We start from the raw sequence: 57,671 nt of genomic DNA, 5'->3' as shown, positions 1-57,671 counted from the left end.
AACTCAAGGCTGAACTCTTCTTCTTGAGCTGCACGGTCTACAGGATCAGGGAAGTTTGCTGCTTCATCCTTCATGTGCGTTACTGTACGGTCAACTTCTTCACGAAGTTGGTTGCGCCATGCTTTAAGCAATAGACGGAAGTGCTCCATTTGGGGCTCGCCCATGTACTCTTCGTCAGCTTTTGGCTCGTACGGCTGTAAACCTGCCAGCGCTAATAGTCCTAGGGATTTTGTTTCTTTTCCTGTTGGCATCTGCCACATCTCCTACACTACGACATCCATCTTGTCCTGATTGGACCGATATCTATATCAGACTCGACAACTTCAGGCAATCAATCGTGTCTATGTAATTATTATGCTGGTGTATTGCTTTCATAAATTAGCCAGGTGTTTTTTCATTTAGCCCGCTGGCTACCAGCAAACGCATTAGTGCGTTCTCCCACTAAAACAAGGCGCAAATATGAAGGCGAAATGAAAAAAATCAACCTATTTTTTATAAAATCAAAGGGAGTGTTTGATTTAATAGGATTTTTTGTTCGTCTATTATACAGCTTGCCGCCAAAACCGTTACGCCAGCGTTTGCGGCAATCTTTACGCTTTCTGCATAAGTTGGATCAATATGCTCGGCCACTTGTACACTTTCGATGGCGGTGTGTTGTACGCAGAATAATAGATTGGTTTTTATACCACTGTCAGATAAACGAGCAAGTTCTAAACAGTGCTTCGCGCCGCGTTGAGTGACTGCGTCGGGGAAGAACCCTTTGTTTTCATCTGCTAAGGTGACGGATTTAACTTCCATATACTCAGTAACACTTTGATGTTCAGCATTTTTTCGGGTTAATGCAAAGTCGAACCGGCTATTGGCGGTAGGAGGTGTTACTTCTGCTTTCCAATCTGTGATGTCTGAAAATTCGCTTAGCACCTTGTTATCTAGCGCTTCCGCCACCAGTTTATTAGCATTGTGCGTATTAATGCCGATGAAGTGACCATCAAATGTTTGGGCTAGCTCCCATGTATACTTGAGTTTTCGATTAGGGTTGGTGGACTCACTTAAAAAGACAGTGTATCCAGGAACAGCGCAGCCAGTCATAGCGCCAGTATTTGGGCAATGTGCAGTTACAATAGTGCCGTCGTCTAACTCAACATCGGCAAGAAATCGCTTGTACCTTTTTATAAGGGTGCCGCGTAATAAGGAAGGTGAAAACTTCATGTGACGCCTTTTTTAGAATGTAGGTGAAAACACGTTAGTGTGTTTCGCTAATTGATATGTGTGCTTTTGAACGAGCACGTATAGCGTATGCGCTTAGCGAACAAAGCGTATGTGGTTAGCGAACAACAAGCGCAGTAAACAAGGCGCCAAAGAGTAACAAACATTTGTGCAAGCGCAAAAAGCGCTTTGCAATAATATAACGATGTAATAAGGAATAAAACGCGATGGCAGAATTTACCGTTAGCCTTTCTAGAAACAGTGCTGAAGCAGTGTGGGGCGAGAGTGCTAAGCTTTCTTTCACTGAATCAGGTGCAGTTATTCACCTGCCTGACGACAAGCTTAATGAGCGTTTAATTCAGCAAGCGGCAAGAAAGCTAGATGGCTTAAGCCTGCCAGCAGTTACGCTAAGCGGTGATTGGCACAAAGAGCAGCAGTGGGCTTTTGCACTTAGCTTCACGCGTGCGCGCAAACCAGCGTCAATAAAATGGGCCGAAACGGCTGACAAAGAAGCGCTAGAGCAAGAATATGCGGCGTTACTATTTACCCGTCAGCTGGTAAACGAAACACCTGAAGATCTAAGCCCTGAAACCTTAGCAACCCGAGCAGCACAGTGGCTTAAGTCACTGGGTGGTGACAAGGTCACTTACTCAATGACGGTAGGTGAAGATCTTAAAGAGCAGGGCTGGATTGGCATTTATAATGTGGGCCGCGGCAGTGAACGTCCGCCTGCAATGCTGGTACTTGATTACAACCCAACAGGTAATACGGATGCGCCGGTTGATGCCGTGCTAGTTGGAAAAGGCATCACCTTCGACAGCGGTGGCTACAGCATTAAATCAAGCGAAGGCATGTTAGATATGAAATGTGACATGGGCGGCGCAGCGACGGTAACAGGGGCATTAGGGCTATCTATTTCTCAAGGCAGTGAAAAGCGTATTCAGCTTATTTTGTGCTGTGCAGAAAACCTTATTAGCGGTCACGCTTATAAGTTAGGTGATGTGCTTACCTATAAAAATGGGGTAACCGTTGAAGTGGTTAATACCGATGCTGAAGGACGTTTAGTGTTGGCTGATGGCCTTATGGCGGCAACGGAAACGGGCGCACCGTTGATTATTGATGCAGCAACGCTAACCGGTGCTGCAGTGGTTGCACTGGGTTCTGACTACCATGGCGTATTCTCGTTAGATGATAATGCCCGCGAACAAATGCTTAAAGCAGCGAAGGCAGAAAACGAACGTTTTTGGGCGCTACCACTTGAAGATTTCCACGCAGAGCGCTGTCCATCGGCGTTCGCAGATACAGCAAACAGTCGCCCAATGAAAGGTGGCGGTGGTGGCGGTGCATCAAACGCTGCGGGCTTCTTATCACGCTTTGTTAAGCCAGAAGGCTGGGTACATTTGGATTTAGCCGCTGCTTACCATGGCGGGGCAACATCTGAAATGCCGGTAGGGGCAACAGCGAAAGGTATTCGCTCAATTGCGAGAATGCTGAAAGACTTCAGTGCATAAATAAGATAGCGTTCGACGCCTCCAATGGCTGTCGAACGCTACTCTACTCTATTTTTAAACGTCGCACGTTGTGCCACGTGGATGAGTAGAGGCAAAGCGAATAGCGTTACTTGAACTAACGTCGCTTCGCGCAAAAAAATAAAAAGGTCGTGACTTTGCAAAAAATCACGCCCTTTTTCTGTAAATTAGATCCCGCCTAAACGCTCGGCTAGCGTTTTATAGCGTTCAACGTCGCCACTGTCGAAAAGTGGGTTACCGTCGGTGTCTTTATCTTTCGAAACCAAAAGGCTTTCACGCTCAAGGCGCTCTACGCGCACTTCTTGTACGCCAAGAAAAGCAGCCACTTCTTTAACAGTCATCAAACTCATTGCAATATTTCCTATTTTTGGTTGTTCTTATTGAGGATTAACAGGTTCCAACGCCGAACAATGCGCAGAACAAAACGTTAAACAAAATGATGTTACCCACTATTACATCAAAAGCTCTGGAGATAAGACATTATCCAAAAGGTGTAGAAAAAGCCAATTGGGCTGTTTGAATTCTGACCGTGAATAAGGCGAAAACACCGCTTAGAAATGACAAACACTTCTCCCTACGCTTTAGTAAAGCGCACTTTCGTTATTTTTCGAGTATTTTTTGCAGGCTCTAGATAAATGAAAAACAATCATGCCTTAAAAGGTGTTTTTAACTAAGTCAGCTTGGTTTACCATTGCGCGCCTAAAACGACCATCTGTAAGAACTTTGAGTTATACTCAATGGTTTACGCGCAAACGGGCTTAGCCTCACAACCGGAGACAGTAAAAAAATGGATACTTGGTCTGCTGCCATCATGCTCTTTTTGATCATGGATCCCTTAGGTAACCTCCCTGTGTTCATGTCGGTACTCAAATCGATAGAACCAAAGCGTCGTCAAGTCATCCTAATTCGAGAATTATTATTTGCTCTTGGCATCCTGTTTCTCTTTTTGTTCAGTGGCCAATCGGTTCTCAATTTTCTGAACGTGGAACAAGAGACAGTAAGTATCGCTGGGGGAATTATTCTGTTCCTTATTGCGCTTAAAATGATTTTTCCATCATCTGGCAACCCCAGTGGATTAGCTGTAGGTGAAGAACCTTTTCTAGTACCTCTAGCTATTCCTATGATAGCGGGCCCTTCAACGCTGGCTGCGCTTATTCTTCTTGCCAACCAAGCGCCAGACAGAATGGCTGACTGGTCGATTGCGCTTGCGGCTTCATGGTCGATAAGCGCAGTGATCTTACTATTTTCAAATGTGTTCCATAAAATTCTGGGGGAGCGCGGTCTAGTTGCGATGGAGCGATTAATGGGTATGATCCTAGTTATGATTGCTATCCAAATGTTGCTGGATGGCGTTACCCAATATTTCATGCATGCCACTGGAGCCCTTTAAATGGCAAAGCAAAAACTTAATACCTTTGGGCGCGTTCGCGCCTTGGAAGGCTGGAAAGCCGTTGCATTCGGTGCTGCATTACTTGAGCGTATGCTACCCAACTACACGCTTTTCTGTGAATTAACGGAAAGTGGTGATGCAAGCGCATTGCGCAACTGTTTGAATTTGGCGTGGGAAACGTTGAAATCACCCAAGAGCAAATTCAACATTGCGGTACAGCTTGAGAAAGTTGAAGTGGCTACACCTGATACCAGTGAGCATGACAACTATGGCGTTTATCCAGCAATTGATGCAGCTATTGGTCTAGCTGGTTTGCTAAATTTGATGGCAGGCGACGATCCGCAAGGCGCAGTGGTCATCAGCAAGTTATCGCAAGGCAGCGTAGAAGCCTATTTGCTAGAAAGCGAAGAAGCCGATGACGAGACTGTAAAAGGGCATCCGCTGATGGAGTTTGAAGTTGAGGTACAAAACGAATTGCTTGATTATGTAGAGCAAGCCAAATACCCAGCGAAAGCGGCAGATGAAATGAAAGCACTTGCCTTGGAAGCTGGAATCTCCAATATTGGTCTTGAGCTTTAATGACAACGCAACTTGATCTTGCTTAGGTAAAACGAGCAACAGATCCTTAGCTCTTATGCTCAATAAAAGCCGTGTACTTAAAGGTCACGGCTTATCTCTCCTCAATTGAGGCACTTCAATCGTTATCAATCAACATATCTCAATTAGCATATAGCGCAGCGCGCTAGTTTGTTTGTCTTTAATAATTTGCCAATGGGCGGGGAGAGCGGGCGTTGTTAGCGCACTTTCGTGCTCTAAATACACCACGCTACCACTATGAACAAGTTTGTTATCTTCTAGCGCAGCCAGCGTAGGTGCTACCAATGATTTCGCAAAAGGCGGATCGACAAAAATAATATCGTAAGGCGCTTGGCTGATGCCTTTTAAAATACCTAGTGCGTCCCCTTGATGAACGGTTGCTGACGCCAGTTCATTTGCTTTTAATAAGGTAAGATTACTTTTAAGCTGGCTTGCTGCCTGTTTATCCAGCTCTATAAAATCACAATGTGCTGCATAGCGAGACAGAGCTTCTAAACCTAGCCCACCAGAACCCGCAAATACATCCAAGCAGCGTGCATCGTTTATGTAAGGCATTAACCAGTTAAACAAAGTTTCTTTGTTCCTGTCTGTAGTTGGCCTTAACCCTTCTGCATTGAGTACGGGTAACTTTCTACCACGCCATTGGCCACCGATAATGCGTATTTGCCCAGGACTATTTGTGCTTTGGGTTTTCCCTGATTTTTTCCCTTTTTGGGATGAATAAGGTTTTTTTGCAGAAGATGGTGCCCGAGTAGGGCGAGAAACTCGCTTCATAGTGGCTGACAATGGTATCATGCGTTCATACATTAGGCGGCAAGTGTAGCCGAAATTGCTAAGAATTTATAAGGATTTGTCCTAACGATGTCGAAACTTTTTGGCTGGTTCAGTAAGAACAAAAAAGCAGATAAACAAAAAGCCCAAGCGGAAGAAGCTCGCTTACAGGCAGAAGCTGAAGCAAAGGCGAAGGCGCAAGCGGAAGAAGAGGCCCGCGCTAAGGCAGAAGCTGAAGCACAGGCGAAGGCTCAAGCGGAAGAAGAGGCCCGCGCTAAGGCAGAGGCTGAAGCAAAGGCGAAGGCACAAGCGGAAGAAGAAGCTCGTGCAAAGGCAGAAGCTGAAGCACAGGCGAAAGCCCAAGCGGAAGAAGAAGCTCGCGCAAAGGCAGAAGCTGAAGCGCAGGCGAGGGCTAAAGCTGAAGAAGAAGCGCGTGCAAAGGCAGAAGCTGAAGCACAGGCGAAAGCCCAAGCGGAAGAAGAAGCCCGCGCAAAGGCAGAAGCTGAAGCAAAGGCGAAGGCACAAGCGGAAGAAGAGGCCCGCGCTAAGACAGAAGCTGAAGCACAGGCGAAGGCGCAAGCGGAAGAAGAAGCTCGCGCAAAGGCAGAAGCTGAAGCACAGGCGAAGGCTAAAGCCGAAGAAGAAGCGCGCGCAAAGGCAGAGGCTGAAGCACAGGCGAAAGCCCAAGCGGAAGAAGAAGCCCGCGCAAAGGCAGAGGCTGAAGCACAGGCGAAGGCGCAAGCGGAAGAAGAGGCTCGCGCAAAGGCAGAGGCTGAAGCGCAAGCTAAAGCCAAAGCCGAAGAAAAGCCGAAAGAGAAAAAGTCGTTATTCGCACGTTTAAAAGAAAGCCTATCTCGTACAAAAGAGAATTTAGGTAGCGGCATAGTAAGCCTGTTTAAAGGCAAAACCATTGATGATGAGCTCTATGAAGACCTTGAAACTCAGCTGTTAGTCGCTGACGTGGGCATGGATACTACGCAAAAAATCATCGATCACCTAACCGATAGTGCTTCTCGAAAAGATTTAAAAGATGCCGAAGCCTTGCTGGAGATCATGAAGCAGCAAATGTCGGGAATGTTGTCTCAAGTGAATCAGCCTCTGTCAGAAGTGATGCAGGCCCATGATTCCAGTGAAGGTCCGTTCGTTATCTTAATGGTTGGCGTAAATGGCGTAGGTAAAACCACGACTATTGGTAAGCTGGCTAAGCAGTTCCAGCAAGAAGGTAAGAAAGTGATGCTTGCTGCGGGTGATACCTTTAGAGCGGCGGCGGTTGAACAGCTTCAAGTATGGGGCGAGCGCAACGATATTCCGGTTATCGCACAGCACACTGGCGCTGACAGTGCATCGGTACTTTACGATGCACTAGAAGCAGCAAAATCGCGCGGCACAGATATCCTTATTGCCGACACGGCAGGGCGCCTGCAGAATAAGAACAACTTGATGGAAGAGCTTAAGAAAGTGGTTCGCGTAATGAAGAAAATTAATCCGAATGCGCCTCACGAAGTTATGCTTACATTGGATGCAGGTACAGGGCAAAACGCCATTAGCCAAGCCAAGTTGTTTAACGAAGCCGTGGGCTTAACAGGCATCACACTAACCAAGTTAGACGGTACAGCGAAAGGCGGCGTTATATTCTCTATTGCCGATAAGTTTAAAATTCCTATAAGGTATATAGGTGTTGGCGAAAGTATTGATGATTTACGCCAGTTTGATGGACAAGAATTTATTGATGCGTTGTTTAGCGAAATGGACACACCTGAAAGCTAAAACCAGCAAAGCGGTAGGGAAAAATAATGATAAAGTTTGAGCAGGTAAGCAAAACTTATCCGGGCGGACAACGTGCGCTAAGCAAGGTGAATTTTCATATTGCGCCGGGTGAAATGGCCTTTTTAACAGGGCATTCTGGCGCAGGAAAAAGCACGCTACTTAAACTTATCAGCCTAATGGAGCGCCCAACAGTAGGGCGCGTTCTTATTAATGGCCACGACCTTAACGCCATTACCCGTCGAGATATTGCCTATATACGCCGCGATATCGGCATGATCTTCCAAAGTCACCAGCTGCTAATGGACAAGTCGGTTTTTGACAACGTGGCGTTACCGCTAGTCATTGAGGGTTACACCCACAAAGAAATTCGCAAGCGCGTAGAAGCTGCGCTTGAAATGGTAGGGCTAAGAGATAAAGCGCGTTGCCTGCCTATTACGTTGTCTGGTGGTGAGCAGCAGCGAGTGGGGATCGCGCGAGCAGTAGTAAATAAACCCCCGTTACTGCTGGCAGACGAACCGACCGGTAACCTCGACCCCAAGCTTTCTATGGAAATTATTCGTCTTTTCGAAGACTTCAATCAAGCGGGCGTGTCAGTACTTATTGCAACCCATGATTTAGGGCTGATTGCTCGCATGCGTTATCGCACGCTGACCCTCAAAAATGGTCAAATGATCACCGATGGCCTTACTGATGATCTTGATGGCACAAGTTCAGCCAGCAGTGAAGGAGCCTGGTCATGAGTATTTTGTTTAAAGGGCGTGCAAAAGGGGCGTCTTCTGCCAAAGTGGGCTTTATTCAATCTATTGTGATGTTCTTTGTCAGCCATGTGCGCCAAGCGCTGGCGAGTCTTGGAGAGCTGTGGCGTCAGCCGCTGGCATCTTTAATGACTATTGGGGTACTAGGCCTGAGTATTACGCTACCTAGTACGCTTTATATCATGGTGAAAAATACTGAGAAAATTACAGCAGGCTGGGATCAGGCTTCAGAAATATCTCTGTTTTTAAAGCCAAATATCAACGCGGCAAGTTCGCAACAGCTGGTGGCACGATTAAACAGCTGGTCTGAAATAGACAGCGTTGTTTATATTCCAGCGGATGATGCGCTTAAAGAATTTCAGCACTTGTCAGGATTGGGCGATGCCATCGCCTATCTAGAGAAAAACCCACTGCCTGATGTAGTACTAGTAACGCCAAACGAAAAACACGCGTCACCGACGGCAGCCAAAGCACTGCTAGATAAGCTGCGACAGCAGCGTGAAGTTGATATTGGCAAACTGGATATCGAATGGTTAGAGCGACTATATGCCGTTATCGATATTGCTAGAGACTTGGTTACGCTAATAGGGTTACTACTTTTCATCGCCGTTGTACTAATTATTGGTAACACCATTCGTCTGAATATTTTGAACAAGTATGACGAAATCGTAGTGATGAAGCTGGTTGGCGCAACAGATGCGTTTATCCATCGTCCGTTCTTATATACAGGCTTCTGGTATGGCCTATTGGGCGGACTAATGGCATGGTTTGCCGTTATTATCATACTATGGTGGATGGATAGCAGCATCACTACGTTTGCCGCTATGTATCAGAAGGATTTCAACATTACCGGATTAACCGGTTCTGCATTGCTGACAATGCTGGGACTATCGGTGCTGCTCGGTTTACTGGGCTCACTTATCTCTGTGCAGCGTCATGTAAGGGAAATAGAGCCCAAGTAATCGTAGACGTGAGTATACTTACACGCCTACAGTGCGAAATATATAAGTCACTGTATGACGTTATTGGCGGTAAGTAGGCGTGTTCTTAGTTTTGTACTTAAGCTATCGCACGGGGGTAGTGTGAGGAGATAGCGCTGCGTACTCCATTGCCCCAAATGATGGCTTGGTTATACAGCATATGCAGCTGCTTCTGGTCAATATTGAGCACTTTAGCTTGTTTTATGACATTCATCCAAAGGGCGCTTTCAAAGGCGCGAACCAAAGTCATATAGCTGTTCATTTCTAAGTTCTTGCCAAGTAGTGCATCGTTAACCTCATCGGAGAGCGGCAGCTGCTTTACAATGTCTGTCATAGACTGATCAAGTAACCCTTCAAGAAGCGAAAATAAACCAACCAAAAAGGAGATGGGCGGATTATTTCTAAGACCTCTACGCTCAGCAAGTAAGTCGAAAAACTTAGCGCGAACTAAAGACATATGAATGATTTCAAGGGGCTTTTCATCGCCTAAGTTCGTTAAACTTAATAAAGCGATGAATTTCTTAATCTCTACTTCACCCATGTAATTAAGCGCGTGCTTTAGTGATGTAATTTTGTAACGCTTATTAATAGTGGGGTTATTGATAAACTTCAGCAATAAGAAGCTTAAGGTGGCGTCTCGCTCTATAATTTGGCTGATACGGTCTATGTCAAAGTCGCTGCTAGAGCTTTCGCCCATCAAATCAACAATGTTCATTTTAGACGCAGGAAGCTGTCGTAGAATACGTGCTTCCGGTTGCGAGAAAAAATAACCCTGGAAGAAGTCGAAACCCAAATCTACGCACGTTGAAAAATTATCTTGCGTATCAACCTGTTCCGCCACTAATTGCACGTTCGCATCGTGATAGCGCGGAATGTGCTTTTCAATGGTTTCAAAGCGGGTTTTTGTCACATCGACTTTCACAATATCGATAAGAGGAAATATGTCGTGTTTTGAACCCACCATCATGGGATCATCGATAGCTAGCTTAAAGCCAAGTTGCTTTATGTGCTGGCATGCTTCGAATAGTCCGCTGGTGTTGTCGGATGGATCAGCCAGTTCAACCACTACCGACTCAGGGTTAAGCGATGTAGGAAAGCGCGAAATAATTGTATCTGACGAGAACGTGATAAAAGACGTTTTTTCGCCGCTGATATCATCAAGCCCAAGTGGATGGAAGTGCTCAGAAATATACTTAGCTTTCTCTTCGTTATGTTCCGGATAAGCACCAGACTTGCCATCTCTGAACAGAAGCTCATAGGCGAAAACACTTTTGCTTTTATCTAAAATAGGCTGGCGAGCTATAAACGCGAACATAATCTATTCCTGATACAACACGGTTAAGGTTATTTTTATTGTTATATTTAGAGGCTTAGCTAGCGCTACGTCACACGCTAAGGTTAGGTGTTCTTTAATGTGTAATCCAAAAGAACTGACCCTAGTCTATGATATGTAAGCGCAATCTAACAACTATTCAACGATTAATTTCACATCAACTGGCGTAATCGTAGGCTTAGTTGTCGTTCAAAGCGGCCTTATGAATGTGTTTAGCCCACTTTATCGCTTCGTTGTAATAACTATGCAGAAGACTCTGTTTAACACCATACTTTGTTGCGAATTGCTGAATGCCCGTCCATTTAGCTCTTTCAAAGAATTGTGACAGCGTCAGGCAGTTGCGAAGCACACCAGGGCTTCCGCACAGGGCATCTTTAACGTCGTCACTGATTGGAACCTTGCTGACCAAATCGTCAATTCGCTGTTCCATCATGGCATCAAGCAAAGAAAGCAGGCCAGTAAGAAAACCTTTTAACGGGTCATCGGCACCTTTAAGCTGGGTGTAGACCAGTTCACAGAACTTTGCGCGAACAAGCGCCATTTGCATTAGCTCAGTAGGCTGACCATCGCTTAGGTTTGCAAGAGCCAGCAGTGATATGAACTTCTTCACTTCTACTTCGCCCATAAAGGTTAACGCGTGTTTAAGTGACGTTATTTTATGTCGCTTGTTGACCAGAGGATTGTTGATAAACCGCAGCAGCAAGTAGGTAAGCGAGGGATCTCGTTCAATGATTTTGTTTACTTCATCGAAATTAAGCTTTGCCTGGCTACTTAGCGTAAGTAACTCCATCATAGTTAGGCTGCTGGGCCCTAACTTTCTGTGCCTTACGATTTCGGGTTTAGCTAGAAAGTATCCTTGGAAATAGTCGAAACCCATATCTTTGAATTTATTGAATTCTTCATAGGTCTCAATTTTTTCTGCAACCAACTGTATTTTGTTCGACTTGAAGCGTTCGACAAGGGCGGGAATTTTTTCGTGGGGGATCTCTGTAATGTCAATTTTGACTATGCTGGTAAATGGAATGAATGCTTCCCACTTCCCTTTCATGTCATAGTCGTCAAGAGCAATAGGATAGCCAAGACCTCGAATATGTTTGCAAGCGGCTACCAGCGCATCATCAACGTCAACGGTTTCTACAATCTCAATGACCACTTTGCTTGCATCCAGAGAGGTCGGAAAACGAAACATAAGTGTGTCGCGGTGAAAGTTGATGAAGGCTTTCTTATCTCCGGTTATCTCCTCAATACCTAAGCTTAAATGGGTAGAGGTAAGAATTTTCGAGGTAGCCTCGTCAGGAGGTATATCGGGAAAGCAGTTATCTTCTCCAACACGAAAAAGTAGTTCGTAGGCGTAAACTTCTCTGTTTACATTAAATATGGGCTGTCTAGCGACGTAAGCAAACATCAAGATCCTCTTTGCTTCACTTGCCTTACTCCTTTCCTTAAGTATTTCCCTTCCAGTCTTTTATAATTGTTGTCTGGAAAATGCTGTACAGCGGTTGTAGTGCAAAATCGATTAATTCAATCTATTATTTTCAGTTTCCAGCCAGAAAAGCAAGGTATAAGATGACATATACAAGGTTTAAATACTGTATTGACGCGTAGGCACCTTGCTGACTTATCTTAGAGATAGTGGAAATCTTATGTTTCGGGTAACTAGCGTGTAATAAATAAGCGTTGGATTTCATACCAGTGAGATTAGCCTTCACTTTGGTATGTGTAATTAAAGTATAATGATGTAGTGGTTAAATGACCGACCCAAAGGCACGACGCCAGAAAGTGCAGCGTGTCATTCGATGTGAAGTCGATAGTCTAGGTTTAGTGTTTGCGGTGAATACATTCGTAAATGGACCGCAAGCTTTAAAGTTGAACTTTTTTTCTTAATTTAGGTCTTGATATTGTAGAAATAGTCACTATACCTACATATCGGTTAGACTTCATATCTTAATTAGGTCTCGCGCAGCTTCGGTTACTTTGCTAATATGAAGCGGCAATAAATGAGGTGAACAATGAGCAACAATTTGCAATCTATGGCCCTGTCAGTGCCACACAGCGGTAGCATTGAAGGCTACATCCAAGCTGTAAGCAGCATTGATATGCTTAGCGCTGAGGAAGAGCGCGAGTTGGCAGTGCGCCTTCGCGAAGACGAAGACTTACAAGCCGCTCGTAAGCTAGTAATGTCACATCTTCGTTTTGTAGTGCACATTGCAAAATCTTACTCAGGTTATGGCTTACCACAAGCCGACTTAATTCAAGAAGGTAACATCGGTCTGATGAAAGCCGTTAAGCGTTTCGACCCAACAGTGGGCGTACGTTTGGTTTCTTTCGCGGTACATTGGATCAAAGCAGAAATTCATGAGTTTGTACTTAAAAACTGGCGAATAGTGAAAGTTGCGACAACCAAAGCGCAGCGCAAACTGTTCTTTAACCTTCGTAAGGCGAAGAAGCGTCTTGGTTGGTTTACTCATGACGAAGTGCAAACAGTAGCGAACGAATTGGGTGTGAGTACAAAAGAAGTGCTTCAAATGGAAGCGCGTATGAGCTCTCAAGACCAAGCGTTCGATTTAACTGCGGACGAAGATGAAACAGGTAACTTTGCGCCAGTTCAGTATTTAGAAGACAAATCTTCAGATGTTGAAACTGACGTAATCAACAACGACTGGGATACAGCGGCGAGCAAGCGCTTGTACTCAGCGATTAAAACGCTAGACGAGCGTAGCCAAGATATCATCGAAACTCGTTGGTTAGCAGACAACAAGATTACTCTGCAAGACTTAGCTGATAAATATCAGGTTTCTGCAGAGCGTGTTCGTCAAATTGAAAAGAACGCGATGAAAAAGCTTCAAGCAGCTATGGTCGCGTAGTACACGCAGTGCATTGCTTACAAATAGCTTAACGACGAAAAAAGCGCCTTAACGGCGCTTTTTTTATGAGTGGATTTTTGTTCTTAGTGACGGCTCGTACGAATTAGTGATGATCGCTAATCCGTAACGCTACTCTTCTTCATTTTTAGAGGGAGGAAGTACGTAGAATACCCCTTCAAATTCCGCCACAGGGGTGTCGCCATCTAAAATTGCCACACTCAGCTCAAACCTTGCCTTGTTGTCGTTCTCTAGCGGCTTGAATTTTCCAGACAAGGTTTCAATATTACAGATTGCCCTTGGTTTCATCGTGATGGGTTTGTGGTAATGAATATCACCATCGCCCAATACAATGTCACCGTCTAATCCACGCTCTTTAAGCTGCAGGTAAATCATGCCCCAGCCAGTTAGTGTAGCTAAAGAAAAAATACTGCCAGCAAACATAGTGCCGTGAATATTGATGTTTTTGTTTAATGATGCACGGGTTTCAAGCGTGCGGCCTGTGTACTGGTAAAGCTTAATTCCCATGTGCTCGGTAATGGGAATGGTCTCAGACCATGTCTCTTGCAGCGATTTACACCACTTAGGGTGAAGTACCAATGTGTTGTTTTCAGTGAACTTCTTGACCATTTGTTGACGTTTAAGCATGCCTAGCTCATTAGGCGCTTCACGCTCAACTTCAAAGCCACATGCGCTAAAAAAGTCGATAGATATTTCGCGGCTGTTCGTTACAGCGCGCTCGGCGCCCAAGTCTTTCGCAACGTTTTCGAGTGCGGCCATGATCATTTGGCCTAAGCCCTTGCGTTGATGGCCTGGGTGAACCGCAATATGACGAATTTGTGCCTCTTCGGCTGTGTTCAAATGCACACGGCCGCAAGCTACAATTTCGCCATTTCGGTTAGTAATAATACGGTGCTCTGCGACTTGTTCATATTCGTCTTTTTCAGAGCCTGGAGGGAAATTCCATGGCTGGCGTAAGTGTTCCCACCGAAAATGAAAATAGGCTTCAAACTCGGCATCGCTTTTTGGTGTGACTACCTTGTACACAATAAACCGGCCTTCTTAAATGAATGAACGAGTATTTAAACGTAAGAATACATGCGGTACAAGCTTAATTATGTAAGCAAGTTTGGGATGCTGACGAAGCGTACGATTTTACCCGCTAAACGCTAAATTGAAAGGTGACGGGGCCGTCATTAATTAGGCCTACTTGCATATCAGCGCCGAACTCGCCGGTGGCCACCACCATACCTTTATTTTTTAGAGACTGAACGAACTTTTCATAAATGGCTTGGCCGTGTTCTGGCGATGCACCGCGTGAAAAACCAGGACGATTACCTTTCTGCGTATCGGCTACGAGTGTGAACTGAGAGACCACCAGTATTTCGCCTCCCACTTGCTCAACATTTAGATTCATTTTTCCGTCTTCGTCACTGAACATGCGATATCGACAGAGCTTATTTGCTAGTTTCTCAATCTCCGCGTCACCGTCTTCTTTCTCTACACCCAAGAGCACCAGCATGCCTTTACCAATTTCGCCGATAACATTACCGGCAACGGTGACATTGGCTTCCGATACGCGTTGAATTAGTCCTATCACTTTGACGACTCCTGAATAAAGCGAGACATGTCGCGGGTAGCACGGCAGAGCGCGTAACCTATACTAGGCTCGGAAGTACTGTGCCCCGCGTCGGGGATAATTTGTAGCTGACTTTGAGGCCACGCTTTGTGAAGTGCCTCCGCCGCTTCTGTTTTGCAGATCATGTCGTAACGACCATGTACAATTGTTCCAGGAATATGACTTATTTTACTAATGTTTTCAAGAATATAGTTTTCATCTAGGAAGCATTGGTTAGATAGGAAATGGCATTCCAATGTGGCTAGACAGGTGACCAGCTGCATAGGGTAATTAGTTGTCGAATCACCCACACCAGGTGGTAGCGTTATACGAGAAAGTCTCTCTTCCCATTGGTACCATCTTTTAAGCGCTGAATGTCTTAGTACATCATTGCTAGAACGCACCATTGCGCTATAGAAATCACACACTGAATTAGAGGTCACAGGCTTAGGCACATCTTTTGTAAATTTCCGGTAATACTCGGGAAATAACTGAGCTGCACAGCCATTTGGCGATAAAAACCAATCCCTGTCTTCCTGTCGAGCTAAAAATACGCCACGTAGAATGAGTCCTGTCACTCGCGGTGTGTACTTTAACGCGTAGAGCAGGGCGAGTGTCGAACCCCACGAACCGCCAAACAAGAGAAATTTTGGAATTGAAAGGTGTGTACGTAATGCTTCGATATCTTCAACATTCGACCACGTGTCGTTATTTAGCGTGTCAGCTATAGGCGTAGAGCGGCCGCAACCACGTTGCTCATAGCCGATAATGCGATACTTATTGCTGTCAAAAAAGCATTTGTAATTAGGGGGTAAGCCTGCACCTGGACCTCCGTGAATAAAGAGTACGGGGATGCCGTTTGGATTACCACTTTGCTCGAAGTAAAGCGAATGCCCACTTCCCACTTCGATAAATCCATTTTCATAGTAGGTAACATCGGGGTAAAGTCGTTTCATTTTGTTTCTGCGCGTTGTGTGAGTGCCTGTTTTAGTTTAGTTTATTGTTATACAAACGGTTGCGTGCTGACTGCTTCAACGCTGTTTATGCTTGTAAAATAAGCGATAAATCTTAAGTGTATACTATAGAACAAGTGTCATTACGTGCTAGCTAATCATATTATAGTCATAAATGCGAGGATGTTTATATGGCAGGTCAAGGATCGGGCGGTAATGTAATCGCCGCAATTTGTAACTTCTTTATTCCTGGTTTAGGTCATTTGGTTCAAGGCAGAATACTGGGCGCGCTGTTCTATTTCATTACCGTAGGCGTGTGCTATGCCCTGGCTGCGACCGTCGTTCTTGCTATCGTATTCTGGCCATTAGGTGCCATTTTGCATCTAATCAGTATTATAAGCGCAGCGCGCTTTAGAGGTGGAGTAACCGCATGAAGCTACTTGCATCAGCATTTGTTGCTATGCTTGCCCTTAGTGGGTGTCAGTCTGCATATTACGCAGCATGGGAAAAGGTGGGCGTTGAAAAGCGCGACATCTTAGTCGACCGCGTTGAAAACGCTAAAGAGTCACAAGAAGACGCACAAGAGCAGTTTAATTCGGCGCTGGAGGCATTTAGCGCGGCCGTTGCATTTGATGGCGGAGAGCTAGAAGACGTTTACAACCGCTTAAATGGTCAGTACGAAGACAGCGTTGCTGCTTCAGAAGAAGTGAGTTCACGTATTGATAAGGTGGAAAGTGTAGCTGAGGCTTTATTCGATGAATGGTCTGAAGAGCTAGAGAAGTATGAGAACGCATCGCTGAAGCGAGATAGCGCAGCGAAGCTTCGCGAAACTAAGCGTCGTTACGCTTCACTAATGACGGCTATGCGCAAAGCGGAAAGTAAAATGCCGCCAGTCTTGAGTGCGCTTCAAGATAATGTGCTGTACTTGAAGCACAACTTAAATGCCAGCGCGATAGGCGCACTGCAGGGCGAACTCTCTACTATCGAGAACAACGTCGCTCAGCTTATCAGACAAATGAATTCTGCTATTGCAGAGTCTGATGCGTTTATTTCTTCAATGAAAAACTAGCTTTTAAGCAGTAATAGATAGAGAGGGAGCGAGCAGCTCCCTTTTTTATTAAAAACTGAAGGGCTGGTTATTCTTGAGGTACCTTGCGGGGTTCGTTTTCTGCTTTTCGGTTTTCAAACGCTTCACCCAGGCTGCAGGTAAATTCAGCACCAAACAGCACAATTATCCACGACAAATACACCCATAAAAACAGAATAGGTACCACTGCAAGCGCGCCGTAAATAAGTTCGTACGAAGGAAAGTTCGTAACATATAGCGCAAAGCCTGACTTGGTAATTTCAAAAGCGATAGTAGCCACGATAGCGCCCACCAGTGCGTGACGAGCAAAGACCCTTCTATTAGGAACCACCATGTATAAAATGGTGAAAGCAAGCATGGCTGCGCCGCTTGGTACAAGGCTGAGTAAGAAAGTACCAAGACCTGGTGTGTATTCTTCGGTGAATGCCGCTAATCCCGTCAAATAAGAACTGACTACCACACTGGAGCCGATTAACATAGGACCAAGAGTGATCACCATCCAGTAAATAGCAAAGGTATACACAATCGGTCTGTCACTTTGCGTACGCCAAATTCTATTCAGGGTTTTATCTACGTTTGATATAAGCATTAACGCAACGACCAGCAGCGACAAAATACCAATAGCACTCATTTGTGAGGCATTGCCTACAAAATCGGTCATGTATTTATGCACCACATCACTGGCGGTAGGTACAAAGTTGCTAAAAACAAAATGTTCTAGCTTGCTTCTCACAGATGCGAAGGCAGGAAAAGCCGACATAATGGTAAAGGTCACCATGATAAATGGTACTAAAGATAACAACGTTACATAGGCTAAGTGCCCAGCAGAGATAGTAATATTGTCTTCTCTACAGCGCTTTATGAAGATGCTAAAGAGATCTCTAACCTGAGGAGTAACATTGTTATATAAGGCTTTAACCTTGTCTAAATCCACTCAATTTCTCCTGACGATACCGTGTAAATGGTAAACAGCGCGGTCTTATCTATGCGGACTGTTATAAAGCATCGATAGTTCATTACATGTTATATCAGATGGTAACTGCGGGCGGCCTTGGTGGCAAAGTTTAATGCAGGCTTTATGCAACAAAGGCGCATTGACTGCGCCTATTGTGGAGTGCTTCATTCAAAAATGTCAGCACGATCCGTATTAAGTGCCTGAGCGCACACCTAGCATGTGGCAGATGGCGTAGCTTAATTCACTACGGTTCAAAGTATAGAAATGGAAGTGTTTTACCCCTTCTTTAGCGAGTACTTTAACTTGGTCCATAGCAATGTTAGCGCCTATAAGATTACGGGTAGCTTGGTCGTCGGCATCAAGGCCGTCGAACATTTTGTGTAACCATCCCGGCACATGAACATTTGTGAACCCCGCAAATTTCACCAGTGTTTGGTAGTTGGTTACCGGCAATATACCCGGAACGATATCTAAGTCGACACCAGCTGCAGCAGCGCGGTCTCTAAATCGAAGGTAAACACTCGTATCGAAAAAGAACTGGGTTATCGCTTCTGTGGCACCTGCTTCTGCTTTGCGCTTAAGGTTTAGTAAATCAAACTGCGCATTTGGTGCTTCAGGGTGCTTCTCTGGATAGGCAGCAACAGAAATATCAAAATCGGCAACGTCTTTTAGCAAGGCAACAAGATCAGAGGCATACATCTCTGTCTTTTCTACTCCTGGCGGTAAATCGCCACGAAGCGCAACAATACGGCGAATACCTGAGTCCCAGTAGTCTTTTGCAATTTGCTTAAGCTCATCACGGCTAGCATCAACACAGGTCAAGTGAGGAACCGCCGCGACACCGGTTTGCTGCTGAATGCGTTTTACAACGTCGTGGGTTCTGTCACGCTCACCGCTATTCGCGCCGTAGGTTACCGACATGTAGCTTGGCTTTAGTGGCGCGAGACGTTCAACTGACTTCCACAGGGTCTGTTCCATGGCTTCCGTTTTAGGCGGAAAGAATTCAAAAGATACATCAATATCACGCAGTTCCGACAGGGACTGGTTTAATGCATCGATACCTTGTGCGTAAGAAACCATGGCTTTTTCTCTCAAAAATGTATTCTTATAGACGTTTAGACGTCTAAATTAAAGAATATATGTCTAGACGTCAAGAGGTTTACACTGCTCAATTGACCTTTTCGTGAACTTGTTTAGAATTTCTCTTCATAACATAAAAAAGAGTAGACCGAGTTAGTACAATGGCAGAATGGAACGGTAAATATATTCACCCCTACGCAGAGCATGGCAAGAAGAGCGAACAGGTAAAGAAAGTCACTGTCTCTATACCTATTAATGTGCTTAAGGCGCTTACTGATGAGCGTACTCGCCGCCAAATCAATAATCTGCGTCACGCCACTAATTCAGAACTGTTGTGCGAAGCATTTTTGCATGCGTTTACCGGTCAACCATTGCCTAACGATGATGACCTGCGCAAAGACAATCCCAATCGCGTACCGGCTGAAGCAAGACGCATTATGGAAGAAATGGGCATTGATCCAAGCTTCGAAAACGATGTGTCGGAAGACGACTGATATTTGGTATTAAAGAGAAACGGCGCTTTGTTGTAAGTTATTGCTAATTGATAACCTACAACACGGCGCCGTTTTTATGTACTTGTATTCTCGAAGCGCACTTTTTAGCAAATAAAGGTTGAGCACTAGCCCCTCCATTTTTTGCCTTATGCGCCAGAATTTTATTCTTCTGGGCTTTCAGGCACGCGTGCAACGCCAGATTCAATCGCAGCCTTAGATACGGCGGTAGCAATACGCTCGCATAAACGCGGGTCCATAGGTTTAGGAATAATGTACTCCTTACCAAATGTCAGACTAGTACTCTTACTGGCAGCTAGTACTTCTTCTGGTACAGGCTCCTTCGTGATAGCACGAAGGGCTTCTACTGCCGCTACTTTCATTTCATCGTTAATGGCCGTTGCACGAACGTCTAGTGCTCCACGGAAAATAAACGGGAAACACAGTACGTTGTTAACCTGGTTAGGGTAGTCCGAGCGTCCGGTAGCCATAATAAGATCTTTACGTACTTCGTGAGCAAGTTCAGGCTTTATCTCAGGGTCTGGGTTAGAACATGCAAATACAATTGGGTTTTCAGCCATCAAGGCCAGTGTTTCTGGTGGTAAAACATCCGGTCCTGACACACCAACAAAAATATCCGCACCTTCCATTACGTCTTCAAGCGTACGCTTGTCAGTATTGTTAGCAAATAGCTTTTTGTGCTCAGTTAAGTCTTCGCGACGAGTATGGATAACGCCTTTTCTGTCTAGCATATAAATACGCTCACGCTGGGCGCCACACTTAATAAGCAGTTCCATACAAGCGACCGCTGCTGCACCGGCACCCATACACACAATTTTAGCGCTCTCTATGCTTTTACCCTGAATTTCCAGAGCATTAAGCATGCCCGCTGCAGTTACAATAGCGGTACCGTGCTGATCATCATGAAATACCGGAATTTTACAGCGCTTAATTAGCTCTTGTTCAATCTCAAAGCATTCAGGCGCTTTAATGTCTTCTAAGTTTATGCCGCCAAATGTGTCAGCGATATTCGCTACTGTATTAATGAACTCTTCGGTTGTACGATGCTTCACTTCAATGTCAATGGCATCCAGGCCAGCAAAGCGTTTAAACAGAAGGGCTTTTCCTTCCATAACAGGTTTCGATGCCAGGGGGCCTAGGTTACCCAATCCTAAAATCGCAGTTCCGTTACTGATAACGGCAACCAGGTTTCCTTTACCCGTGTACTTATAGGCGTTATCTGCGTCTTCGGCAATTTCTCTGACCGGCTCGGCAACGCCTGGGCTATAGGCAAGAGCAAGGTCATCGACGCTGTCGGCTGGTTTAGATAACTCTACGCGGATTTTTCCAGGTGTGGGTTTGGCGTGATAGTCGAGTGCGCGTTGTCTAAAATCTGACATGTAAAAAGGTATCCTTAGATGTAGGGTTCATCGGTGTTTTCGTTCACGCTCTGTAGCTATTTTATTGTCGTTATAGTTATAGGTAGATAAACGTAAGCGCGTTACAACCAAGTAATGACAAAAGTGATTATAAATAGTTGTTAGCACTAGGGCTTGTTGATCTTTGTTTTACAACAATCATCAATACGCCCTAAGGTGGCATGTGGAAAAAGCAGACTAGGCGTTAACCTTTACTGATTTTGTTCACATACCTTAATGGATACAAGCCTCAGGTTTATGTACCCAAAAGCGCCACAAGTCTTGAAAGTCATGCATTATTCACAGAATTAATGCTCACTATCAAAGTGCCGATCGCAACTCTAACACAGCCAATCACTGTGTACATATCTGATCAGAATTCTCATATACCAATGTAGGTTAGGCATACTAATTAGACCAGTAAAATGGGGCTATAATTGCCATTCATACTATTTATTTTGACTTGTTATGCCATTCTGTAGGTCTATTGTGTGGAGGATGAAAACAAAGCTATCAAAGGGATCTACGTTCTCATAAATGCATTGGACAGAAACCCAAATCAGGAAAATAGAACGCAGGGAGACACCTCGTTAATTCTCCATCCAATATTTCTGATAAAATCCTGTGAAAGCCCACTCAAAATTCGCGCTGAAGGCGAGGATATGACAGAAAGAAAACTAATAACCGTGCTAACCGATGTGTGTGAAAGCGTAAAATCTACCAATAATGGATTTGTTTGGCTAACTCACATAGGGCATTGGAGAGCGCCGCAAGTGATTGCCGTGTTTAATACTGAGCAGGAGAAGCAGCGGGCGTTAACTAATGGTTGGGATATAGACTTCATAAACCAAGTGAATATTGCTTTAGCGTCAATTAAGTCAGCACCCGTTGGTATTTATTTTGATAGCGAAGAAGAGTGTAAGAAAGTGAGTGGCGGCAATTGGGATAGGCATTTATCTAATGTTAAAAACATTCACTGAGTTCAGGTCACGCTGAATATTGTAAATTAAGCTAAAAACGTTTTTCAGAAAGGCGAGTTGCAGGGCTTGTTAAACTGGCTAGGTACTGGCCTGACGTAGGATAACGGCGGTAAAGCGCTGTTTGGCACACCTTGTTTGTGTGAAGCGTGAATTTTAAACAATAAAAAAGCGCCATAAAGGCGCTTTTTCGAACTCGATATCAGGCTTACTTTTTGCCCAATGCACCGAAACGCTTCTTGAAGCGATCAACACGACCACCAGTGTCAACGTTACGTTGCTTACCAGTGTAGAATGGGTGACATGAAGAACATACGTCTAGGTTGATGTCTTTACCAAGCGTAGAACGAATGTTCATTACGTTACCACATGAGCAAGTTGCTGTGATTGCTTCGTATTTTGGGTGGATATCTTGTTTCATTGGGTTACCTCACATAATAAGGCCGTATCGCTATACAACCCGAAGTCGCACACCATACGTTACTTAATTCAAATGATAAGTCGTTCAAAGAACAGCCTATCGCAAAAGAGCGGCGCATAATAAAGGATGGCAGGGCCTTGATCAAGCGGTTTTTGGCCAAATGCTAAACAAGAGAGCTAGACAAGGCAGCCGTATAAAAAGGTAGCCGTATAAAAAGGCCAAACAAAAAACATTCCTTTTATGCTTACCTGTAAAGTATGTTTAAATATTTGTCTTTTAAGGCTGGGCCAGATGCTCTAGTGGCAAAAAAATGCTCGAGTAGCAAAATCATGCGCTAATAGCAAAATGTGTAGCTAGCTGTTAGCAGCGCAAACTGCTGTAACGTATAGGTCTGCAAGAAGCCTCAGTATAATTAGTTTCAACATAAGAAGCTTAGTAAGCGCATTATGCGCTGTAACAATCGTCAAATAAGGTAGAACCTTCGCAATGGCCTTTATCCAAGTTGCCGTGCCAGTGCCACTGCGCCAACTTTTCACATATACCCACGATAACGCACTAAGTGCGGGTGTAAGAGTGGTTGTGCCTTTCGGTCCGCGCAAACTTGTGGGCGTAGTTGTTGAAACCCTACACAAAACTGAAAGCGATATTGAAAACTCCAACAAGCTAAAAGCCATTGAGTCGGTACTGGACGATAGCCCCATTATAGATGAGGTGCTGCTGAAAATGGCCCAATGGCTGTGGCAGTACTATCATCATGCGCCGGGTGAAGTGCTACACGCCATGCTGCCTGTTTTATTGCGCAAAGGCGAGTCAGCAGCGCCAACACCTCAAGACATGCTAATGCTTACTGAAGAAGGTAAGCATACGACTGCAGACACGTTATCGCGGGCGCCTAAGCAACAAGCCTGTTTTACTGCAATGGCTGGTGGTGCCTTATTAGCATCCCAAGCGCGCAAGCAGTATGGCGCACCTGCGGTCAAAGCGCTTGTCGAAAAGTCATTGGCAAGCATTGAAGAAGTCGCGCCTGAATTTAAGTCAGGCAGCTGGCTTGCCACGTTATCGGTGTCTGAAAAGCCGGTTCCAGACACAGAACAGTCGGTTGCTATTGCCGCGCTTAACCGTCAGCAAGGCAACTTTGCGGTAAGTTTACTTGAAGGGGTTACTGGTAGCGGTAAAACGGAAGTCTATCTTCAAGCCATCGAACCCTTACTGCGCGACGGAAAACAAGTGCTTATACTTGTGCCAGAAATTGGGCTTACGCCGCAAACGGTGTCACGCTTTGAAAAGCGCTTTGGTATTGCAGTGGGCGTTTTACACTCTCAGCTTTCTGATAAAGAACGGCTACAGGTGTGGCAGCGAGCAAAAGCAGGTGAACTCGGGATAATCATCGGTACCCGTTCAGCTATTTTCACGCCGCTGCACAACCCCGGCATGCTGATTGTGGATGAAGAGCACGACGAGTCTTTTAAACAACAAGATGGACTTCGCTACCACGCCCGTGACTTGGCAGCTATGCGGGCTAAGCAGCACAATATTCCTCTTTTATTAGGCAGCGCCACGCCCGCGCTAGAGACACTTAATAATGCGCTAAGCGGTCGCTATGCCCATTTGCAGTTAACTAAGCGAGCGGGAGGGGCGAAAAGCACGCATCAGCATGTGTTGGACGCGCGTGACCAACCCATTCACTACGGTATTTCGCAAGGCTTGCTAACGATAATGCGCCAGCATATCAACGCGGGAAATCAGGTATTGGTGTTTGTGAATCGCAGAGGCTATGCGCCAGCGCTGCTTTGCCATCACTGCGGCGAAACCGTCATGTGTAAGCGTTGTGACCGCCCGTATACGGTGCATAAAGCGCAGAACCGTTTGCAGTGTCATCACTGCGGCGGCATGCGCTCAATGCCATCAAACTGCGAAGCGTGCCATCACAATGAATTAGTTACGGCGGGTACGGGCACCGAGCAAGTCGAGCAAGGGCTTGCAAGCTTATTTCCCGGTGTTAAGCAGGTACGAATAGACAGCGATACCGTGCGGGGCAAAGACAAACTGCACCAGACGCTAGAAGCAATAAACCGCCAAGAGTACCAGCTGCTGGTAGGTACCCAAATACTATCAAAAGGTCATCATTTCCCGCATGTAACCTTAGTGGCGGTGCTAGATTGTGATGGCGCACTTTTTAGTGCCGATTTTAGAGCACCAGAAAAGCTCGCTCAGCTTGTAACTCAGCTTGCAGGAAGAGCAGGGCGCGCCAGTAAACCTGGTGAAATGTGGCTGCAAACTCACAATCCCCACCATCCTTTGCTACAAGATTTAGTACATAACGGCTATGGGCATTTCGCCAGACACGCTTTAATGGAGCGAAAAGCGGCAGGGCTTCCCCCATTTATTAGCCAGTTTGTCATTCGCGCAGAAGCGACCGACAGCAGTTTGGCCTATCGCTTTTTACAAGACAGCAAGCAAGTATTTCACCAGCAGCATGCTATTGCGTTAAATGGCCCGTTTCCTTGTTTGATTGAAAAGCGGCAAGGCAGGTTTCGGTTTATGCTGGTATGCAGTCATGAAAAGCGTGCGCCGCTTCACAATGCGCTGCGTTTGGCGCTGCCATTTTTACAGGCGTTGCCACAGGCAATGAAGGTAAGGTGGTCGATAGATATTGATCCTACCGATTTCAGTTAGCTTGTTGGGTAGCAATACGTTAAAATTTCTGCAGGATTGAAGTGCAGGATTGAAGTGCAGGAAAGCTGCTGCTTCATAAAGATTTGGTATATGACGTTTTCTTACGCATACAAACAACGATAACAAGTAGGAATATTGCCGACTATGGCTCAACGCGATTATGTCTCTCGTGGACGCTCTCCTCAAAAAAAGAAGCCGGCTGGTAAAGGTAGAAAACCAGCCAGAAGCGCGCAATCAAATGCGCAATCTAACGCCCCGGTTTCTGGAAAACTTCCTATTGTGCGCCTTGTTGGCGTATTCGCATTGGTGATTGGCTTTGGTGCATTTTTGTGGTCAATAAAAGACAATGTAGAAGACGACGTGGATACACAAGCTTCACGACCTGTGGCTCCTACAGAAGAGACGTTACCTGAGCTTCCTGAAGAAGAATGGGAGTACATTAAGACCCTTCCAGGATATGAAGTAGAAGTTGAGGTCAAAGAGCAAGAAAAATCTGACAAACGCTATTTAATGCAGTGCGCCTCGTTTAGAACCCGCGCGCAGGCTGAAGAGATGAAAGCCAAAATTGCATTCCAAGGTTTAGAGGCGCTTATCAGACACAGCACTGGCAGCAACGGCGATTGGTTCCGCGTTATTCTGGGCCCTTACGAGTCTAAGCGTGATGCAGAAAAAGCCAAGCACAGTCTGCGTAAAGTGAACATTGCGACATGCCAAATTTGGTACTGGAATTTGTAGCAGTTTATTGTAGGTAACACTTAATGCGGTGCATACGGCGCTGAAATAGCGCGTAGAGAAAGGATGCGTTTACAAGGAAGTATCAATGAGTATTGCCATCACCGAACAACCAAATTACGCCGCTTATAGCATAGAAGAGCTTGAGGACGTTCTGGAAAATATTGATAAGCAGGCCTTTCCAGAACGCTATCAGGCAGCAAAAAATGAGCTCGCTGCTAAGCGGGCAACGCTGCCACCTGAGAATGATACGGATAGCGCCCATCAAGATGAGCATTTTACTCGACCTAAGTGGTCTGAGCTTCATCCAATAACACGTATCAGTAACGGCGCTTTTTTAGTACTTATTGGCGCTTTGATTGTATCGGCATTCACCAACTTTATCGTGATTAACGCATGGCTAAATAATTCAACATGGGCCATTGTTTTATTTACTTTTGTTTATTGTGCCTTTTATTACCTGTCTATTTCCATCGATAAACGACAAGCGCAATTTGTGATGAAAGATTGGCGTGGAAAAGTAACAATTTTCACCATGCCGTTTTTGGGGCTTATTTTTACTTGGAATTTTATTGATAGGGCATTGCCCTACACGCTTCACTTAGCGTCCGATAAACAAGAAACAGAAAGAAAATTTGCTTATGAAAAAGGAAGCGGCTCTAAGCACTGTCGACATCCACTTTTGCTAAAAGAGAACGGTCCCCTGTCTGATGGGCGCTTATGCTTAAGGGAAAGTGAGCACAAACGCCTACCGAATAAAGGATGGGTGTATGTTAAGGGCTACGAAAGTGGTTTTGGTTTTGACATTGAAGGGTATCGATTTCGCTAAATTTCAACCATGAATGCCTGCGTATTAATCACTTCAAATGCAATTAGCCCAAGCAAAATGAGATTAACCAAAACCGTTACCCAATAAACCCTCATAAATGACGATTTACTACGCTTATGCTCATACCAGTCCGCATAGATAATTACCCACTCAGCGAGAGTTAAAATGTTCGTAATCGCGGCGTGTTACCGCAGGTATAGTGGTTCTACATCAAGGTGACACAACAAAGAGTACGGACATTTTAAACTCGCCCTTCGGGAAGGTCTGGCAAGCTTCCTAGCTTCATTCTGGGAATTTGAAAGGGAACAGCCATTCCTGCATTCCCACGCTTTGCTAGGAAACTTGCCAGCGCCTTCTGAGTGGGCAATTATCTATGCGGATTGGTATTTAACATCTGTTGGGCAAGCAATGCGCCAGGCCATCCCCCCACTAAACTTAATAAGTGCAGCTTTGCTTCTGATACTCGCCACATGTCGTTTTTAGCTGCCCATTTATCAATACCGTAAAACACTAGGGTAAGCAAACTTACCGCGCCATAAACGATAGGTACTATAAACGGTAGCCGACCTGACAATGTAAATAACGCAAGTGCACCGGAGAAAATACTCAGTACGATAACATTACGTTTTCTTTGCGAGGTTGGCTTATTGGCGCGTAAACGTTTTGCTTTGTGATCCTTGAGTAAGCTGATGTTGCAGGCGCGGTGATTACCATTTCTATCCTGCTCAACTTCATAAACAATAATGTCGCCATTAACCGAGCGCCTAGAGCGTTGTTTAAACGCTTTGATATGAGTAAACGCGCGCGTGCCTCCATTATACCAGTCCGCATAGATAATCACCCACTCAGCGAGAGTTAAAATGTTCGTAATCGCGGCGTGTTACCGCAGGTATAGTGGTTCTACATCAAGGTGACACAACAAAGAGTACGGACATTTTAAACTCGCCCTTCGGGAAGGTCTGGCAAGCTTCCTAGCTTCATTCTGGGAATTTAAAAGGGAACAGCCATTCCTGCATTCCCACGCTTCGCTAGGAAACTTGCCAGCGCCTTCTGAGTGGGCAATTATCTATGTGGATTGGTATTGGCTCTACAAAACCATAACCTTTAGCATCGTCCCACTGTTGAATTCTTCCCTGATACTTCACTACCACTCCTTTAAAACCATAATGTAGCGTCTTCAGTGTTACCACTTTATCTGCATTTCATTACCTAGGCATCATTTCAACTGACCATAGGCTCCATTGGCGAGAGTATGCACTCGATAAATGGTGTATTCAATAAGCACCGTATGCGCTAAGCCCATATAGTAGGCAGCTCTGAGCGCACATTCTTTTGTCTTACCCTTGAAATTAAAAAGCCTTCCCCCACTTATTTGTTATTGAATTTGAACGCTGCTGCCTTTGCTAGACGAAAAACGCAGCGGCGCCCAGCTAAACGGGGAATTAACGTGACAACGATTGTATCTGTACGACGTGGGAATCAAGTGGTAATGGCCGGTGACGGACAGGTATCACTGGGCAATACCGTAATGAAAGGTAATGCGCGCAAAGTGCGCCGTTTATACCACGACAAGATTTTAGCGGGCTTTGCTGGTGGCACGGCCGACGCATTTACGCTGTTTGAGCGCTTTGAAGCAAAGCTTGAAGCCCACCAAGGCCATTTGACCAAAGCGGCGGTAGAGCTCGCCAAAGATTGGCGGACTGACAGGGCGCTTCGCAAACTAGAGGCACTGCTTGCCGTAGCCGACGAAACCGCATCGTTTATTATTACCGGTAACGGTGATGTGGTGCAGCCAGAACAAGATCTTATCGCGATTGGCTCTGGTGGTAACTACGCGCAAGCCGCAGCTACTGCACTACTTGAAAATACAGAGCTAAGCGCAAAAGAAATTGCCGAAAAAGCGTTGACCATAGCGGGTGATATTTGCGTATTCACTAACCATAGCCAAACGGTTGATGTACTAGATTACTAAGTAATAGCTGAGTGCTGTTATCGGCTTGCTGTCGCTCGTATGAATTTGAGTACAGCAAGCGCTGTTAGAAAAGGGTTTATTCATGTCTGAAATGACACCAAGAGAAATTGTTCACGAGTTAGACCGACATATTATTGGTCAACAAGGTGCCAAGCGCGCTGTATCTATTGCACTTCGAAATCGCTGGCGTCGTATGCAGCTTGAACCTGAGCTGCGCCAAGAAGTTACGCCAAAAAATATTTTGATGATTGGCCCTACGGGTGTGGGTAAAACTGAAATAGCCCGCCGTTTAGCAAAACTTGCTAACGCGCCGTTCATTAAAGTTGAAGCGACTAAGTTCACTGAAGTGGGCTACGTAGGTAAAGAAGTTGAGACCATCATTCGTGATCTTGCTGATATTGCGGTGAAGATGACGAAAGAAAATGAAATGAAAAAGGTGAAATTCCGCGCAGAAGAAGCAGCGGAAGAGCGCATTTTAGACGTTTTGCTGCCTCCACCAGAAGATGCATGGGGTAATAAAGAAAACGTTGAAGATCGCGGCACGCGCCAAGCATTTCGCAAAAAGCTTCGTCAAGGCGACCTAGACGACAAAGAAATTGAAATTGACGTAGCACTTCCGCAGGTTGGCGTAGAAATTATGGCGCCTCCAGGTATGGAAGAAATGACCAATCAGCTTCAAGGCATGTTCCAGAACTTGTCGGGTTCGCAAAAGAAAAAGAAGAAGCTGAAAATTAAAGAAGCGTTCAAACTACTAATTGAAGAAGAGGCTGCACGCCTTGTGAATCAAGAAGATTTGAAAGAAAAAGCCATTGAGTCGGTAGAGCAGCACGGTATTGTGTTTATCGACGAAATTGACAAAATTTGTAAGCGCGAGGGTAACTCGTCGGCCGATGTGTCTCGCGAAGGTGTTCAGCGTGACTTGCTTCCACTTGTGGAAGGTTCAACGGTATCGACAAAACACGGCATGGTTAAAACTGACCATATCTTGTTTATCGCTTCGGGCGCATTCCAAATGAGCAAGCCGTCTGACCTTATTCCAGAGCTTCAGGGTCGTCTTCCAATTCGCGTTGAGCTATCTGCCCTTAAAGTCGGTGACTTCAAGCGCATTCTTACCGAGCCGAATGCGTCATTAACGCACCAGTACATTGCGCTAATGAAGACAGAAGGCGTGGATATTAGTTTCGACGATTCTGGTATTCAGCGTATAGCCGAAGCGGCATGGCAGGTGAATGAGCGCACTGAAAACATTGGTGCCCGCCGTTTGCACACCGTGCTAGAGCGCCTTATGGAAGACATCTCGTTTGACGCCTCTGAAAAGAGCGGTGAGTCATTCGTGATTGATGCTGATTACGTTAACAGCCACCTAGAAACCTTGGTAGATAACGAAGATCTGTCGCGCTTTATCTTGTAATTTAGCGCTAAGTAGAAGTTTCCCCGTTAGTTGATATGTTCAACTAACCCTTCTACATGAACAAGAATTAAAAAGCCGACGTTAAGTCGGCTTTTTTACCATTCTACTTTTTCCCAATGGTCTTCGACTTCTTCAAGACGAATTATTTTTGCAGCTTCTTCCGCTTGGGTATTTGCTAGTAAATCAAGAAAGTAACTTACGGGATTATTCTTCTCTTGGCTTTCCATGTATAAGGCTCTTAAGGCAGCATCTGTTGTCCGTGGAATTTTTGTTTGACCTTTCTCATAACGCGCAATGGTCTGTTCATCAACACCAAAACGATTCGCCAGCATTTTTTGAGAAACATTTAGTTCTACACGTAAGAATTTAAACTCATCATGAGCAAGAGGCTTGTTGGTATTAACAATTGTCTGTGCTATCGCACTATGAAGACCGTTCATATCGTCAATGCTTGTATATTCTTCACCGTCTACAACTTCAACGGTAACACCGTTTTTCAGGTATACATTTGATAACCCGCTTTCAGTGTAATGGTACATTTTACCCTCTCAACTTATCCATACAGTAATTAGAAATGACATTGGACTATCATGATGATTTTTAAGTGCAACAGTGAGTTCGATAACTTTGCCCGCAGCTAAACCTTTCAAATTAGATTTCCAGTCTCCAGAAATATCAAGATATGGCCCCTCTCTAAATACTGAGTGCTTACTTTTTAATAAAGTGATCACCTGACCTGTAGTGATTCCTCGCTCATGCATGCGCTGTTTAACATGTTTAGTCCACCGAATCCGGTGAGTATAGTTTTCTGCGAGGTCATTCATTATTTTTCTGGCAGTTTCCTCTGTAAGAGGGAATTCATTAATTCCTTGGGGATTGTGATTAGCCATGAATGCCTTTTGAAATTCATCCTATCATATTGATAGGTTGTTGGGGTATTGTCAATGATTGCGTAAAGGCTTCTAAACAATCGCAAATTTGTTTTGGAAACCCAATTAGCCTCTAAACGTCCTGCTTGCTACTACGAAGTCTTCACCAGCAGTGCTACCAATTTTTCTGTTATATCTAGACCGGTATCGTTCTCTACTTTTAGGAAGTAAGGGCTGGGGTTGGCCTCTAGAAAAAAGTATTTTCCCTTCGCACTTTTACGCCAGTCGATAGCACACCAGTGCATACCTAATGCTTTGCATATTTTGATAGCTAACTGCTTAACGTCGCTGGGGACTAGGATCACCGATACGCTCGCATTGTCGTCATTCCTGTAATCTAATTCACTTGAGTCGATTTGTACGCTGAGTACGTCATTGCCAAGCACATAGCTTCGTACATTCACGCCTGCAATATATTTTTGAAAGGTAACAGGGCGTTCACCTAAAAGCGCATTGAGTAACGGGCGCATGTTTGGTTGTTTATTCACAAACTGCGCAGTTCGACCGCCGCGTACGGGCTTGTAAATAACGTCTCGCATATTGTTACAAAACTGCGAAGCAACCTCGGGTGCATTGCCAACAAAGGTGTAGGGAATATGTGCTCCTAGTTTGCCAGCAATACGCGATTGATAAGGTTTACACTGGTGGCTTCGAACAGCGTCGATAGAGTTCACCCATTTAATGTCGCTATAGCTGAACCAGCAAAGTAGCGTACTTGCTCGCTCCTGCTCAACCCACCCTGCGTTTTCTAGCAAAGTAGATTCACCATCATGAGGTCTATCACCTTGTGTTTGAGCATCTGCACTGGCATCGTTTTTAGCATTATCACGAGGGGCTTTTAGCGGTATGCCAGGTAGGTACTCATGCCAATAAGCGGCCTGGGTATTCGAGAACGTAACTCTAGGTTGGTCGCAAAGTGAAGGCGAATTGAAATGAATTAGCCCGTCATCGAAGTCAGGGTCATAGCTGATCTTCCAAGTAGAACCAAAATGTTGCGTATTGGCGAAATAAAAGGGCGTGTTATTTTGGTGAAGTGCTTTGGCTATATGTTGAATTTGTGGGTCTTGCTCACTGCCTAGTAGTGCGACGTGCATTTGCGTTCCTTGCTAGCGTTTTAAGTGTTCATAGAATCTAGTAGCCCTTAAAGCAACACATGGGATACTGTCTAAACCGTATCCATGTGTTGACTTTGATAAGCGGTAAGTTACGACAAAATATCAGGTAGTTTGCCGCCGCCTTCACCAATAGCCATGGTTATGTAAACGGGCTCTTTAGGTGTTGGACCGACTACCGGCACACTTTCACTTAGGCGAGCTCGTAGTCCGCCGGATACCTCAAATAGCTGAGATTCAGCAACGGTAGCAAGCTTAGTATTTGCTGGTTGGTTCTGAGTTAATGGATGGTTTTTCATAATGTACGCTCCTTGTAGTGGCGTGGTGAGTAATGAAGTGGACACGCTTACAGCGAAGCCACTTCTTGGTAAAGGGTTCTAAAACAGCAGGCAATAAGCACAGAACGGTTGCTAATGTTGAGCTTTTTGTAAATGTTGGCGCAGTGAAATTTGACGGTCCTTTCACTGATGAATAGCTCTGAGGCAATAACCTTATTTGAGCGTCCTTCCATTATTTTGTGTGCAACTTGTAGTTCGCGTTTTGATAAACAGTCAATGGGGATAACGCTGTTCCGGGCGGTAATGCCGTTCGCATCTATTTGCATGCGTTCAGCTGCTGTCATCAATACTGCGGGTTCTCTGATTTCATGTGTTTTCATAGTGTTTCTCCGTGTTTACCTGATGTTGCGCTTCCTGTTACTTCAGTGGGAGGGCATAGATGTAAGTTGCCGTTTTCCAGACGATAAACCTTGTCTGCCATGGCAATTGATTGAGGCCGATGTGCCACAATAATTCGCGTCATATTTAGAGACTTAAGGTGATGATTTATCTGAGCCTCGTTTTCCATATCTAGGTGACTGCTTGCTTCGTCTAAAAATAAAATGTCTGGCTCTTGGTAAAGCGCTCTTGCTAGAAGCAGGCGCTGTTTTTGACCACCACTTAAGCTGCTACCCATATCACCGACCAAGGAGTGGTATTGCATAGGCATTTGCATGATTTCTTCATGGATACAGGCAAGCTGAGCGACGTAAACCATTTTCTTGAGGTCGGGAGCTTCTTCAAAACAACAGATATTTTGCGCGATGGTGCCGCTTAAACAGGTATCCTCCTGAAGCACTGACGCGATGACTGGGTTTGTAGAGCTTGGGTGTTCGATATTGCCTTCTGAAACAGGGTACAGTCCCATCAGGCACTTAAGCATTGTGCTTTTTCCACAGCCGCTATCGCCTGTGATTGCGACGATCTCTCCGCTATGTACCGAGAACATTAGATTTTTAAACACCCACGCATTGGTTTCACTGTAGCGATAACTGAGCGCCGTCGCTTTAAGCGCTACAGGGCGAGTTTTGGCATCAAGAAGCGAGGGCGTACTTGCGCCATCAGGTGTTAAAACGTTAGGTGCAAGTGAGTTGGACGTGGATGAGTTGGGGACGTCTGCATTGCTAAAATGAACGTTTTGTTTTTCAAATGTATCGTCCTTAGTTTTTAACGACAGAGGCTTCTGCTGTGATGGTGTAAGTAAAATGTCGCTTAAGCGGTTGAAGTGAACACCTAACATACTAAGCTCAATCAGCTTGTTAACTACGCCATCTAATGCGCTGACAAAGCGAGCTTTGTACGCCATAAATGCCAGCAGCATCCCTATCGAAAGGGTTCCTTCCATAACCAGGCTGGCACCAATATACACAACGACCAAATTTTCAGCGCCAAACAATAGCTGATTGGTCAGTGCGCTGCCTATGTTGATTTTTCCAAGAGTGATGTCTTTGTTTAGCGTGGCGACAAGCTTGTTTTGCCACTGCCCGTGGCGCTGTACTTCTTGGCTGTATACGCGAATAGGTAGGATAGCGCGTACGCTTTCCATAAAGTGACTTTGTTCTAATGCTGCAAGCGCAATGCGTTCAGTGGTAAGACGTTTAATAAACGGCAGCAGTCCAAGACGAACGGCGAGGTAGGCAAGCATGATCGCCACTACAACCAGAGTGAGTTTGGGCGAATATAAAATCATTACTGCTAGTGTGATCACTGCCATGAGCCCGTCTAACAGCGCAGTAACCAGGCCGGTGGTTAGGAACTCACGAATACTCGCCAGTGAGCCAAAGCGGGATACCACATCGCCAATATGTCGCTTGTCGAAGTAGTCCAAGGGAAGCGATAATAAGTGCTTAAATACCGACGCCGACATTTGAAGCTGAAGGCGAGACGACACCGACAGAATAACGAACTTTCTTATCCCGCTAGTAAAAGTTTCTATTATTAGTAGCAGGGCAAACCCTATTGCCAGCGCTTTCAGTAATGCATCGTTGTTGTAAATCAATACATCATCTACGACTGTTTGCATGTAATAGGGTGAAGCAAGTGCAAATAACTGCAACACAATCGATAACGCAAAAAGGGTTAGAAGATTGCGCTTAAACCCTGTTGTTCGAGTGAAGAATTGACTAAGACCCAAACGTGGCGCGGACTTCTTGGGACTAAATGTGTCGCTAGGCGTGACTTCAAGTGCAATACCGGTAATGTACTTCGACGCCTCAGAATAAGTGAGTTTTCTTTCTCCAAGCGCGGGGTCGTGAATGGTAAGGGTTTTTCCTTTCACTTTAGTTAACACAACAAAGTGATTCATGTTCCAATGTAGAATTGCAGGGCAAGATAATTGCGCTAAGTGCTCCATTTCTATCTTGATGGCGCGGGTTTGGAAACCCAAATCACTTGCAATGCGCATTACGTCTTTTAACGTAGTGCCTCGTAGCGACACAGACACAGTCTGACGTAGAGCATTTAGATCACGTTTATCAGAATAGTACTGCGCAATCATAGTCATACAAGCAAGTCCACACTCAGCTGCTTCGCTTTGCAGTACAACGGGCACACGCTTTTTTGTATAAAGGATTTGCGTTGAAAGTGGGTGTGTAATGTTCATCATGATTACAGCTTCCCAGTAATGCTATACAGTGGTTCCATTAACCACTCCATCAACGTACGTTGACTTAAATCTACGTCTGCAGAAAATGTCATCCCAGCTTTCAGTGAAATATTGTTTCCATAAGCCAATATTTCTTTTGTATTTAGCGTTGCAGTAACAAGATAAGCGGGTTCACTAATAGAAATAGGGATGTCGGTAAGCTCACCAGGTAGCACCAACGAAGGTGAAATGTTCACTATCTCGCCTGACTGCACACCAAATTTTTGATAAGGAAATGCGTCGAATCGAATATGCAGGGCTTGGCCTTTGCGTAAAAATCCAGCAGACCGCACGGGAACTGCAATACGCGCTTGAATGTCAGCATTTTTAGGCAGTAAGGTAAGAAGCGGGCGAGAGCTATCGATGGTATATCCCGCCTTTACTTGAAGGCCGGATATCACGCCATTGTGAGGCGCATAAATCGTTTCTTCTGCGTTACTCTTGTGACTTACTATTTGCTGCGTGAGATCGCTCAAGGTGTTCTCCACGTTTGCCATTTCATTGGCCTGCTGTTGAGGCAAAGTGGCAAGTTCATGGTGGAGAGCAGCGATATTCGCCTTTTCGTCATTTTGGTCTTTTTGGGCCAACGTAAGCTGTTGTTCGGCGGTCAATCTTTGTAGCGTATGGTTTTCATAGTCTGCTTGGCTAATGTGCCCTTGATTAAGTAAGGTTTGCGCTTTCTCCCACTGCTTTAGTGCTAGTGCCCACTGGGTTTGCGACAATTCAACGATGGCGTCTAAAGCCGTTAATGCCCGTTTGGCTTGGCTTAGTTGTTCTTCTAAGCCTTGTCGCTGCGCTCTATGCAACACATCAAGACGTTGAATACTTTGACGTGTTCGATGCTGCTTTGCTTCAAGCTCAGCGAGCAACTGCGTGCTAACTTTATTACCTGATGCATCATTGCTACTGTAGTTGATCTTAATTAGCGGCGCGCCCTTACTCACTAATTGACCTTCACTGACCAATACATCAAGTACTTTGCCGCGCCTTGCATCGGCATAGAGCTTAAAAACGCCATGACTGGGTTCCAGCCATCCACTCACTGATGCCTTTCGTGCGTAGCTTCCCGTATTTAGATAAATAATCACTGCCAAAATCCAGACCACAAGCAGGCCAGCTATTGCAGAATAAACAGGTTTTGGGGTCATTAAAAAACGTCCATCAACAGCATTTGATTGCTCATCAATGACTTCCTTTCTAAACAGTCCTGTTCTCATCTCCATTCCTTTTTTGTTTATGCATTTGCGTTGCAGTGCTTATCTAACTTTGTTTGGGTCACGTTAAAGGTATCTGGCCGCCACTTCCGTTTAGGCTTTTTCTCCTTGGCATCACAGTCCTTGACGCCTCCGTTTTGTTACTACCAGATACCTTGTGGTCAACATTACTGCGGTGACGGTGTTCACTTTAGGTGGGTTGGGAACTTGATGAATTACTGCTAAGGTCTATATTTCAGTAGCACACGGTTTCACTGGTGTTGGCGCATTTTTGAAAGCGGCTGGCTCAAATTTAGAAGTGATTCAGACACAAATAATTGCCAGTAAAATACAAAGAAGTCATAGAGCTGTATAAAGAATGTGCTATAAAAAACAAAGGAATATGAAAATAACACGGTAAAAACACACAGAAGGAAGCCTCATGTTTGTGCCCGGCATACTTTTAAAGCAACTCTATACACGCGCAAGTCTTACGAAGACAGATAAAGGCTTATCTTTTTCTCTGAAAAACAGATTGAAAGACGCAACCATTAAAGAAGTAAAGTGGATATCTCTTGATGGCGAAAAAATTCCAGAGCATAAAATTTCACTCCAGTTAACTCCCGACTCCACTATTTCCGTAGAAGCATTAAATAAATCAGACGGAGAGCCCTTTGGCTTGCGTCAAACCATTACCGTGCATTTAGATATTGATGAAGCGCCGTGCCCAGAAAAGCGAAAACTGGGTATTTGCTTTTCTGCTTCGCCTTTTGGAAAGCTTAAATTTGAAGTGGAAGACAATATTACTGCGCCAGGACAACGCAGCGCTTTTATTCCTCGTGACGACATGGATGACTACGGCGAAAGTATTATAAAAACACGCCAAGAATATTTCGAAAGCGCCACCGGAAAGAAAATTGATCACGTAGGTAAGTACTCAATCGACCCACAAGCGCTTAAGGGGAATATTGAGCATTTTATTGGCGTGGCGCAGGTTCCTATTGGTATTGCAGGGCCGTTGAAGATAAACGGAGAGCATGCACAAGGGGAGTTTGTCGTGCCGTTAGCGACTACCGAAGGTACGCTGGTGGCATCGTACAACCGAGGCATGAAGCTGCTTAACATGAGCGGTGGCGTAACGGCAACGGTCGTCGACGATGCTATGCAGCGAGCCCCTGTATTTATTTTTGAAAATGCACGAGGTGCCAGAGATTTCGTTAAATGGATTAAAGCAAACTTTGAAAAGATTAAGGAAGAAGCAGAAGCGACCTCAAGTATTGCTAAGCTGACGTATATCGACCATTTCCTATCGAACAAATTTGCGTTTTTGCGTTTTAACTTTAAGACCGGTGACGCAGCGGGTCAAAACATGGTTGGCCGTGCTACCTTCGCAGCATGCGGGTGGATACTTGATCATTATGAGGGGATAGAGAATTTCTACCTTGAGTCTAACTTTGCTACAGACAAAAAGGCCTCTCAAATAAATATTATGCGTACCCGTGGTAAACGGGTGACAGCTGAAGCCACTATTAAACGCGAACATTTATTAGAAGTAATGCGCGTAGACCCCAAACAGATAGATTATCACGGCCGTGTAGCTGGCGTAGGATCTTTCTTGTCTGGTGTGAATAACACGGGTCTGCATTCACCAAACGGTATTACTGCTATGTTTATCGCCACAGGGCAGGATGTTGCAAACGTATCTGAATCGTCGGCGGCAATGATGTATTCAGAATTAACAGACGACGGTGACCTGTACGTGTCTATTACCATTCCATCGCTCATCGTAGCGACGTATGGCGGTGGTACAGGAATAGGTACACAGCGCGAGTGCTTAGAGTTGCTGGATTGCTACGGGCGAGATCGCGTGTATAAATTTGCAGAAATTGTGGCGTCTGTGGTGTTGGCTGGAGAGATATCACTAGCATCAGCCATTAGTTCGTCAGACTGGGTGTCGTCACACGAACAGTATGGCCGAAACAGATAAAACCTTGGCCAACGAGGCGATTCATCGGCCAATAGAGACTAAAAATATTGGCCGATGAAAGCGCCGCGGTTTCGCTTCGCCACCGCCTGCATAAATGCACTGAAGCGCTGTGCGTTTCCATTACTTCGGCTAAAGCCTACGCCGTGTATACGAATAACAGGCTGTCCATTGGCACCCTGGTTAGCTTGGGTAATCTGACTTACAATCTGATCTAAATTCGGCCTTTGATAATCATCACCAAACACGTAAAGACTCACGCGCCCCTTGGTGTTTTTATACAGCTTGATGGCTTTAAGGATCCCCGCTTCAGGCTGACTCGCCCCTCCTTTAAAGCTCTTCATTTGGCTCATTGCGGTATCTCTCATTGTTTGTCTGTCATCTAGCCATTGCCCAGCTCTACTGGAAAACATAAAGCTTCCGTCAGCAGACATAATCTGAAAACCTTTCATTTTAGGATGGTTTTTTAAAATGTCGTTTACGATGGTGATCACGCGATTCCAACCACTGCCAGAGGACATGGAACCCGAGTTATCGATAGCAAAAATAACGTACTCAGCATCGGTGGGAATTCCACCAACATCATCGTCAGGGGTATCTGTCGGATTCGGCGTATTTAACATAGCGGTTGCTTGGCGTATTTCGTTACGCAGCGACGAAGCTTTGTCTTTCAGTTGATTAATGGTTTGTTGTGCGCGTGGTATCGATGAGTCTAAATTGTCTTTCTGTTCCGTGACGGAAGCCGTTTTGCTTTGTGCTGCTTTCAGTTCTTGTTGCTTATCTGACAGTGCGCCTTTGAGCGTTTCCACATCAACTTGAGCCTGTAATACCTGGTCAATAAGAACGCTTACGTTACTAGGGCCGCGCTCGGTGTCTTCAGTACCGTTTTTGGCCAGAAGCACCAGCATAACTACGGCGCCGAAAGCACAGGAAATTATGTCGAGAAAGGCAATGTTGAATACCTCAACGGGGGCTCGTTGAATTTTGCGCATTAAGGCCACTCCGGAGCAGGTGATAGGAAAGTGCCGCTTGTTGCGCGGGTCCATTCCCAGTACATAGGTGAAGCAAAAGGATCGCCCTCAATGGGCAGCAAAATCACATTGTAATGCACGCCTTTCTTAGCGCGCTTAACGGTTTCAACAAATAAGGTCTTACGGCAATCTGATGAAATTGACTTTTTACTACTAATGAAGCTTTTGCAGCTCATAGGTAGTCCGTCACCCAAGGTAGGAAGGCCATCGGTGACAATATACACATCGGTGATGTTTGGGTTAGCTTTAAATAAAATGCTTAAACCTTCTTGAAGATTTGTTCCTCCATTGGGGACGACAGCACCGAGGTCTTTAACTATTGCGTTCATCGAACCGCTGACTTTGGCACTATTTACATCACGAAGGCCTAGTGTGGTAGCGGTGTCTGAAAAAGTCACTACGGTGACTCTTGATTCTAAAGGGACTCGCGCGAGCATCCATTGGGCTACCCGTTTGGTGCGTATCCACTTCGGCGTAGAGACCTTCTGGCTATCACTCAACGCTAACTTGCCTAAAATATCCACCAAGTTGTCGCCCATCATTGACGCACTTTTGTCAATTAGCAGACCTATTTCCGGGCCCTCTATTTTCATGCCAGTGATGTAGTTCTGTTCGCCGGTACCTTGCATTTGAATGTTGGCTGACTTTTCTACTTCTTTAGACAATGCGGCTAGCTGGTTTTCAAGATCAGCCACTACTGCCATTTCTGTAGAGATATCTTGCAGTAGTTTTGACTGGTCTTGCGTTGTATCTGCTTGCGCTTGCTGAGCATCGTCTTGCTTCGCTGACTCAAGGGCAATTTTATCGTTTAATTCGTCAATCGACTTTTTGAGTTTTTGTTGTTCTTGCTCTGCGGCGGCGAGTTCCTGCTCTAATTTTTCTTTCTCTTCAGTTGGTGTAGGTGTAAACGCTTTAAAGTCGACCAGAATGAAAATAAGAATAACCGCGCCAAGGCCACAGGCCATAACGTCTAAAAACGCCAGGTTAAATCCGTCTTCGGCTTTACGCACTTTAGGCATTACTGTCTCGCCTAATTAGTTGTGAAGGTGTGACAGAAGGTGGTGTTCACAAGACTCTTGTGTGCGAATTACCATAGTGTCTTGGCGACCATTTAACAGGTGCATTAACAACATTAATATAAGCGATATAAAAAGCGCGACGAGCGTAGAGTTGAACGCAACGCCCAGCGAAGCCGTCATTCCCGCGATATCACCATCTAGGGCTGCGTCTGCTTGCGCAAGGGCTGCGCCAATACCGCGAACAGTGCCAACGAAACCAATCGAAGGAATAGCCCAGATTATGTAGCGAATCACGTTATTACCACTTTCAAGCTGGGCAGCAATATTTTCTACCGAAGCGTGGATTGCATCGGCAGCATGCTGCACGTTCTGTGTGTTTTTAAAGCGTCTAATGCAGTTTATCCACGTGCTGTATGCGGGGGTGTCGCTATAAGATGAAGACGAAAGCTCATCTAACGCTTTATCTACATTTAGTGGCGTATCTTTGTTGTGCTCAGGCAGTAAGTCTCGTGAGTAAATCTCTTCTTCATCCAGCAGCTTCCAAAGTTTGTAAACCATTAGGAAAATGCAAAACAGCATCAGCGAGATACAAACCTGTTGCTCGATATCTTTAAGAATAACCCAGAAAGAGGATAGGGACGCTGTGCCAGCCGTTGCCATGACTTTTTCGGCCGCGGGGCGAATGACACCGGCAAATAGGAAATGTACCAAGGCAAATATAAATAGAAAGACCCCGCCACTTACAAGAAAGCTGGGGTTCATTGACAACGTATTCTCTTTATTCATCATCATTCCTTGATAGTTAAATGTTAGTTGGAAAGTCTTGCGGCGAATCTAACGATACAAAGTACGCACTTGCGGTGCCCGCAATGGCCAACAATACTGCAGCAATGATCAGTTTCTTTTTCATATTAATTCTCGTACCTCGCTATGCGAAAGCCTATATCGTCAGCAGGTTCAGTCTCACCGCTGCGCACGCTTGCGCGAATATTTTTAAGCCGACCCGTTTGAAACGACGCGCCTTTTACTACGTGTTTACCTTGTCCAACAGGGCCTAGGTAGTCGGCAAAAGTACCAGACTGGTTTGATGGTGAATTCTGGTAAACATCGTGGACCCACTCACGCACATTGCCATCTAAATCGTAGAATCCACCACGTTCAGCTTTGAACGAACCAACAGGGGCTTTGTCGACAAATCCGTCATCGTAGTCTTTTAAAATGAAGGTCTGTTTCCCACTTAGCGATGCATCAGCGAAGTTACCTTGTTTATCGCGAAGCCTAAACTGATTACCCCAAACAAAGATTGTTGGTGATGCTCGGCGATTCATTTTTGCAACGAATTCCCACTCGGCTTCCGTAGGTAAACGATAGCCTTTCGAGGTTTTATCAATACCAGTTACTCTGCCATTTTGAACAACATAAAACGGTGTTAAACCTTCCTTCTCGCTTAGCCAATTTGTAAACGCAACCGCATCACTCCACGAAACATTCGTGATCGGTAGCTTGCTGCTAGCGCCTTTCCCTGCGAACGCGGCGAACTGCGCCTGAGTAATCTCGTGATTAGACATCCAGAATTTACGCGAAAAAGATACGTCTCTTTGTGTTTCATTGCGCTGGCGATCCTTTTCGTTTGCAGGAGAGCCCATAGTGAAGGCCTTGGGTGTAACAAGCGAAAGTTGAATACCCAGTGTATTTGCAAAAAGCGGCTTACCTTCACGCCGTCTTGCTTCAAACTCTGTAAGCATATCAGCGTGTACTTTCACCGGCTTGTTTGCACTAGGTGTAATAGTCTTGGTTACACTGCGATATCCTTCACGTTTGAATGTTACTGTGTGCGGTAAAGCTTGAAGCGTTAAATTAAGCGGCGTTTGACCTTTAGACGAACCGTCGATGAAAACTTTTGCACTTAACGACGCGCTTATATTCACTTGTCCTCGCTCTTCTTGAAGGTTGAACGTAAGCGCTTTGTTCTCGCCGGGAGCTAGCGTGATCCGCTGGCTTTGTGAAGTAAATCCGGTTTTTTCATACTTGACGATATGTGGCGTATTCGCATCCACACGAGATCTTGTATCAGTCGGTTTATTATTTACTGTAAGTACGCCGCCCTGAGGGTCTGTCGAAACTGTTATCTGTGCTTGAAGGGGTTGAAGGTTATAGTTTCTTGTCGGGTTAGGGCGTTGGCTAGTGACTTCAATGGTGTCTTCCAATGGCTCTAGCCCTGACTTCGTCACGACAATTTCGTACTTACCGCCATTCATATTAATAGAAAGTGGCGTGACACCCATATCTTTACCGTCAAGGGAGACATTGGCACCAGAAGGGCTTGAGTTTATGCTAATTGCGCCCTTAACTGGAGAAAGTGAAATAACTTGTTCAATTTCCTGCGCGATATCTGCGTCAAATTGGATCTCACCCGTTTCATAATGCGGATGACTGGCGCTCGCTCTGTAGCTGCCCTTTTTTAATTCCGTTACGTAGGTTCTCGATACCGCTACTTTCTCAGCGTTTAAATGCCAGGTTATTTCACTCAACGAAGGGGAGGTTGATAGGGTGACTTTTGCCGGTAAAGGAACGAGCGTAACATTAATAGTGCTTGGCGAGTTGTTGTTAATAACAACCGTGGCGTCTTGATATTTTGGGGCCGAAACCTGGACTTTGGCATGGCTACCAAACACGTAAAGCTTGTCACTGATGAACATCGCACTACCACTTAAAACAACAAATTGCGGATTTTGTGCTGCACGTTCTGGGGAAACTGCAAAGGCATAACCTTTGGTAAGAAACAGCCAGCCAAAATAAACAACGAGAACGGCGGCCAGTCCTATTAATGAAGCTATAGCAACGCCTTTTCTTCGCTTCTTTCCTTTGGCTATGGCGTCATCAATACTGCTCACTAGATAGGTCCTTATACTTTTTCAGTACATACAACATGTACTGATAGGTTGGTGTCTGACGGTGAAACTACAATCTCTTGAATGGTTGAGCGATAACCCTCGCGGCTCCCTTCAATGCGATATGTACCAGGTTTCAGCTGAATGGTTTTTGTTTTTACTTCCCCCACGAGGCCTACTCCAAGTACCTTAATATAGGTATCGTTATCCGACGTTATTGTTACGGAACGGGGCTGATTGATATTGTCGATCACTTGCTCAAGTGAAGATATTTGGGCACGCAGTTTTGCGCTCTTTTCTGCATGTGAACCTGCTCGCGCAATGTCTTTAAGGGCTAGATTTCTGACGTTGTTATCCGATAAACGTTCTGGCCGCCTTTGGTAAGCGCTCAAGCTTTTTTCTGCATCGAGTATGGCTTCGGCATTTTGTTTGGCCTCAAGTAAAGCAGGGCTGGCTGGAAAGTTAGCGAGGCCTTTATTAGCTAGCAGCTTTACGGTTTGCCATTCATCTGCGCTGACAAACAAGGCGACTTGATTTTCAATTTTCTGCTGCTCTTGTGAAGCAATTAAAGACGCGAGCTTTTTACTAATGGTGGCAAGCTCAGTGCTTGAAGCTTTTAGGCTTTTGGCGTCATTGAGGAATTCTGCCGCAGCAGGGTAGTCACCTTGCTCGATAGCTCGATTTGCCTGAGCTAGCAGCGTATCAAATCGGCTGTCTTGCAATTGCCGGTTAATAGCATCAAGTGCTTGCTGTGCGTCCTTACGGGCAGGATCTAACTGTACTATTTTTGCGTACGCTTCGCGCTGTTTGCTGATGTTGTTTTCGACCTTACCAATGCGTGCCTGCTCGTAGGCGTCTTGCACCTCGTCAAATACATCAATGCGTTGCTGCAAAATGTTGGCTTTTTCGAAATCAGGGTTTATCGTTAACGACGTTTTGTTTAGGTTAAACGCACTTGAAACATTTCCGTTATTGAAGGCAAGGAGGGCGTCTTCATAAGGTTGAGTGTAGGCGTTTTCGTAGTCAGTATTTATTGTGTTAACTGAGCTCTTTATATCATCCAGTGCATTCATAACTGCGCCGTAGTTGGATGCGCCATATTCATTAAACGCGGTATTCAACTTGCGCTCAACTTCACTCGCTTTTTCTAGGAACATCTGGGAGTGCGAAACGCGACTAACCAAGTCGTTTACACTTTGTTTTGACTCACTAAGCGCCATTTGAAGGGCTTTTCGTTCTTCTTCATTAACTTCCACAGCGGGTGTAGCTTTTGCGGTTTGGGGGACTGCTGTTGTGTCATCCGTGGCGTCCGTAACGTTCGATGTGACAGTAGGCATATATGAGATAAGGAGCACGCCTGCAACGCCTATCAACATGACCAGTGAAAAACCGAGCAGTGACTTTTTTATGAGTGCCTTTTTCTTTGCTCTGCTTTGCTCTATTTGTTGCTCAACGCTTGGCATGCATAACCCTTTACTCTCTAACTTAACAATAGAATAGATATCTTATTTAATGGTTTTGATAACACCAACGACTGGGCTTATAGCGCAGTCATTGGTGTGGATTCCATGTCATAGATATCTTTAAGGCGAGCGCGAAGCTGGTAGTATTGTTCGCTTGCTGTGCCTTGAAGCTCAATTCGTTGATTGTCTATTTCAACAATTTGATCGGCTACCTGAATATCAAGGTTTTGCCCCATTTCATCGAATAGATCCCGTTGGGCGTGAAGCTCTTTGTTAGTTTTGATTGCTTCACTCAGTGTGCCAATTGCGGCAATACCAGCACCTGCAGCGGCTACTTGACCAGCCGTTGAGCTAGAGTTAGAACCTAAAAGCACTGAAGCGACTGCGAATAACCCTGCCGTGACTTGTTGTGTGGTGCGCTCTGATTCGAGTTCTCTGATTTTCTTGGCTTCAGGAAGTGTCTCTTTCTGGTACTTACGGTATGGCTCTTCAGTGGTTACCCAAAAAGAATCATAGGTTTCTTGAAGGCTATCAATAAATTGTTCATCTTTTGCCTGTATGGCGCGCACGCGACGAAGCATTGGATCGCTATCTGAAGGCGCACTTACTAGCTCAATCTCACCTCTTCTGCCTTGAGTAAGGTATTGGCTAAACGACTCAGGGCTATACATTTGTGCGTAGCGCAGGTCTGACACCATTTGCACTTCTTGCTTGTAGGTATCGGATTTCTTTATAAGCAAATCATAAACGAATTTTGCAATTTGCTCGAAAACTGGGCCGTTAGGGTTTTCGCCGCGAGACATGGCATCGCGATACCAGCCTTCACTTACGCGGTATTCAAATTCTTCTTCCCCCCACACTGTGTTTTTAGCGTCCATCACTTTCACGCCAATTTCTACAGTTTCAGTATCTGAGTAATTAATTTTGCCCAGCACGTATACATCGGCAAGTGCAGAAGCATCTGGCGTTACGTTAATGCTGCCGAAAGATTTGGTTTCACCTAGGGCTTCTTTCGTCGCTATCGCAAAGCGGTTAGCTTCTAAGCGACGGACTTGAGGCCAAATCCCTTCCTCTTCTATTTCATCGTAATCGATAGTGCCATCTCGTTCTGTAGGAAAGCCCGGGTCAAATACAGGTATGGCAACATCCATGTAAATTTCGGAGTTGTAGTTGTAGGTATTTTTTTGTGCGCCTAATGCCTGACCGCCCCCTGGGCCTACCATAGATGGTCCTACACTGGTGACATTAGTCTGCGTTGAGCCACATCCGCCCAAGAGTATAAACGATGCTGTTGCGACCACGGTAAACAGGGCCTTGGGTTTAAATGATGACATATCCTTTCCTTCCTCTGATTTTTTAATTACAACCGTATTGCTCTTTTAATGCTTGGAAATGTGCCTTTTCAGACTCAGTTGTTGCTCCTTGCAAGCCGGCAATTACGGCGTCACATACCGCTGAACTTCCACCTTTCGCTTGTCCTCCAACAGACTGTTTTGAAGGATCTGAACTTGAAGTGGTTGTTTGTGTATTCGTCGATGATTCCTGAGACTCAGTGCTGCTTTGTGAGCTAGACTGCCCAGCGCCTGCCCCCGAAGATGATGTGCTCGAGGTATTACCCGCGCCAGCGCCTTGCCCTGTACCTTGACCCGCCGCGCTAGCTACGCTTTGTGCGCTCGATTGCGCCGCTGCGTTCATGCATTCTTCGCTTTGGTTTAGTGCGCCAAATAAGGAGTCGTCTAGCGCTTGTATTTTTTCCGCTTCTGTCATCGTAGATAGGTCTTGTTCGCCAAAATCGAGAACGGCGCAATCTTGATAATAGGTAGGGGCTTCGCTCGTTTGAGCGCCGGCTGAAGCAAAAATGAGAGCGTTAAGCAGTAATGCTAGTGGCAAATAATACTGCATGGCGAATAAGTCCTTTTAATCTGATTTGGGGTGGTTCATATATTACCCTCCATCCTTACAGCAGTTATACCACTCTTTTACTTAAGACTAAACTCAGTTTTAAACATGCACAGGTAAGTTTTCATATTCAGAAAATAAAAAGCCGACGAAACAGGAAGCTTTCGTCGGCTTTAGCGTTGGGTTAATTAAGGCCTACTAGTTTATGTTATTTATTACTACAGGCCTTTGGACGCAGAATTAATGCTCCCAATGATAGTGGTGCGCTTTCGCTTCCACATCATCTGCCGTTTGTTGCGGCATAAAGGTGGCATTGTCTTGCTCAAAGAAAAACGGTTTGCGTTTTTTCTTACTGCCCACTTCGTTCATGGTGGCCGACTCGTATACGCGTCCATTTAGTACAGTGTACTCTACGAATTCACTCTTTCTAATGTCGTTAAGCACGTCGCCATCAATCACTACAAGGTCAGCAAGTTTACCTTTTTCGATACTGCCAATATCTTTGCCCATACCTAGATGTTTCGCGCCATCAATAGTACCGCCGCGTAGCGCTTCCCAAGGCGTGAAGCCGCCTTGTTCCATGATCCACAGCTCCCAGTGAGCAGCTAAGCCTTCACGCTGTCCGTGAGCGCCAATATGTACACTGACCCCATTATCTCGAAGCTCTTTGGCGTAGCTTGCAACGTTTTGGTGGTTGTACTGATTTTCTGGCGCAGTAGGTCTGCGGATCGCACGGCTATCTAGAATAGTCGACGGGGTATAGCGAAGAAGACGCGGGTTCTTCCACACTTCAGTTTTGTCGTACCAGTACTCTTCACCCATCATGCCGCCGTAGGACACAACAAAGGTCGGCGTATAGCCAAACTCTGTGGCTTTCCATAGTTGAGTGACGTCGCTGTAGCCTTTTTCCACAGGAATGCTGTGCTCAAGACCCGTATGGCCATCTACCAACATAGTCAGATTCTGCTGAAGCTTACCGCCTCCTTCAGGCACAACCATCATCTCTTGATTTTTTGCTGCCCACAGCACTTGCTGGCGCTGATCGCGACGGGGCTGGTTGTAGCTTTTCACTGAAATAGCACCGGCTTCTTTCAAGCGCTCTACGTGGAAATAGGCATCTTCATAATTGTTGATAATCGCTTTGTAACCTAGCCCTTCTGCACCGTATAAAATCGTGCCGGTGGAGTAGATACGTGGCGCAACAATATCGCCTTTACGCTGTAATTCTGCCGCAGCAAAAATTTCTGTCGTGTCGTTTGAAGGGTCATGAATGGTTGTTACGCCGAACGACACATTCGAGTACTGACTCCAGTTTTGCTGAGGGATAATCTCATTGCGGCCCTGCGAGCCGTGCGCGTGCGCATCAACAAGCCCTGGGATAATGGTTTTCCCCGTGGTGTCTATTTGCATGGCATCATCAGGAATGGTCACATCGCCACGTTTACCCACTGCTTCAATGCGGTTGTCTTTAATCAGCACAACGCCATCTTCAATCACCTCTTGGGTATTGTCGGCATCGCGCATGGTTACCACTTTTCCGCCAACCAAGGCTTTGTAACCAGATGGCTTATCAGCTTTAGTGGTGAACGACAAATCTATACCTTCAGCTACTGGCTCAGGTAAGGTTTCTGCAGCGCCATCAACAAAGGCAAAGGCTTCATCAAGTGAACGGCTAAATAGCGTAGGGCCGTTAAACCAGCTTAGGGTTTTATTGTCAGGCGACCACGTTAAATATTCACCCGCGCGGCTTGAAAGCTGCGTTACCGGCAGTGAGGTCATGTTCGGGCCTATGGTAATGCGCTTGCCATTTTCAACAAACGGCGCCACGTACGTTTTGAACTGGTAAACAAACGCAACCCATTTCTTATCATGTGAAAGTTTGTACTCACTTACCTTATCTGCACCGTAAAGGTGAGTTCGCTTGTCGTTGCCTTTAAGGTTAACGCTTGAAAGCTGGGTTTCGTAGTAAGCTTCGCCGCCCGCTGATTCGGTGAAGTACACCCGGTCATCGTTACCTGCGAAATGCGCGTTATAGCCGCCTTCAGAGACTTTTTCTTCCGTGTCGTCTTCAAGGTCCGCTACATAAATACCTGGCTCAACCGAGTATTTTGGGTCTAGTAAGTAGCCGCCGGTAAACTTGCGGAAAACCACTTTCTCGCCATCGGCAGAGAACGACGGCTCAATGTAGTGACCTGGCTGCTGGGTAATAACCTTTCCTTTACCACCGCGAGCAGAAACCACGCGAACGGTACCTAGGTCTTGGTCATTCCAAGTCGTGTAAACAATCGACTTTCCATCGTTAGAAAAACGCGGATAGTATTCGTCGTGATCGTTTTGTTTAGTTAATCGTTTAATTTTGCCTGACTTCACATCGCGCACATAAAGTTTACCTAGCGCTTGGAAGAGAACGGTTTTACCGTCGGGCGACATTTGAGACCAGCGAATCATACGAACGTCAAATTCATCTGGCGCGACATCAACGTCAAAGCGAAGCGCATCAGCAAATTTCACCGTGCCTTCAACGGTTACGTCCATTGTGCTGGTGGTTTTATCTTTCACGTCGATGGTGTGGAATTTACCACCTGTCCAATATACGATTTTGCTGCTGTCTGGCATCCAGTCGAAGTAGGCAAAGTATCCTTCCGAGCCAAAGCCTTCTTGCATGTCTCGCTCTAGTTCCAACGTCAGTGGTGTTTCTACGCCTGTCTTGATGTCTTTAATGAAAAGCGCGGTTCTATCTTTAACGCGACGCACAAATGCGATGTATTTACCGTCAGGTGAAGGCGTGGGAACCACAGCGCCGCCCGTACCGCTAATATAGCGGCTCTCTTCGCCGGTTTCTCGGTCGTAGCGAGTGATGGCAAAAATGCCCTCTAACGGGTCGCGGTTATATTCAAAGCGGGCGCCCGGAACCGTATTTTCGGTAAAATAGATATACTTGCCATCATGAGAGAATACAGGGTCAGCAATGTTTTGTTGGTCGCGCTTTCCGCTGTTGCGGGCTTTAATTTGTAGGCCGTCACCACCTGATTTGTGGTACATCCAAATCTCGCCAGCCGGAATACTGCGGCTCGACATAATGCCTTTGGTAACCACTAGGTATTCGCCGTCTGGGCTCCATTTAGGAGAGTGGATAAGATTGCTTTTCTCTTTGGTTACCTGACGAAGATTACTGCCGTCAATGTCCATAACCCATACGTTACTTAACCCATCTTTATCCGAGATAAATGCGATGTGTTTACCGTCTGGAGAAATTGAAGGGTGAATATTCCATGCGAAGTCTTGGGTCAGCGGGGTCGCATCGCCACCACTCATGCTCACTTTGTACAAGTCGCCCAGCATGTCAAAAACCATAAACTCGCCGTTTGGTGCAACGTCTAAGCTAGACCACGTGGTTTCGTTTGTTTTGATAGTAACTTCGTTTAATGCATAAGGTGGGTTGCTGACTTCCCACGTTTCAAGCTCGGATTCTGTTTTTTCTTCACTGTCGTTTTGGGCGTATAAAGTAGGTGCGACGCCCAAGCCTAGGGCGCTTACTAGCGTGATGGCCAGTAAACTTTTCTTTGTCGTTATCATAATTGTGTTTCCAACCGCTTGTTATTTATTTTCTGTCTACATCAGAGTACATGACTTAACATGAAGATACGTACTCTTGAATTGTAAAACTAAGGTTAATCTTACTGCAAAGTAGGCTAGATTCATTTAGCTTATGCGATTGTAAGCACGATTTTAGCGTTTAACTTTCATTGACCAATTTTCGAGAATCGTTACTATTCGCGTTTATTTCGCAATTTGTGAGCGCTGTTTTGAAACTTTGGGTACGACGACTGCACCTTCTATTAGCGCTGGTATGTGGGTTATTTATTATTTGCCTTAGCATCACCGGTGCATTGCTAATTTATGCAAAGGATATCCAAACCTTTGTCCAACCAGAGAAGTGGACCATAGAATCTCACGAATCGCCCTTACCCCTTTCTTACATAGTGAATGCGCTGGAAGACGAGACGGGTCAGAAAGTCGAGCTTTTAATGCCCGAGTCAGACCCTGAACTCGCTTGGCAAGGGAAGCTCAACAATGGCGAATACGTAAGCGTAAACCCCAACTCTGCCGAAATACTTCATAGATACGATTATTACAGCACGTTTTATGGGTTCACCATGGCTATCCATCGATGGCTGTTGTATCAAGATGGTGACAACGAAAGGCCACTTAGAAATTGGGTGTCTGTTAGTGCCTTAGTTCTACTTCTTGAAGTAATTGTGGGTTTTTACCTTTGGGTAAAGCCAAAAAATAGAATAAAACGCCTTGCGATTAAACGCCGCGCCAAGTTTCGAATTCTCATGTATCAACTTCATACAGTGCTGGGCGTTTATTTGGCTATACCACTAATACTCATCGCTTTTAGCGGCATGGCGTTTAATTGGAAAAACGCTACGCAGCAGGTGGTGGAAACCGTTACTTTTTCAAAAGTTGAGAAAAGGCCAGTACCTGAACCGTTATCCCACGATGCTAGTAGTGCTTCAGTGGCTATCGATACATCTTATCAAAACGCCATAGCGGTGTTTCCCAATGCGTCACTATTTCGCATTTACTTTCCAAAAAATTCAGGCGAACACATAGGTTTCAGAATGCAAAACCCCGGCGAGTCTCACGCCTACAGCTGGGTTTGGACAAACCCTCAAAATGGAGAAATAACGGGTTATTACGATGCATCAAAAGCGAACGTAGCGACGCAGGTTTGGAGCTTCAAATACAAGTTTCACATTGGTGATTTCGCGGGCCCATTGCTTGAATTTATCTGGTTATTTATCGCATTACTCCCTGCGTTTTTTACGATAACAGGATTTTACTTTTGGTATAAACGTCACTTTAGATAATGAGAATAATTTTCATTAGCTTTACATTGTGCATCTGCACCTTTAGTATAACGCGCCTTTCCTAAACCTATTTTCTAAAAAGAGTTTTCATGTTTAGACCATCGCTTACGCTCATTGCCTTAGCCGTTAGTGCGCCTTCTTTTGCTAATGATGCCCAAAAGGATATGGAACGTATTATCGTTTCTGGAAGCCGTGTTATTGAAAGTATTGATGAAGTACCAGCGTCAATCACCGTCATTTCAAGAAAGCAGATTGAAGATCACCTGAAGGTAAACCCCGAGTTACAGAGCTTGTTAGCGCAGATGGTGCCGGGCTTAGCTCCAGATACAGGTAGTTCGAGCAATACTGGCCAGTCTTTGCGCGGACGAGCTCCGCTTGTGATGATTGACGGTGTGCCTCAGTCCACGCCACTTAGAAATGGCTCGTTAGGTGTGAAAACGATTGACCCTAGCGCACTTGCTAGAATTGAGGTAATTAAGGGCGCTACGTCTGTTTATGGCAATGGAGCGTCAGGCGGTATTATCAACTACATTACCAAACAAGCAACAGCGCAAGACACGCATGAGGGCCAAGTGAGTTTGTCTTCACGTTTTAGCGCAGTGAAGCTTGAAGAGTCAGCCGGTGCGCGTATTTCAACTGCGATTAACGGCAAGGTGGAGAATTTCGATTACCTTGTTACCGCCAGTTACGAGGAAAACGGCGTTCAGCGCGATGCAGAAGGCGACATCTTAGGTTTGCAGTACGGCCTGTCAGACGCTGAAACACAGAATTACTTTACCAAATTAGGTTACGATTTCGATCAAGAGAAACGCCTTCAATTTAGCTACAACTACTTCAGCTCTCAACAAAAAACTGATTTGGGAGATGTTCCTGGAGACATCAACGAAGGCGTGAAAACCTACGCTATTCACGTACCTGAAGCGTTGCAAAAACGCGGGAAACCTCAGGGGCCTGACGGAAATGAGAACATCACCCTGAAATACACAGACAGCAATATCTTTGCAAACAGTGAAATGACGCTTGATGTGTACTCGCAAGATATTGAGAACGTATTCTTCTTTTCGCCTAACTTAGCTAACCCCGATGAAGGCTACGACGGCGGCCAGTCTATTATTCGCTCTGAAAAGCGCGGCGCTCGCGCGACGTTTAATACTGCCATTGATTTCGATGGCGTAGAAGCCACGTTTATCTATGGTATCGACGCGCTAAAAGACACTACCTCACAGCCGCTGGTTGATGGGCGCGTGTGGGTACCTGAAATGGAAATGGACAGCTTAGCTGGCTTTTTACAAACAAAGTGGGTAATTCACGACGACGTTATTGTAAAGGCAGGTGTGAGAAGGGAAAGTATCGATTTATCGGTTGATGACTACGAAACACTGAAGCTGTGTCGCTCTGAAACTCAATGCTCTGTTCCTCTTCAAGTTAAGGGGGACACTATAGATTACGACGCAACCACTTATAACATTGCGATAAAGTACAACTGGAGCGACAGCTTTAGCCCGTTTTTCAATTACTCGCAAGGTTCAGACATCGCTGACATTGGCCGTCTACTGCGCGCTGCAACGGTAGATGATATTGGTCTTATTCAAACGGAGGCTTCTATCATCGATAACTACGAAGTGGGCTTCACCTCTCTTTTCGACCAAGTACGCCTTGAAGTTGCGGCTTACAGAAGTACATCTGAACTCGGTACGACCAATAGTTTCAACGAGGTGACAGGTGTGTATGAGCCTGTACGCGCACCGCAGGAAATTTGGGGTTATGAAGGCTTAGTAGACTATCGAATTTCAGAAACGCTCAATGTGGTAGCCACATATAGTTACGTTGAAGGGAAAAATACCGAAGCTGATGTGTACCTTGGCTCTCGCCAAATTAGTCCACCTAAAGCAACGGCAAACGTAAACTGGAAGCCATCAGACACTTTATCGTTAACAGTTAGCTATCTGTATGTGGGTGATCGTAAACGCTTCTCGCCAAATGCTGACGGCGACTATGTGGGCGATCAAGGACCTATATCGAGCTATAATATTGTTAACCTAAGTGGACAGTACCAGTTCGCTGAAAACTGGAACGCGTTTATGGGTGTCGAAAACCTGTTTAACAGCGACTACTATCCTGCGCGCGCTCAGTCATACACCTACGGTGGCTACAATATTAAAGGATTAGGCACCACAGCAACCCTTGGTGTGACTTACTCTTTCTAACCAATAGCACCTCGTCTAATTGTGGCGAGGTGCCTTCTCTCTACCATCACTTTCAGTGATGCTTGTCTATTACAGCAATAATCGCTAATTTCGTAACAACTTATTAACAATGAATTGTGTAGGAATTACCGTGAGCAACGCTGAACAACAATTGCATTATTCTACTTGTACGCTTTGTGAAGCAATGTGTGGTATTGAGGTAGCGACGAAAGGCCGTCAAATACTGTCAATAAAAGGGGATAAAGAAAACCCATTTAGCCAAGGTCATATCTGCCCGAAAGCGAGTGCGTTAAAAGACTTGTACGACGATCCTGACCGCTTGAAGCGCCCGGTAAAAAGGGTACGAATTGACGGCGAGGCGAGTGCATCGGAAGACAGTGCATTGGAAGACTGCACCTGGGAAGAGATTTCGTGGGATGAAGCCTTTGATTTGGTCGCAAACAATTTACACCACATCCAGCAGGCACACGGCAATAATGCGGTAGGTGTGTATTTAGGAAATCCCAATGCGCACAATATGGGCTCAATATTATTCGGACCGTATTTCTATCGTGCCCTCAAGTCGCACAACCGCTATTCCGCTACCTCCGTTGACCAGTTGCCCCATCATATTGTTAGTCGACGACTGTTTGGTCATATCTCCCAAATTCCCATTCCTGACATTGATCACACGCAGCACTTTATGATCATCGGCGGGAATCCGCTGGCCTCTAATGGCAGCATTATGACCGTGCCAAACGTGAAAAAGCGTTTAAAGGGCATTCAAAAACGTGGAGGGAAGGTCGTCGTTATCGACCCTAAACGCAGCGAAACTGCCGATATTAGCTGTGAACATTACTTTATTCGTCCAGGCAGTGACGCGCTGTTACTGCTAGCTATGCTACATGTATTGTTTGAAAGGCAGTTATACAAGGCGGATGAAATTTTACCTTATGCCGAGGATATAAAAGCGGTCGAAAAATACGTTCGCGATTATTCACCACAAAAGGTGAGCGAGCTTACCGGTATTACAGCTTCACAAATCACTCAGCTTGTTTTGGACTTCTGCAATGCTGAGTCTGCAGTTTGTTATGGAAGGATGGGGGCTAGCGTACAAGCGTTTGGTACGCTCACTCAGTATCTCATCATGCTGTTTAATATGCTCACCGGAAACCTAGATAAGCGGGGTGGCATGATGTTTACTCAGCCAGCCGCTGACGTATTACCTGTATCAGGCAAGGGCAGCATGGGCGGATTTACCTCTCGCGTAAGAGGGCTTCCGGCGTTTGCTGGTGAGTATCCGGTGGCGTGTTTAGCCGAGGAAATCTTAACCCCGGGAGAAGGACAAATTAAGGCCATGGTAATTGGTGCAGGTAATCCCGTGGTCACTACACCAAATGCAGAACAGCTTGATAAAGCATTTCCTCAACTCGATTTTATGGTTGCGGTGGATTTTTACGTTACCGAAACCTCCCGACATGCAGATGTGATCCTTCCTCCGGTAACCGCGCTAGAACGCGACCACTACGACATTGTTTTTCACAACTTTGCCGTGCGAAATTTCGCTAAGTATTCGGAAGCAGTGGTGGACATTGACGAAGACCAGCTTAGCGACTGGCAAATATATCTTTCGTTAGCCGAAAGGCTCGATGCGCTAAATGGAAAAAGCACCGCACACTATGCTGCGCTTTGGGACAAGCAGCCTAAAGGTGTGGTCGATGATTTGTTGCAAGCAGGTCTTTATGGTCGAGCAGCAAGTAAAAAAGAATGCACTGACGCTAACTTAAGCGAAACTCTAACCGCTATTCCGGAAGGCGGGTTGTCGATTGATACGCTTAAAGCACACCCACATGGTATCGACTTGGGGCCGCTACAACCGTCTTTGCCTAATGCCTTGTTCCATGAAGATAAGAAGATTCACTTAGACTTTGATTATTTCATGGCTGATTTAGACAGAATTAACGCGCATTTCTTTGGAAAAGCGAATCATGGTACGCCGCAAAATCAGTCCGTTGTTTTAATAGGGCGCCGGCATATTAAAACCAATAATTCGTGGCTGCATAACAGCCCTCGTATGGTGAAAGGTAATAACCGCTGTACGCTGCAGCTTCATCCTGATGACGGGGCTAAATATGGTATTACAGATGGCGATGAAGTAAGTGTGAAATCGCGAGTTGGCCAACTAACCATAGAGGCTGAGATAACCGATGCGATTATGCCCGGCGTGGTATCTATTCCCCATGGATGGGGGCACAACAAAAAAGGCATAAAGTTGTCTGTGGCAAGTCAGCACCCTGGGGTAAACACCAATATTCTTACTGACGATTTACAGGTGGACGAATTATCGGGAAATGCGGTGCTAAATGGCGTGCCCGTTGAGCTAGAAAAAGTAAGTTAAACACATAAAAAAAGCCGGCATTAACTAGTAAGCTAATGCCGGCTTTTGTGAGAAAGCGCTCAATTGAGTGCGTCTACCTAGGTCATCGTAACAAACTCTTCTGCACTGGTAGGGTGAATAGCTACACACGCATCAAAGTCAGCTTTGGTCGCCCCCATTTTTATGGCAACGGCGAAGCCTTGCAGAATTTCGTCCATGCCGTGCCCAATACCGTGAAGGCCTACCACTTTTTCGTCTTTACCCGTACATACAAGCTTCATCTTTGTCATTTGACGATGGCGGGTTACCGCGGTGTACATAGACGCAAAACTAGAGGTGTACACTTTAACGTTGTCTTCACCGTATTCTTCAATAGCTTCTGGCTCGGTTAGGCCAATAGTGCCAATGGGTGGATGACTAAATACAACGGTTGGAATAAGCGAGTAATCCATGTGAGCGTCTTTTTGGCCGTTGAATAAGCGTTCGCTTAGCAAGCGACCCGCTTTAACTGCCACCGGAGTAAGCTCTGCTTCACCGGTAATATCACCAACCGCGTAGACATTCTTTGCCGTGGTGTTTTGATATTTATCTACCTTAACCGTGCCGTTGTCGTTCAGTTCAACGTCGGTATTTTCAATATCAATTTTGTCGGTAGAGGGTTTACGGCCAATCGCCCAAATCAAGCAGTTAGCTTTTAACACTTCGCCATTGGTTAAGTGTACTGATAGCTCGCCATCGTCAGCTTTTTCCACTTTCTCTACGCTAGCATGGTCGTGCAATTTGCAACCTTCAGCGTGGATCATATCCACTAAGGTTTCGTGAATAATAGGGTCGAAATTTCTAAGTGGAGCGTGTTTGCGAACTACCAAATGCGATTCTGTGCCAAGGGCGTGAAGAACGCCGGCCAGTTCAACTCCAATGTAGCCTGCGCCAACCACGACAGCGCGCTTCGGCTGCTCTTTTAAGGCAAAGAAACCATCAGAATCAATACCGTACTCAGCACCTTCAATATCTGGGATGATTGGACGGCCACCTACAGCAATCGTAATATGATCAGCCGTGTACTTTTCGCCGTTGACTTCTACCGTGTTGTTATCGATAAACTTCGCGAAACCGCGAATTAAGGTAACGTCATTTGCGGTAAGAGCGCGGTCGTAAGAAGCATGAATACGCTCAATATAAGCTTGGCGGCTGGCAATTAGGCTGTCCCAGCTAAAGTGATTTACCGACAAATCGAACCCGTATTCAGGTGCATAGCGATGTATGGCTTCAGCCACCTGTGCTCCGTACCACATGGCTTTTTTAGGCACGCAGCCAACGTTCACGCAAGTACCGCCAATATCTTTCGCTTCAATGATGGCGGCCTTCTTTCCATGTTTAGCTGCACGGTTTGCAGATGCGATACCACCGCTGCCACCGCCAATACATATATAATCAAAATGTGTCATTCAAAAAGCCTTCTTTGTCGGTTAGGCGAACGTAAACGATAAGCATAAATGCCTTCGATAGGTTCGCACAGCAAATCATTCTCTATCGGTCTTGTCATAAAGAGTAATCAAAAGACCGAGATTTGCTTTAGGGAATTTCATTTAGTTTATCAATGGGGACAGTGCAGCCTAATTAAAAGGCTAAGACAAAGCGAAGCATATTCATGCATCGCTCATCCTGCTTTCAGCACGTAATCTTTAAAGCTTATTCACTTATAGTAGCAGAAAGTTCTTCTGGTTCTATTTGAATACTAAACGCTTTTCCACGTTCTTCTTCAAAGTGTACGAGTTTTTGAATGGTGGCATCACTAAACACATGTCCCTCGGGAAGGATAAGGATGTGACTATCGTTATACAAATTTTGGGCTAGTACCATGCCTGCTTTGAGCTGCGAGGCTTTCAATGATGTAGAAAGCAGTTTAGATGTCGTTACATCTTCTGCTTCGAGCAACA

At 45.4% G+C, this 57,671-nt stretch carries 51 protein-coding genes (2 of these 51 cut by a window edge); 20 read left to right on the top strand and 31 right to left on the bottom strand.

The genetic code is table 11. From position 1 onward, the window contains the following. Both dksA and sfsA read right to left on the bottom strand, forming a co-directional pair. Positions 1-251 carry the 5' portion of an RNA polymerase-binding protein DksA gene (dksA, locus tag ACFI6J_RS05120; protein ID WP_014950997.1) on the bottom strand. The gene continues 199 nt to the left of window position 1, outside the view, so only the first 251 of its 450 coding nucleotides appear in the window; it begins with the start codon at positions 249-251; its stop codon lies off the left edge, out of view. Positions 252-492: 241 nt separating this feature from the next. Next, positions 493-1,209, bottom strand: a complete 717-nt coding sequence (gene sfsA, locus ACFI6J_RS05115; RefSeq protein ID WP_039234061.1) for a DNA/RNA nuclease SfsA — start codon at positions 1,207-1,209, stop codon at positions 493-495. A 224-nt stretch (positions 1,210-1,433) separates the two neighbouring features. On the opposite strand from sfsA, the gene pepB reads away from it, so the two are divergent. After that, the gene (pepB, locus tag ACFI6J_RS05110) at positions 1,434-2,717 is read left to right on the top strand and encodes an aminopeptidase PepB (RefSeq protein WP_371342324.1); all 1,284 of its coding nucleotides are present in this window, start codon (positions 1,434-1,436) and stop codon (positions 2,715-2,717) included. 185 nt (positions 2,718-2,902) lie between these two features. Here pepB and ACFI6J_RS05105 read toward each other — a convergent pair whose 3' ends face one another. After that, positions 2,903-3,085 carry a hypothetical protein gene (locus tag ACFI6J_RS05105; RefSeq protein WP_014950994.1) on the bottom strand — a complete coding sequence of 61 codons (183 nt, stop codon included), beginning with the start codon at positions 3,083-3,085 and terminating at the stop codon, positions 2,903-2,905. A gap of 437 nt (positions 3,086-3,522) precedes the next feature. Between ACFI6J_RS05105 and ACFI6J_RS05100 the strand changes: the two genes are divergently transcribed. Further along, on the top strand, positions 3,523-4,125 hold the full coding sequence (locus ACFI6J_RS05100; protein ID WP_014977587.1) for a YhgN family NAAT transporter: 603 nt from the start codon (positions 3,523-3,525) through the stop codon (positions 4,123-4,125). Then, complete coding sequence (locus tag ACFI6J_RS05095) at positions 4,126-4,704, top strand: YjaG family protein (protein WP_371342323.1); 579 nt, start codon at positions 4,126-4,128, stop codon at positions 4,702-4,704. 129 nt (positions 4,705-4,833) lie between these two features. Here ACFI6J_RS05095 and rsmD read toward each other — a convergent pair whose 3' ends face one another. Continuing rightward, positions 4,834-5,517 (bottom strand): 16S rRNA (guanine(966)-N(2))-methyltransferase RsmD, encoded by a 684-nt coding sequence (gene rsmD, locus ACFI6J_RS05090; RefSeq protein ID WP_156087021.1) that lies wholly within the window; start codon positions 5,515-5,517, stop codon positions 4,834-4,836. Positions 5,518-5,583: 66 nt separating this feature from the next. Here rsmD and ftsY point away from each other — a divergent pair, with 66 nt between their 5' ends. The 3 genes from ftsY to ftsX are packed head-to-tail and all read left to right on the top strand — an operon-like array spanning position 5,584 to position 8,977. After that, positions 5,584-7,260, top strand: coding sequence for a signal recognition particle-docking protein FtsY (gene ftsY / locus ACFI6J_RS05085; protein ID WP_156087019.1), 1,677 nt, complete (start codon positions 5,584-5,586; stop codon positions 7,258-7,260). Between the two features lie 26 nt (positions 7,261-7,286). Continuing rightward, the gene (gene ftsE / locus ACFI6J_RS05080; RefSeq protein WP_014950991.1) at positions 7,287-8,000 is read left to right on the top strand and encodes a cell division ATP-binding protein FtsE; all 714 of its coding nucleotides are present in this window, start codon (positions 7,287-7,289) and stop codon (positions 7,998-8,000) included. Next, complete coding sequence (gene ftsX / locus ACFI6J_RS05075) at positions 7,997-8,977, top strand: permease-like cell division protein FtsX (protein ID WP_156087017.1); 981 nt, start codon at positions 7,997-7,999, stop codon at positions 8,975-8,977. Before ftsE ends, ftsX begins: the two co-directional genes overlap by 4 nt. Positions 8,978-9,074: 97 nt before the next feature. Here ftsX and ACFI6J_RS05070 read toward each other — a convergent pair whose 3' ends face one another. Together ACFI6J_RS05070 and ACFI6J_RS05065 are read right to left on the bottom strand one after the other, a co-directional pair. Continuing rightward, on the bottom strand, positions 9,075-10,310 hold the full coding sequence (locus ACFI6J_RS05070; protein ID WP_039226795.1) for an EAL and HDOD domain-containing protein: 1,236 nt from the start codon (positions 10,308-10,310) through the stop codon (positions 9,075-9,077). 196 nt (positions 10,311-10,506) lie between these two features. Next, the gene (locus tag ACFI6J_RS05065) at positions 10,507-11,733 is read right to left on the bottom strand and encodes an EAL and HDOD domain-containing protein (RefSeq protein ID WP_014950988.1); all 1,227 of its coding nucleotides are present in this window, start codon (positions 11,731-11,733) and stop codon (positions 10,507-10,509) included. A 604-nt stretch (positions 11,734-12,337) separates the two neighbouring features. Here ACFI6J_RS05065 and rpoH point away from each other — a divergent pair. After that, entirely contained in the window at positions 12,338-13,192 is an 855-nt protein-coding gene (gene rpoH / locus ACFI6J_RS05060; RefSeq protein WP_014950987.1) for an RNA polymerase sigma factor RpoH, read from the top strand. A 129-nt stretch (positions 13,193-13,321) separates the two neighbouring features. Here the strand turns inward: rpoH and ACFI6J_RS05055 are convergent, their stop codons facing one another. From ACFI6J_RS05055 to pip, 3 genes are all read right to left on the bottom strand, one after another. Next, on the bottom strand, positions 13,322-14,236 hold the full coding sequence (locus ACFI6J_RS05055) for a bifunctional GNAT family N-acetyltransferase/hotdog fold thioesterase (RefSeq protein ID WP_014950986.1): 915 nt from the start codon (positions 14,234-14,236) through the stop codon (positions 13,322-13,324). Positions 14,237-14,351: 115 nt separating this feature from the next. Beyond that, complete coding sequence (gene dtd, locus ACFI6J_RS05050; protein WP_039226792.1) at positions 14,352-14,789, bottom strand: D-aminoacyl-tRNA deacylase; 438 nt, start codon at positions 14,787-14,789, stop codon at positions 14,352-14,354. Beyond that, positions 14,786-15,763 (bottom strand): prolyl aminopeptidase, encoded by a 978-nt coding sequence (gene pip / locus ACFI6J_RS05045; protein ID WP_039226790.1) that lies wholly within the window; start codon positions 15,761-15,763, stop codon positions 14,786-14,788. The genes dtd and pip overlap by 4 nt, the downstream gene beginning before the upstream one ends. A gap of 188 nt (positions 15,764-15,951) precedes the next feature. Between pip and ACFI6J_RS05040 the strand changes: the two genes are divergently transcribed. Both ACFI6J_RS05040 and ACFI6J_RS05035 read left to right on the top strand, forming a co-directional pair. Continuing rightward, positions 15,952-16,194 carry a hypothetical protein gene (locus ACFI6J_RS05040; RefSeq protein WP_014950983.1) on the top strand — a complete coding sequence of 81 codons (243 nt, stop codon included), beginning with the start codon at positions 15,952-15,954 and terminating at the stop codon, positions 16,192-16,194. Then, the gene (locus ACFI6J_RS05035) at positions 16,191-16,829 is read left to right on the top strand and encodes a DUF2959 domain-containing protein (RefSeq protein ID WP_014950982.1); all 639 of its coding nucleotides are present in this window, start codon (positions 16,191-16,193) and stop codon (positions 16,827-16,829) included. The genes ACFI6J_RS05040 and ACFI6J_RS05035 overlap by 4 nt, the downstream gene beginning before the upstream one ends. Positions 16,830-16,896: 67 nt before the next feature. On the opposite strand, the gene ACFI6J_RS05030 is transcribed toward ACFI6J_RS05035, so the two are convergent. Both ACFI6J_RS05030 and metF read right to left on the bottom strand, forming a co-directional pair. Continuing rightward, on the bottom strand, positions 16,897-17,781 hold the full coding sequence (locus tag ACFI6J_RS05030) for a virulence factor BrkB family protein (protein ID WP_014980485.1): 885 nt from the start codon (positions 17,779-17,781) through the stop codon (positions 16,897-16,899). A gap of 213 nt (positions 17,782-17,994) precedes the next feature. Next, complete coding sequence (gene metF / locus ACFI6J_RS05025; protein ID WP_171337429.1) at positions 17,995-18,882, bottom strand: methylenetetrahydrofolate reductase; 888 nt, start codon at positions 18,880-18,882, stop codon at positions 17,995-17,997. A 161-nt stretch (positions 18,883-19,043) separates the two neighbouring features. On the opposite strand from metF, the gene metJ reads away from it, so the two are divergent. Continuing rightward, entirely contained in the window at positions 19,044-19,376 is a 333-nt protein-coding gene (gene metJ / locus ACFI6J_RS05020) for a met regulon transcriptional regulator MetJ (protein WP_014950979.1), read from the top strand. Positions 19,377-19,537: 161 nt separating this feature from the next. Here the strand turns inward: metJ and ACFI6J_RS05015 are convergent, their stop codons facing one another. Continuing rightward, positions 19,538-20,773, bottom strand: a complete 1,236-nt coding sequence (locus ACFI6J_RS05015) for a malic enzyme-like NAD(P)-binding protein (protein WP_014950978.1) — start codon at positions 20,771-20,773, stop codon at positions 19,538-19,540. A 680-nt stretch (positions 20,774-21,453) separates the two neighbouring features. Here ACFI6J_RS05015 and ACFI6J_RS05010 point away from each other — a divergent pair. Beyond that, positions 21,454-21,771 (top strand): hypothetical protein, encoded by a 318-nt coding sequence (locus ACFI6J_RS05010; RefSeq protein ID WP_462558513.1) that lies wholly within the window; start codon positions 21,454-21,456, stop codon positions 21,769-21,771. Between the two features lie 205 nt (positions 21,772-21,976). On the opposite strand, the gene rpmE is transcribed toward ACFI6J_RS05010, so the two are convergent. Further along, positions 21,977-22,189: a 50S ribosomal protein L31 gene (gene rpmE, locus ACFI6J_RS05005; RefSeq protein WP_014977577.1), complete on the bottom strand. Its 213-nt coding sequence runs from the start codon at positions 22,187-22,189 to the stop codon at positions 21,977-21,979. A 486-nt stretch (positions 22,190-22,675) separates the two neighbouring features. Here rpmE and priA point away from each other — a divergent pair, with 486 nt between their 5' ends. From priA to ACFI6J_RS04990, 3 genes are all read left to right on the top strand, one after another. Then, positions 22,676-24,865, top strand: coding sequence for a primosomal protein N' (gene priA / locus ACFI6J_RS05000; RefSeq protein WP_462558515.1), 2,190 nt, complete (start codon positions 22,676-22,678; stop codon positions 24,863-24,865). Between the two features lie 144 nt (positions 24,866-25,009). Continuing rightward, positions 25,010-25,600, top strand: a complete 591-nt coding sequence (locus ACFI6J_RS04995; RefSeq protein ID WP_014977575.1) for a cbb3-type cytochrome oxidase assembly protein — start codon at positions 25,010-25,012, stop codon at positions 25,598-25,600. An 85-nt stretch (positions 25,601-25,685) separates the two neighbouring features. Then, positions 25,686-26,426, top strand: coding sequence for a hypothetical protein (locus tag ACFI6J_RS04990; RefSeq protein ID WP_462558517.1), 741 nt, complete (start codon positions 25,686-25,688; stop codon positions 26,424-26,426). A 367-nt stretch (positions 26,427-26,793) separates the two neighbouring features. Here ACFI6J_RS04990 and ACFI6J_RS04985 read toward each other — a convergent pair whose 3' ends face one another. Next, on the bottom strand, positions 26,794-27,267 hold the full coding sequence (locus ACFI6J_RS04985) for a DUF1294 domain-containing protein (RefSeq protein ID WP_462558519.1): 474 nt from the start codon (positions 27,265-27,267) through the stop codon (positions 26,794-26,796). A gap of 606 nt (positions 27,268-27,873) precedes the next feature. Here ACFI6J_RS04985 and hslV point away from each other — a divergent pair. Both hslV and hslU read left to right on the top strand, forming a co-directional pair. Continuing rightward, the gene (gene hslV / locus ACFI6J_RS04980; protein ID WP_014950969.1) at positions 27,874-28,398 is read left to right on the top strand and encodes an ATP-dependent protease subunit HslV; all 525 of its coding nucleotides are present in this window, start codon (positions 27,874-27,876) and stop codon (positions 28,396-28,398) included. An 82-nt stretch (positions 28,399-28,480) separates the two neighbouring features. Beyond that, positions 28,481-29,809, top strand: a complete 1,329-nt coding sequence (hslU, locus tag ACFI6J_RS04975) for an HslU--HslV peptidase ATPase subunit (protein WP_462558521.1) — start codon at positions 28,481-28,483, stop codon at positions 29,807-29,809. A gap of 95 nt (positions 29,810-29,904) precedes the next feature. On the opposite strand, the gene ACFI6J_RS04970 is transcribed toward hslU, so the two are convergent. From ACFI6J_RS04970 to ACFI6J_RS04940, 7 genes are all read right to left on the bottom strand, one after another. Next, entirely contained in the window at positions 29,905-30,348 is a 444-nt protein-coding gene (locus ACFI6J_RS04970; RefSeq protein WP_014950967.1) for a helix-turn-helix domain-containing protein, read from the bottom strand. 9 nt (positions 30,349-30,357) lie between these two features. Continuing rightward, entirely contained in the window at positions 30,358-30,699 is a 342-nt protein-coding gene (locus ACFI6J_RS04965; protein WP_462556667.1) for a DUF4258 domain-containing protein, read from the bottom strand. A 131-nt stretch (positions 30,700-30,830) separates the two neighbouring features. Further along, positions 30,831-31,832, bottom strand: coding sequence for an ATP-grasp domain-containing protein (locus tag ACFI6J_RS04960; protein WP_014977571.1), 1,002 nt, complete (start codon positions 31,830-31,832; stop codon positions 30,831-30,833). Positions 31,833-31,942: 110 nt separating this feature from the next. Further along, positions 31,943-32,149, bottom strand: a complete 207-nt coding sequence (locus ACFI6J_RS04955; protein ID WP_014977570.1) for a hypothetical protein — start codon at positions 32,147-32,149, stop codon at positions 31,943-31,945. Between the two features lie 47 nt (positions 32,150-32,196). After that, on the bottom strand, positions 32,197-32,508 hold the full coding sequence (locus ACFI6J_RS04950) for a helix-turn-helix domain-containing protein (protein WP_014950963.1): 312 nt from the start codon (positions 32,506-32,508) through the stop codon (positions 32,197-32,199). Further along, positions 32,505-34,772, bottom strand: coding sequence for a peptidase domain-containing ABC transporter (locus ACFI6J_RS04945; RefSeq protein ID WP_014977569.1), 2,268 nt, complete (start codon positions 34,770-34,772; stop codon positions 32,505-32,507). Before ACFI6J_RS04945 ends, ACFI6J_RS04950 begins: the two co-directional genes overlap by 4 nt. A 2-nt stretch (positions 34,773-34,774) precedes the next feature. Then, complete coding sequence (locus tag ACFI6J_RS04940) at positions 34,775-36,028, bottom strand: HlyD family secretion protein (RefSeq protein WP_462556661.1); 1,254 nt, start codon at positions 36,026-36,028, stop codon at positions 34,775-34,777. Between the two features lie 418 nt (positions 36,029-36,446). On the opposite strand from ACFI6J_RS04940, the gene ACFI6J_RS04935 reads away from it, so the two are divergent. Beyond that, positions 36,447-37,991 (top strand): hydroxymethylglutaryl-CoA reductase, encoded by a 1,545-nt coding sequence (locus ACFI6J_RS04935; RefSeq protein ID WP_278711837.1) that lies wholly within the window; start codon positions 36,447-36,449, stop codon positions 37,989-37,991. Between the two features lie 38 nt (positions 37,992-38,029). Here the strand turns inward: ACFI6J_RS04935 and ACFI6J_RS04930 are convergent, their stop codons facing one another. The 8 genes from ACFI6J_RS04930 to ACFI6J_RS04895 all read right to left on the bottom strand — a co-directional run bounded on the left by ACFI6J_RS04930 (position 38,030) and on the right by ACFI6J_RS04895 (position 49,867). Continuing rightward, positions 38,030-38,980, bottom strand: a complete 951-nt coding sequence (locus ACFI6J_RS04930) for a VWA domain-containing protein (protein WP_014977566.1) — start codon at positions 38,978-38,980, stop codon at positions 38,030-38,032. Then, positions 38,980-40,038: a VWA domain-containing protein gene (locus tag ACFI6J_RS04925; RefSeq protein WP_014977565.1), complete on the bottom strand. Its 1,059-nt coding sequence runs from the start codon at positions 40,036-40,038 to the stop codon at positions 38,980-38,982. The genes ACFI6J_RS04930 and ACFI6J_RS04925 overlap by 1 nt, the downstream gene beginning before the upstream one ends. Positions 40,039-40,053: 15 nt before the next feature. After that, positions 40,054-40,824 carry a MotA/TolQ/ExbB proton channel family protein gene (locus tag ACFI6J_RS04920; protein WP_014977564.1) on the bottom strand — a complete coding sequence of 257 codons (771 nt, stop codon included), beginning with the start codon at positions 40,822-40,824 and terminating at the stop codon, positions 40,054-40,056. Positions 40,825-40,949: 125 nt separating this feature from the next. Further along, the gene (locus tag ACFI6J_RS04915) at positions 40,950-42,932 is read right to left on the bottom strand and encodes an SUMF1/EgtB/PvdO family nonheme iron enzyme (protein ID WP_156087008.1); all 1,983 of its coding nucleotides are present in this window, start codon (positions 42,930-42,932) and stop codon (positions 40,950-40,952) included. 11 nt (positions 42,933-42,943) lie between these two features. Continuing rightward, the gene (locus tag ACFI6J_RS04910; protein ID WP_321824892.1) at positions 42,944-44,392 is read right to left on the bottom strand and encodes a tetratricopeptide repeat protein; all 1,449 of its coding nucleotides are present in this window, start codon (positions 44,390-44,392) and stop codon (positions 42,944-42,946) included. A gap of 77 nt (positions 44,393-44,469) precedes the next feature. Next, positions 44,470-45,726, bottom strand: coding sequence for a hypothetical protein (locus tag ACFI6J_RS04905; protein WP_061096000.1), 1,257 nt, complete (start codon positions 45,724-45,726; stop codon positions 44,470-44,472). Positions 45,727-45,748: 22 nt separating this feature from the next. Then, positions 45,749-46,294 carry a hypothetical protein gene (locus tag ACFI6J_RS04900; RefSeq protein WP_321824891.1) on the bottom strand — a complete coding sequence of 182 codons (546 nt, stop codon included), beginning with the start codon at positions 46,292-46,294 and terminating at the stop codon, positions 45,749-45,751. A gap of 237 nt (positions 46,295-46,531) precedes the next feature. Then, positions 46,532-49,867: an amidohydrolase family protein gene (locus tag ACFI6J_RS04895; RefSeq protein WP_462585756.1), complete on the bottom strand. Its 3,336-nt coding sequence runs from the start codon at positions 49,865-49,867 to the stop codon at positions 46,532-46,534. Between the two features lie 170 nt (positions 49,868-50,037). Here ACFI6J_RS04895 and ACFI6J_RS04890 point away from each other — a divergent pair, with 170 nt between their 5' ends. The 3 genes from ACFI6J_RS04890 (at position 50,038) to ACFI6J_RS04880 (ending at position 55,752) form a co-directional block, all read left to right on the top strand. Next, positions 50,038-51,168 carry a PepSY-associated TM helix domain-containing protein gene (locus ACFI6J_RS04890; RefSeq protein ID WP_061486670.1) on the top strand — a complete coding sequence of 377 codons (1,131 nt, stop codon included), beginning with the start codon at positions 50,038-50,040 and terminating at the stop codon, positions 51,166-51,168. A gap of 89 nt (positions 51,169-51,257) precedes the next feature. After that, positions 51,258-53,375 (top strand): TonB-dependent receptor, encoded by a 2,118-nt coding sequence (locus tag ACFI6J_RS04885; protein WP_069945059.1) that lies wholly within the window; start codon positions 51,258-51,260, stop codon positions 53,373-53,375. Between the two features lie 130 nt (positions 53,376-53,505). Further along, the gene (locus ACFI6J_RS04880; RefSeq protein ID WP_462556645.1) at positions 53,506-55,752 is read left to right on the top strand and encodes a molybdopterin oxidoreductase family protein; all 2,247 of its coding nucleotides are present in this window, start codon (positions 53,506-53,508) and stop codon (positions 55,750-55,752) included. Between the two features lie 77 nt (positions 55,753-55,829). Here the strand turns inward: ACFI6J_RS04880 and gorA are convergent, their stop codons facing one another. Continuing rightward, positions 55,830-57,179: a glutathione-disulfide reductase gene (gene gorA / locus ACFI6J_RS04875; protein ID WP_348670296.1), complete on the bottom strand. Its 1,350-nt coding sequence runs from the start codon at positions 57,177-57,179 to the stop codon at positions 55,830-55,832. Between the two features lie 244 nt (positions 57,180-57,423). Further along, positions 57,424-57,671 carry the end of a response regulator c-di-GMP phosphodiesterase, NosR family gene (nosR, locus tag ACFI6J_RS04870; protein WP_014977555.1) on the bottom strand. The gene runs 1,060 nt beyond the window's last position, so 248 of the gene's 1,308 nt are visible here — the last part of the coding sequence; the start codon falls outside the window, past its right edge; its stop codon occupies positions 57,424-57,426.

This window comes from Alteromonas sp. G4i13 (assembly GCF_054960505.1).
The sequence above is the reverse complement of the archived record's forward strand: the minus strand, read 5'-3'. Positions and strand labels throughout refer to the sequence as shown.

What these genes read in the sequence shown, in the direction of transcription:
- ACFI6J_RS05105 (WP_014950994.1), bottom strand. Translation starts at nt 3,085, where the DNA reads ATGAGTTTGATGACTGTTAAAGAAGTGGCTGCTTTTCTTGGCGTACAA.
- sfsA (WP_039234061.1), bottom strand. Translation starts at nt 1,209, where the DNA reads ATGAAGTTTTCACCTTCCTTATTACGCGGCACCCTTATAAAAAGGTAC.
- metF (WP_171337429.1), bottom strand. Translation starts at nt 18,882, where the DNA reads ATGGTTTCTTACGCACAAGGTATCGATGCATTAAACCAGTCCCTGTCG.
- priA (WP_462558515.1), top strand. Translation starts at nt 22,676, where the DNA reads ATGGCCTTTATCCAAGTTGCCGTGCCAGTGCCACTGCGCCAACTTTTC.
- ACFI6J_RS05015 (WP_014950978.1), bottom strand. Translation starts at nt 20,773, where the DNA reads ATGTCAGATTTTAGACAACGCGCACTCGACTATCACGCCAAACCCACA.
- metJ (WP_014950979.1), top strand. Translation starts at nt 19,044, where the DNA reads ATGGCAGAATGGAACGGTAAATATATTCACCCCTACGCAGAGCATGGC.
- ACFI6J_RS04895 (WP_462585756.1), bottom strand. Translation starts at nt 49,867, where the DNA reads ATGATAACGACAAAGAAAAGTTTACTGGCCATCACGCTAGTAAGCGCC.
- ACFI6J_RS04955 (WP_014977570.1), bottom strand. Translation starts at nt 32,149, where the DNA reads ATGAAAAACCATCCATTAACTCAGAACCAACCAGCAAATACTAAGCTT.
- ACFI6J_RS04900 (WP_321824891.1), bottom strand. Translation starts at nt 46,294, where the DNA reads ATGCAGTATTATTTGCCACTAGCATTACTGCTTAACGCTCTCATTTTT.
- ACFI6J_RS04920 (WP_014977564.1), bottom strand. Translation starts at nt 40,824, where the DNA reads ATGAATAAAGAGAATACGTTGTCAATGAACCCCAGCTTTCTTGTAAGT.
- ftsE (WP_014950991.1), top strand. Translation starts at nt 7,287, where the DNA reads ATGATAAAGTTTGAGCAGGTAAGCAAAACTTATCCGGGCGGACAACGT.
- ACFI6J_RS05095 (WP_371342323.1), top strand. Translation starts at nt 4,126, where the DNA reads ATGGCAAAGCAAAAACTTAATACCTTTGGGCGCGTTCGCGCCTTGGAA.
- ACFI6J_RS04905 (WP_061096000.1), bottom strand. Translation starts at nt 45,726, where the DNA reads ATGTCATCATTTAAACCCAAGGCCCTGTTTACCGTGGTCGCAACAGCA.
- ACFI6J_RS05040 (WP_014950983.1), top strand. Translation starts at nt 15,952, where the DNA reads ATGGCAGGTCAAGGATCGGGCGGTAATGTAATCGCCGCAATTTGTAAC.
- ftsX (WP_156087017.1), top strand. Translation starts at nt 7,997, where the DNA reads ATGAGTATTTTGTTTAAAGGGCGTGCAAAAGGGGCGTCTTCTGCCAAA.
- ACFI6J_RS05010 (WP_462558513.1), top strand. Translation starts at nt 21,454, where the DNA reads ATGACAGAAAGAAAACTAATAACCGTGCTAACCGATGTGTGTGAAAGC.
- pepB (WP_371342324.1), top strand. Translation starts at nt 1,434, where the DNA reads ATGGCAGAATTTACCGTTAGCCTTTCTAGAAACAGTGCTGAAGCAGTG.
- hslU (WP_462558521.1), top strand. Translation starts at nt 28,481, where the DNA reads ATGTCTGAAATGACACCAAGAGAAATTGTTCACGAGTTAGACCGACAT.
- ACFI6J_RS05065 (WP_014950988.1), bottom strand. Translation starts at nt 11,733, where the DNA reads ATGTTTGCTTACGTCGCTAGACAGCCCATATTTAATGTAAACAGAGAA.
- ACFI6J_RS04940 (WP_462556661.1), bottom strand. Translation starts at nt 36,028, where the DNA reads ATGAGAACAGGACTGTTTAGAAAGGAAGTCATTGATGAGCAATCAAAT.
- ACFI6J_RS04935 (WP_278711837.1), top strand. Translation starts at nt 36,447, where the DNA reads ATGTTTGTGCCCGGCATACTTTTAAAGCAACTCTATACACGCGCAAGT.
- ACFI6J_RS04970 (WP_014950967.1), bottom strand. Translation starts at nt 30,348, where the DNA reads ATGTACCATTACACTGAAAGCGGGTTATCAAATGTATACCTGAAAAAC.
- ACFI6J_RS04960 (WP_014977571.1), bottom strand. Translation starts at nt 31,832, where the DNA reads ATGCACGTCGCACTACTAGGCAGTGAGCAAGACCCACAAATTCAACAT.
- ACFI6J_RS04910 (WP_321824892.1), bottom strand. Translation starts at nt 44,392, where the DNA reads ATGCCAAGCGTTGAGCAACAAATAGAGCAAAGCAGAGCAAAGAAAAAG.
- ACFI6J_RS04990 (WP_462558517.1), top strand. Translation starts at nt 25,686, where the DNA reads ATGAGTATTGCCATCACCGAACAACCAAATTACGCCGCTTATAGCATA.
- ACFI6J_RS04965 (WP_462556667.1), bottom strand. Translation starts at nt 30,699, where the DNA reads ATGGCTAATCACAATCCCCAAGGAATTAATGAATTCCCTCTTACAGAG.
- rpmE (WP_014977577.1), bottom strand. Translation starts at nt 22,189, where the DNA reads ATGAAACAAGATATCCACCCAAAATACGAAGCAATCACAGCAACTTGC.
- pip (WP_039226790.1), bottom strand. Translation starts at nt 15,763, where the DNA reads ATGAAACGACTTTACCCCGATGTTACCTACTATGAAAATGGATTTATC.
- ACFI6J_RS04950 (WP_014950963.1), bottom strand. Translation starts at nt 32,508, where the DNA reads ATGAAAACACATGAAATCAGAGAACCCGCAGTATTGATGACAGCAGCT.
- ftsY (WP_156087019.1), top strand. Translation starts at nt 5,584, where the DNA reads ATGTCGAAACTTTTTGGCTGGTTCAGTAAGAACAAAAAAGCAGATAAA.
- ACFI6J_RS04945 (WP_014977569.1), bottom strand. Translation starts at nt 34,772, where the DNA reads ATGATGAACATTACACACCCACTTTCAACGCAAATCCTTTATACAAAA.
- ACFI6J_RS04995 (WP_014977575.1), top strand. Translation starts at nt 25,010, where the DNA reads ATGGCTCAACGCGATTATGTCTCTCGTGGACGCTCTCCTCAAAAAAAG.
- ACFI6J_RS04925 (WP_014977565.1), bottom strand. Translation starts at nt 40,038, where the DNA reads ATGCCTAAAGTGCGTAAAGCCGAAGACGGATTTAACCTGGCGTTTTTA.
- ACFI6J_RS04885 (WP_069945059.1), top strand. Translation starts at nt 51,258, where the DNA reads ATGTTTAGACCATCGCTTACGCTCATTGCCTTAGCCGTTAGTGCGCCT.
- ACFI6J_RS04930 (WP_014977566.1), bottom strand. Translation starts at nt 38,980, where the DNA reads ATGCGCAAAATTCAACGAGCCCCCGTTGAGGTATTCAACATTGCCTTT.
- ACFI6J_RS05100 (WP_014977587.1), top strand. Translation starts at nt 3,523, where the DNA reads ATGGATACTTGGTCTGCTGCCATCATGCTCTTTTTGATCATGGATCCC.
- gorA (WP_348670296.1), bottom strand. Translation starts at nt 57,179, where the DNA reads ATGACACATTTTGATTATATATGTATTGGCGGTGGCAGCGGTGGTATC.
- rsmD (WP_156087021.1), bottom strand. Translation starts at nt 5,517, where the DNA reads ATGATACCATTGTCAGCCACTATGAAGCGAGTTTCTCGCCCTACTCGG.
- rpoH (WP_014950987.1), top strand. Translation starts at nt 12,338, where the DNA reads ATGAGCAACAATTTGCAATCTATGGCCCTGTCAGTGCCACACAGCGGT.
- ACFI6J_RS05070 (WP_039226795.1), bottom strand. Translation starts at nt 10,310, where the DNA reads ATGTTCGCGTTTATAGCTCGCCAGCCTATTTTAGATAAAAGCAAAAGT.
- ACFI6J_RS05035 (WP_014950982.1), top strand. Translation starts at nt 16,191, where the DNA reads ATGAAGCTACTTGCATCAGCATTTGTTGCTATGCTTGCCCTTAGTGGG.